Source organism: Massilia sp. MS-15 (genome assembly GCF_020176695.1).
Classification (GTDB): Bacteria; Pseudomonadota; Gammaproteobacteria; order Burkholderiales; family Burkholderiaceae_D; genus Telluria; species Telluria hydrophila.
In genome coordinates, this window is sequence record NZ_JAIWIA010000036.1 from 111730 (window position 1) to 160568 (window position 48839).

Sequence of the window (48839 nt, forward strand, 5' to 3'; positions counted from 1 at the left end):
CGGGCTGACCATCTCCAGCGGCACCGAGGCGGCGAATTCCAGGCCCTCGATCGAACCGCCCTTGCCGTTGCGCGGCTGGGTCATGGTGCCGATGTTGGTGGTCGCACCGACCAGGCGGTATTCCGAGAAATCACGCGGCGTGGTCACGGTGTAGATGTAGGAAGTCAGGTCCTTGTAGAAGCCTGCTGCCGACACGTAGCCCTTGTTGCCGAAGTATTTTTCCCACGACAGGTCGACCTGCTTGGCGCGCCACGGGTCGAGCTGGGCGTTGCCGCCGTTGCCCCATGGCGTACCGGTGCTCTGGGCGGTGAGGCCGACTTCCAGCGCCGCGTTCAGCTGGTTCAGCTTGGCGCGCGCCAGGGTCTTGCCGGCGCCAAAGCGGATGAACTGCTGGTCAGGCAGGCTCCAGGCCAGGTTGATGCTCGGCAGGTAGTCGGTGTACTTCTTGCCGTCGGTCAGCGGCACCAGGTCGGCGAACGGCCAGGCGCGCAGGGTGTTCGCGGTCGAGCTCTGGTCGGTCTCGACCACCTGGATGCCGATGTTGCCGCGCAGCGGCATCGCCATCAGGTCGGTGTCGATGTTCAGCTTGGCGTAGCCGGTCTTGACCTTCTCTTCGATGAACCAGTTCTTGGTCGCGCCCCATGGCACCAGGATGGCCGGGGTGAACGGGCCGAAGTTCTGGTTCAGCACGCCCTGGATGTCCCAGCTCAGGGTATTCGGCAGACCGTACAGGTCTTGCGAGCCGTTGATGACGTTGGCCGCGAAGCTGCCGTCGCCGATCTTCGAGAAGCCGGTTTCCAGGTGCTGCTTTTCCTTTTCGCGCTTGGAGACGTTGAAGCCCAGTTCCAGGCTGCTGAACACGTTATGGTCGAACTTGCGCTCGATGCTGGCGCGCGCCGAGGTCATCTCGTCGGTCATGTAGGGCGCGTTGACGTAGCCTTCGCCGAACTGGCCGCCGATGCGCAGCTGGGCCGGATCGTCATAGACGCCGCTCAGGCTCAGGGTCGGCACGCGGGCGCCGTTGTAGGCGAAGTTCAGGCTCTGGCGCGCCTGGCGGCCGGCGTTGATCTCGACCAGCTCTTCGCGGTGGTCGGCCTTGGAACGGCTGATGTCGAGCACGCCGACCCAGTCGCCCGAGGTGAAGCGGTTGTTCCAGCCGAAGGCGGTCAGCTTGTCGTCGCGCTTCAGGCGGTTGTTGCGCACCACCGGGTTGACGTTGTTGGCGACGCCCTCGACCATGATGCCGTTCACGGTGCGGCCGTTGGTGAAGGTGACGCTGCCGTCGTCCTTGAGCGGGATTTCCATGCCGCGGCGGATCTCTTCCTGGTCGAAGCGCGAGTGGTACACGTCGAAGGTCGAGCTGAAGTTGCGGTTCGGACGGAACTCGAGCACGCCCATCAGGCCGTCGCGCACCTGGTCGCCGGTGACAGCCAGGGCCTTGATGCCCTTCGGCACCTTGACGTTCGGCGTGCCGCCCGAATCGACCCAGTCCCAGGTCTCGAACTGCTCGTGCACGTTCGGCTTGTCCTGGCGTGCGTAGCCGATCGCGATACCGACCGTGCGGTTGGCGAACTGGTCGATGTAGGACGCGCTGACGCGGCTGCCGGTGTCCGGCGAGCCGGCGCTGACCGAACCCTTGGAATTCTTTTCACCGCGCACGTTGACGCTGATGGTGCGCTCGCGCAGCGACAGCGGCTTGATGGTCTGCAAGTCGACCGTGCCCGACAGGCCCTGGCCGATCACGCCGGCGTCCGAGGTCTTGTAGACGGTGACGGCGTTGATCAGTTCCGACGGGTACTGGTCGTATTCGACGGTACGGTCCGAGCTGGTCGTGACCTGCTCGCGGCCGTTGAGCAGCGCGGTCGACAGGTCGCCCGAGGTGCCGCGGATGCTGATGGTCTGGGCCTGGCCGTTGGTACGCTGGGCCGACAGGCCCGGCAGGCGCGCCAGCGATTCGGCGATCGACATGTCAGGCAGCTTGCCGATGTCTTCGGCGGAAATGGCTTCCACGATGCCGGTCGACTCGCGCTTGACGGCGATCGCGTCTTCGATGGCGCGGCGGATGCCGGTCACGGTCACGGTCTGAACCGCACCGTCGACGGCGGGCGTGGTGCTGGCGTCCGTGGTTTGCGCATGGACGTTACCGGCCATGGCCGCAACGAAGATGGCGCAGCCGGTAGCAACCGGGCTCAGCTGGAATACGTGGCGAACCGGCTGGGCGGCGCGCTTGGTTGCGAAGATATTCATTTGTCCCCTCAATAAAGACGAATAGTTTTTTCCCGAAACTACAGCGCGACAGGCAGCGGCACGGCAGCCTCAAGCAAACGGTTTTGTACGTTCCATCACGGATGATGTACTAAAACTAGATGCACTGTCAACGAGAGTTGCTTGTTACTACGATAATGGCATGTTTTTCCCGAAAACGGCAGTTGAAGACAGGTTTCCCGTTGTATTTGAGCTACAAAATGGTGCAAGTCGTTCTGTAGTACGACTACAAATGAGGCAGTTCGCTATTTGATCGCTCATGACTGCACCAAGTTGGTGCAAATATGGAGGCAAGACCATCGCAATGGAAAGGCGCTGTCAGCGTTATCTGTTGATGGCTCCGATCGCGATACGCAGCAATTGTTCCGCAGTAGTGATGCGTTCGCCATCGAGCGCCCAGCGCCAGCCCAGGTAGTCGGGCAGGTAGCGCGAGGCCACGCCGCGGAAATGGCTGAGCCACTGCCGCAGGCGTGCGTGATAGGCGTTGACGTTCTGGACGTGGATGGCGCCGGCAGCCCGGCGACGGACCCGTATGCCGGCCTGCAGGTTGACCGCCTCATGTGCAATGCGGTGCTTGCGGGCGAATGCGCGGTAGGCAGCGTGGGAATCGCTCACCAGCAGCACCTGCCGGTCGAGCCTGGGCAGCAGATGGCGCTCCAGCTGCCCGGCTTTCAAGGATCCACGGCCTACGACCGCATCGATCGTCTGCCCGCTACGGTCGCGCGCCACCAGGATGCAGTCGAGCTCGCTTGAAATCCCGCGCTTGTGGGCCCGACCACCGCGCTTGCGTGCCGGCCTGTCCAGCTTGCGCGAGCCCTTTTGCGATTCGAGGATGAACATCTCGTCGGCTTCGGCGATGCCGCTCAAGGTCTTGGGACGATCGTGCCTGGCCTGGTCGAGAAAGCGGTGGCGCCACCGGAAGGCCGTGTTGCGGTGTACGCCGACTTCCCTGGCTGCCTTGCGCACCGACTTCGATGCGAGCATCGTGTCCAGGTAGTCGAGCCATTTTTCCCGTAGCCGCAGGTGCGCCAGCGGTGTGCCGCTCAGGTCGTTATAGGTGCGGCCGCACGCACGGCAGCGGTAGCGCTGCAGGCCGTTGGCCTGGCCATGCCGGTAGTAACGCTCGCAAGCGCAGGCAGGACAGCGGCGCTTACCTTCCTTGACCTGGGCAATGAGGGCGATGATGCGGTCGAGTCCGGCGGCCGGGTGCAGGGCCGAGAGCGTTTGCAGGCGCTGCGGCACGTTCAGCGCCGGCAGCTGGGCGAACCACTTCCTGAAGCGGGGAGCGCGCATGATCGGGTCCTGTCGAGGGAGACAGGCGTTCGACCGCCGAACTGCTCGGCAGTTCGGTCCTCATCCATAGGTCCGGTTGACTGCGCCAATGGAAATGGCGCTCGGACAGAAGGAACGACGCTTGAAAGTGTACTTTGACTAGAAAGCAGTGAAGTCGATCAGCAGCCGAATGCACTTGTTCGATACATGGCTGCAGCGGGCGGGCGCATGCATCAGGGATGCGCTGTCGACGGCGCTGTAGTGCGATTACGGATACACCTCACTCAGGACAAGGCCCTGGCCTCGTCCGATGCCGGCCGTGCCTCCTTGCGCGACGGGCCTTGCACCAGCAGGTGCAGCCGACCTTCCAGCACCCGGAATTCGAGCGGCATTGTCATCCTGCTCACCTCGCCGTCCACCGCGACCTTCATGCGCTTGCGCCCATACACGGCCGGCGTGAGCACCGTCAGGCGCCGGAAGGCGAAGGCCTCGACTTCATCGTCCTCCCCGAGCCGCCCGCGCAGCCCCTGGATGAGCAGGCGCAACAGGCCAAGCTTGCCCATCGGACGCGGCGCGATGCCGACCAGCTGGCCGTCCTCTACCGCCTCGACCAGGCCATCGCGCATGCCGACCTGCTCCAGCTGCAGGCGGTTGTTGCCGACAAACAAGGTAGTCGTGCGCAAGCGGCGCTCCTTGCCGTCGAGTTCGAGGGTGATGCGCAAGTGCCGGTGCGGCCGCAGCGCGATCTTGACTGCCGAAAAGAAGGCGACCAGCCGGCTGCGTCCATAGTGGCGTTTGTCCAGCTCGCGCGCTTCAAGCAGTTTCGGATACAGGCCGACGCTGGCGTTGACGAGAAATACCTTGTTGTTGAGCAAGCCGACCTGTACCGGTTGCACCTGGGCGCGCAGCAGCGCATACACGGCCTCGGCCAGGTCTTCGGGAATGCCGTGGGTACGGCCGAAGTAATTGAAGGTACCTTGCGGCAGGACGCCGAAGGGACAGCCGGCCAGCACCGCCTGGTGCGCCACCGTGTTGATGGTGCCGTCGCCGCCGGCCGCCACCAGGATGCCCTCCTCGGCCACGGCGCGCGCCGCCAGCGCGCGCGCCTGCTCTTCCAGCCCGGCCGGATCCTCGACCAGCTCCAGATGGCAGCGCCGTCCGGCCCCATCGAACACCTGCTCGATGGTGGAGCGGCGCAGTTCGGTCTCGGAGTGGCCCGATCCCGCATTCATGACGATGAAATACGGGGCGTCGGGGCGCGGCGCGGTACTGGGCATCGTGGCTCGTGTTTCGGTGAGTGGACCTGCAGGCATCCTACACCCGGCGCCCGCGCGCCACGGTGCGCTAGCGCTCCGACAGCGCCATGCGGTACAGGTTCAGGGGCGGCGCGCCCTCGGCCAGCGTGCGCGTGCCCTCGAAGCGCATGCCGAGCCTGAGCAGCAGCGCGATCGAGGCCGCGTTACCCGGGGTGGTGATGGCGGCCAGCCGCGCGATGCCGAGCGCGCGCGCATGCGCCACCACGCCCTGCGCCGCCTCGAAGGCATACCCGCGTCCGCGGTAGCGCGGCAGGAAGGCATAGCCGATGTCGACGTCATCGAGCCCATCGCGCTTGATCAGGCCCGCCATCCCGACCGGCACCCCACCGTCCTCCCGCAGCTCCACCATATACATCGAATGGCCGAGCGCGCGCTGCATCGCCACCGGACCGTCCGCGATCGACTTCACGGCCGCTTCCAGCGTACGCACGCCGCGGTCGCCGATATGCGCGATGAAGGCGGGATCGTTCAATACTTCCAGGTAGTGCGCCGCGTCGCCTGGCGTCAGCAGGCGCAGGCGCAGGCGTTCGGTAAGCAGGATCTCGGCGCCGCGCTGGCCGCTCATGCGTCCGCCGTCGGCCAGTGGTCAGGGTCGCGCAGCAGCTGGTACATCACGTAGGCGTCGACGTAGCCGAGGCGCTTGTGGCGGTAGGCCTTGGGCAGCGTGCCCACGATCGAGAAGCCGAGTTTCTTCCAGAGCCGGATGGCGCTGCCGTTGGTGCTCACCACATAGTTGAACTGCATCGCCAGGTAGCCGCGCCTGCGCGCCTCTTCCAGGCTATGCGCGCCGAGCAGGCGCCCGACTCCCGCGCCCTGCGCCGAGGGACTGACCATGTAGGAAGCGTTCGCCACATGGTGGCCACGCCCCACCTGGTTCGGTACCAGGCGGTACATGCCGAGCAGGCGCTCGCCGCCGCTGGTCGCGACGAAGCTCGCCACGTCGGGTCCGAGCCAGTAGGCATGGCCGGTCTCGCGCGAGGTCGCGCTGGTGAACGGATAGGTTTCACCGGCGGCGACGTGGGCGCAGAAGATGCTCCACATCGCATCGAAATCGTGCTCGCCGGCGGGGCGGATCTGGACGTCTTTCACGGCTGTCGAAACGCGTTACCGAACTGGAAAGCGTTCTATTCTAGACCAAACCGGGCCTGCTCCACGGCGCGATGGTCGTATCGTGCGGCCGCTGTTGCGATCTACCCCGCCACCACTTCGGTCCTATTGCGGCATCCGGAAATCCGTGCTGGCGGGACGTCCTGGCAGGCGCAGGGTGACCTGGGCCGACGGCGCCTCGGCCACCACGGCGCCGCGCCGCAGCACCAGGCGGCGTGGCGCGCGCAGGCGGATCGCCTCCACCGTGGAGCCGGCGTCCAGCAGCACCAGGTCGGCCTGGCATCCGGGCGCCAGGCCGTAGCCTTCCAGGCCGAGGATGCGCGCCGGGGTCTCGGTCACCGCCAGGAAGCATTGGTGCATCGCCTCCACCCCCGTCATCTGGGCCACGTGCAGGCCCATGTGCGCCACTTCCAGCATGTCGCCGGAACCCATGCCGTACCAGGGATCGAGCACGCAGTCGTGACCGAAGGCCACGTCCACGCCCGCCTCCAGCAGTTCCGGCACGCGCGTCATGCCGCGCCGCTTCGGGTAGGTGTCGTGGCGGCCCTGCAGGGTGATGTTGATCAGGGGGTTGGCGATGGCGGCGACGCCACTTTCCGCGATCAGGGGCAGCAGCTTGCTGACGTAATAGTTGTCCATCGAATGCATCGAGGTCAGGTGCGAGCCGGCCACCAGGCCCTGCATGCCGAGGCGCTGGGTGTGGTAGGCCAGGGTCTCGATATGGCGCGACATCGGGTCGTCGGTCTCGTCGCAATGCATGTCCACGCGCCGGTCGTGCTGCGCCGCGTACTCGCACAGCAGGCGGATCGATTCGGCGCCGTCCGCCGTGGTGCGTTCGAAGTGCGGGATGCCGCCGACCACGTCGACGCCCAAGGCAATCGCGCGTTTCAGGTTGCCGAAGGCGCCGGGACTGCGCAGCAGGCCGTCCTGCGGAAAGGCCACCAGCTGCAGGTCGAGGTAGGGCGCGACCTGCTTGCGCACTTCCAGCAGCGCTTCCACCGCCAGCAGGCGGTCATCGCAAATATCGACGTGGGTGCGGATCGCCAGCAGGCCGCGCGCCACCGCCCAGTCGCAATAGCGCAGCGCGCGCTCGATGATCGCCTCCTGGGCCAGCTGGGGCTTGAGCTCCCCCCACAGGCGGATCCCTTCCAGCAGGGTGCCGCTGCGGTTCACCCGCGGCAGGCCGTAGCTCAGGGTCGAGTCCATGTGGAAATGCGCGTCCACGAAGGGCGGGCTGACCAGGCCACCGTCGGCGTCGATCTCGCGCGCGCCCTGGGCCGCCAGGCGCTTTTCCACGGCGGCGATGCGCTCGCCGTTGATGCCGATGTCGATGTCCCGGCTGCCATCCGGCAGGGTGGCATTGCGAATCACGAGATCCATGCGTGCTCCTCCTTGTTGTCCCGATTGTAAGCCTATCAGGGCGGGCCGGACGCCGAAGCGGCCGACCAGGCCCCATGCTGCAATGCAATAATTCATTGCCATTCCGGCCAACAAGACTTTGCAAGCTTGTCCAATCATGGATACACTAGCCGATATTGCAGTGCGCCATAAATGACCGACAAGGAAACTTCCATGACCCAGATCCGCGACCAGTTTTCCGCAGTAGGCAAGGCCCAGTTCGAAGCACAACTCGATTTCTTCCAATTTTTCAGCACCCAGGCACTGGAGAGCGCCAGCCGGCTCGCCGCCCTGCAACTGGCCGCGTCGCGCGAAGCGGCCACGCGTGCGCTCGGCGCCGGTTTCGCCCTGGCCCAGGGCCGCGCGCCGTCGAGCGCCGGCGTGCAGCCTGCCGACACCGCGGTCGCGCCAGCAGCCGCCCCGGCCCCGCAGTCCGAACCAATGGCCGACGCACCCGCCACTCCTGCATTGACATTGCCACCCCAGGCCGAGACCGCACAGGTGGACGCCCAGGTGACCGAACCCCTGATCCTGGCCGAACCGGCTGCGCCTGAAGTCCTGGCCGCCACCCCTACGCCGGTTCCGGTGGCCGAGCCGAAAGCCATCGCCACGGCCGCCGGCAATGGAGAGGCGCATGCCGCCATGGCCGCGCACCCGGCCGCCGCCCCGCTCGCACCGGCGCCTGGCGCGGCACCGAAAGCCACGCTCGCGCCGGCCGCACCGAAGCGCAAGAAATAAGCGTCGCCCGGTGGGCACGTCACGCCAGGCGACGCCTGCGCGGGATTGGCAAAGCGACTACACTAGCGGGCTTCGGCCCGCTTGGCGTTTCCGGACGTGGCAAGCCGGGCCCACACTTTTCAAGGAAACGCCATGTGCCCTCGCCCAGGTGCGGCCCGATGAGCCTCGCACGCCTGATCAGCGGCTTCGTCCGCCGCCACTGGCCTGCCTATGTCTCGTCGGCCTTCATGCTGGCCGGCGTGGCCGTGTGCACGGTCCTCATTCCACGCAAGGTCGGCGCCCTGATCGACGGCCTGGCCGCCCACCGCCTCGACCAGGACGCGCTGCTGCTCGGACTGGCCCAGCTGCTCGGCCTGGGCCTGGCCATCTACGTGCTGCGGGTCGGCTGGCGCATCCGCCTGTATTCCGCCGCCTACAACCTCGGCGTCGAGCTGCGCACGCGCCTGTATGCGCGCCTGGCCAGCCAGGGTCCGGGCTTCTACCAGCGCCAGCGCACCGGCGACCTGATGGCGCTTGCCACCAACGACATCGACGCCATCGAGATGGCGGCCGGCGAAGCCATGCTGGCTGGCTTCGACGGCAGCCTGACCCTGGTGATGGTACTGGGGATCATGACGCTCGGAGTCGATCCGCGCCTGGCCGCCGTGGCCCTGCTGCCCTTCCCCCTGATGGCGTATGCCTTCTGGCGCATCTCGCGCCAGGTCCACACTGCCGAAGCCGACGCGCTGAAGCGCTTCTCGGCCCTGAACGACCATGTGCAGGAATCGCTCACCGGCGTACGCACCCTGCGCGCGATCGGCCTGGAAGCGCGCAGCAGCGCGCAGTTCAGCGAACTGGCGGGCCAGGCGGCCGACGCCAGCCTGGCTGCCCAGCGCTGGGAAGCGGCCTACGAACCGGCCGTGGGCCTGACCCTCACCGCCGCCACCGGCCTGACCCTGGGCCTGGGCGGCTACCTGGTATGGCACGACGAGCTGACGGTGGGCGCGCTCACCAGCTTCTCGATGTACCTGGGCCAGCTGATCTGGCCGATGTTCGCGGCCGGCTGGGTGCTGTCGCTGATCGAGCGCGGCCGCGCCGGCCTGGCGCGCCTGCAGCCGCTGCTCGACATGCCGCTCACGGTCGAGGACCACGGCACGCTGGAACAGGTCGGGCGCGGTCCGCTCGTGCTGGACCGGGTCCGCTTCGCCTACCACGACGCGCAGCAGCCGGCGCTGGACGATGTCTCGCTGCGCATCGAGCCGGGCCAGACGCTGGGCCTGGTCGGCCCCACCGGCGCCGGCAAGTCGACCCTGCTGCGGGTGCTGCTGCGCCAGGCCACGCCGCAGGCCGGCGCGGTATCCTGGGCCGGCCAGCCGCTGGACGCCTACCGCCTGGCCGCGCTGCGCGCCGCCATGAGCTGGGTGCCGCAGGAATCCTTCCTGTTCTCGGCCACCATCGCGGAGAACATCGCGCTGGCGCGCCCGGGCGCCTCGCGCGCCGAGGTGGAACAGGCGGCCAGGATGGCCTCGATCCACGACGACATCCTGCGTTTCCCGCAGGGCTACGACACCCCGGTGGGCGAAAAGGGCATCACCCTGTCGGGAGGCCAGCGCCAGCGTGTGGCGATCGCGCGCGCGCTGCTGGCCGACAGCGCCCTGCTGCTGCTGGACGACGCGCTGTCGGCGGTGGACACCGGCACCGAGACCCGCATCCTGGAACACCTCGAGGAGCTGCGCCTGGCGCGGCCGGAACGCGCCGCCGTCATCGCCAGCCACCGCCTGTCGGCCGTGGCCGGGGCCGACCGCATCGTGGTGCTGCGCGAGGGCTGCATCCTTGAGACCGGCACCCACGACGAACTGCTGGCGCTGGACGGCTGGTATGCCAGCCAGTGGCGCTACCAACAACTGGAGGCCAGCATTGACGCCGACTGACGCACACACCGAGACGCAGCAGATGCGGGCCCAGGCCAGGCAGGCGGCCGGCCTGCTGCGCCGCGCCGCCGCGCCCGACCGGCGCCACCTGGGCTGGGCCACCTTCTGGCTGGCGATCGCCGCCGGGCTGGAAGTGCTCGGCCCGCTGCTGGGCAAGGCCCTGATCGACGACCACTTCCTGACCCGCCGGCTGGACTGGCCGCGCATGGCGCTGCTGCTCGGCGGCCTGGTCGTCACCGGCTGGGCCTCGTCCTGGATCCGCTACCTGCAGCTGATCCGGCTGTCGGGCCTGGCGATGCGCTCGGTGCGCCGCCTGCGCGAATGGGTGTACGGCCACGTGCTGCGCCTGCCGATGGCCTTCTTCGACCGCGCCATCACCGGCCAGCTGGTCAGCCGGGTGACCAACGACACCGAGGCCGTCAAGACCCTCTACATCCAGGTGCTGTTCGTGATGCTCGACTCCAGCATCGTGCTGGTCGGGACCCTGGCCGCGATGGCCTGGCTCGACTGGCGCCTGATGCTGGTGGTGCTGGCCCTGGTGCCGGCGGTGGTCGGCATCGTCTGGCTCTACCAGCGCCTGTCGGCGCCGGCCGTGACCCGCGCGCGCGCCCTGCGCAGCGACATCAATGGCCAGATCGCCGAGTCGATCGGCGGCATGAGCGTGCTGCAGGCCAGCAATGCGCAGATGCGTTTCGGCGAGCGCTTCCTGACCACCAACCGCGCCCACTATACGGCGCGCCTGGCCGAACTGCGCGCCAACGCCCTGCTGCTGCGGCCCGCGCTCGACCTGCTCAACGTGGTGCTGCTCACCATCGTGATCTTCGGCTTCGGCCAGCGCGAACTGGGCGCGGTGGAAGTCGGGGTGCTGTACGCCTTCATCAGCTACATCGCACGCGTGGTCGAGCCGCTGATCCAGATCACCATGCAGTTCAGCGGCCTGCAGCAGGCGGTGGTGGCGACCGCGCGCGTGGCCAGCCTGCTCGACGAAAGCGGCGCCGCGGAGCACGCCGCCGGCCGCATCCAGGACGATGCCGAGTTCGACCCGCGCGCACCGGCGGTGCGGGTGCGCGGCCTGAACTTCGCGTACGTGCCGGGCCAGCGCGTGCTGCACGATCTCTCGCTCGAGATTCCGCAGGGCGCCTTCTTCGGCATCGTCGGCCATACCGGCAGCGGCAAGTCGACCCTGCTGTCGCTGCTGCTGCGCTACTACACACCGGACGAAGGCAGCATCGAGATCGCCGGCATGCCGCTGGCCGCGATCGGCAACGAGCGCTTCCGCAACGAAGTGGGCCTGGTGCCGCAGGACCCGTTCATCCTGGCCGCGACGGCGCGCGAGAACATCGACATGGGACGCGGCCTGCCGCAGGCGGCGATCGAGGCGGCGGCGCGCGCGGCGCACGCGCACGGCTTCATCGCGGCGCTCGAACAGGGCTACGACACCCAGCTGGGCGAAGGCGGCTCGCGCCTGTCCGCCGGCCAGAAGCAGCTGCTGGCGATCGCGCGCGCGCTGGCCGGCCAGCCGCGCATCCTGCTGCTGGACGAAGCCACCTCGCGCATCGACAGCGCCACCGAGCAGATCGTGCAGGAAGCGCTGGAAGAACTGCGCGGCAAGGTCACCATCATCGCGATCGCGCACCGCCTGTCGACCATCCGCGCGGCCGACCGCATCGTGGTGCTGAACCACGGCCGCCTGGCCGAGGCCGGGTCGCACGAGGAACTAATGCGCATCGAGGGCGGCCTGTACCAGCGCCTCTACCTGCTGCAGCAGATCGCGCTCTAGCCTGCCAGGCGCGGCTCCAGTTGAAGCAGCCGGCCGGCACGCCGGCCCCGCTCACCAGCCAGGCGCCGTGCCGGTAGAAGTCCCAGCGCCGCTGCGGCGCCACCGCCACCACGACCACGCCCAGCGCACGGTCGCTCCAGACCAGGCGCGCGTCGAGCGCCGCGTACACCGCGCGCGGCGTGGTGCCGGGGGCAAAAGCGACCGTGGCAAAACCGGTCTGCGCCGGCGGCAGCAGGGCCCAGGCGCCGGCGCCCGCACTCACGGCCGCCAGCGCCAGCAGCGCGCTCGCACCGGGCAGGCCTGGCCCGCCAGCGCGCTGGCGCAGGCGCCAGCCGAGCAGCAGCGGCGCGATGCCGAACAGGGCCAGCCACAGCAGGTCCCACAGCAGCGGATCGTCGCTGTCGACCCGGATCCGGTGGATCTGCAGCAGCCAGTGCGAGAGCAGCGTATCGACCACGTGCCACAGGCCGAAGCCCACCAGCAGCGCCCCGAGCAGCGGCCAGCCGCGGCTGGCGGCGCCGGCCCGGTGCTGGCGCCACAATCCGGCCAGGCCGGCCAGCGCGACCAGGTACATCAGCGCATGGAACCAGCCATCCCACAGCACCTGCAGGCGCAGGTCATCGACGCCGGGAACCAGGCTGAGCAAATGGTGCCATTGCAGGATCTGGTGCAGCAGGATGCCGTCGAAGAAGCCGCCCAGCGCGAAGCCGAGCACGGCGGCCCAGCGAAACCACGGTGTTTTCCACATCGTCATCACCTCGGATCGACCCAGCCCCCGGAGAGTATAGCCCGCTGCGCCGGCGCGCCCTGCACGCCACGGCGCGGGCAAGGGGTCACCCCCGGGCGCGCCGGCTCCAGCCGATCCCGGCCGCCAGCGCCGCCAGCCCGGCCGCGAGAAAGGCGAGCGCCGAACGCGCGGTGGCGTCGCCATGGAAGCCGACGACGTCGAGCATCGGCATGCCCCTGGCATTCACCATGACGTACAGGCCGAACAGGAACAGGCCGAGGAACAGGCGCGGCGTGCGGCTCAGCTGGCCGAATAGCGCGGCGCAGCCGGCCAGCGCCACCAGGCCGGCCAGGGCGGCGCCGGCGCGCACCGGTTCGGCCACGCTCCAGCGCAGCAGCACCGGCGCGACGAACAGCGTGCCCAGCAGCAGCGCAGCGCCCCACTGGCGCAGGAAGCGGCGCCCTTCGCCGCCCGGCACGGCGGCGCCCAGGGCCGCACAGCCGCAGGCGGCGTCGCGCGTGCTGCAGTCGCTGCACAGGATGCCCCAGTAGGCCACGGCGCCCGCCAGGACACCCGGCAGCACGGATGCCGGCAACAGCAGGCCGCCGGCCAGGCAGGCACCGAGCATGGCGATGGCGCTGGGCGCGCTGGCCAGCACCAGGCAGGCTTCGGCCAGCACCTGGCCGGGCAGGCCGGGCAGGCGCGCGGCCAGGCGCAGCAGGGGCTGCACGGCGCGCGCCAGCGGGCGCAGCCAGCCGTCCAGCACGGCCAGTGGCGAGCGCCGCCGGCGCGCCTTGCCGGCCTTGACCCGGTCCGGCGAAAAACGGTGGAACAGCAGCACCGCCGGCAGCAGCGGCAGCAGGGCCAGCAGGCCGGACAGCAGCCGCTCGCGCGCCGCGCCTGCGCTCCACATCCATTGCGGCAGCTCCACCGGCGCCAATGCGGCCTGGAAGGGCATCATGCCGATGCCGAGGGCGGCGGTGTCCGCGTGGCCGCGCAGGCTGGCCAGGGCCGCCGACATGCCGGTGAAATCGGCCAGCGCCAGCAGCGGGTCGGCGCCGCCCTTCTCCACCGCGGCGCCGATCGAGAGCTGGGCCATCCACAGCACGAAATACAGCAGGTCGCCGGCCTTGCCCATGAGCGGACTCCAGCTGTCGCACAGCACGGCGCAGCTGGCGGCGAACATGGCCATCGGCAACAGCATCAGCACATAGGTCTGCAGGTAGACCAGCGGCTGCAGCGGGCCGTCGCCGCGCAGCAAGTGGCAAACGAAGGTGGTCAGCATGAAGCCGCCCAGCAGCAGCACCAGGAAAGCGAGGGCGCCGAGCCAGCGGCTGGCCACCAGCAGGCTGTTGCCGGCCGCGCTGGCGCCGATCACGCCGCCGATCCCGCTGCGCAGGTCTTCGCCGGTGCGCCCGCGCGCCAGGTAGAAGCCCGCCAGGCTGAACAGCAGGCTGGCCATGGTGGCGCTGCCCATCGCCAGCGCGGAACTGGTGTACAGCACGCGCGCATCCTCCAGCACCATCAGGGCGCGGCCGCTGCCGGTATCGGTGATCATCGCCCAGCTCACCGCCACCACCGCCAGCAGCGCGGCCAGGGTGGACAGGCGGCGCAGGCGCAGCCTGACTTCGTTCGCCGCCAGCACGTACACCTGGCCCGCGCTCATGCCGCCTCCGCCTGCAGCGCGTAGCGCTGCGCCATCAGCGCTTCTTCCAGGCTCGGCTCGGCGGCGCGCGCGCCCAGGCAGGGCAGTTCCGGATGCGCGATGCGCAGCAGCATGCGCCCGTCCTGGCGCTGCGCCTGCAGCACCTGCACCCGCTCCCGCAGCGCGCCATAGTCGGCCTCGGCCACGCTGGCGCTCCATACCTGGCCGCGCGCACGCGCCAGGATCGCGTCCGGCGTCTCGTGCGCCACCAGGCGCCCGGAACGCATGACGGCCAGCTCGGTCGCGATGCTCTCGACGTCCGACACGATGTGGGTGGACAGGATCACCAGCTTGCCCAGCCCCAGTTCGCCCAGCAGGTTGCGAAAGCGCAGGCGCTCTTCCGGGTCGAGCCCGGCGGTGGGTTCGTCGACCACCAGGATGTCGGGGTCGTTCAGCAGGGCCTGGGCGATGCCGAGCCGGCGCCGCATGCCGCCCGAGAACGAGGCGGCCGGGCGCTGCGCCTGTTCGTGCAGGTTGACCAGTTCCAGCAGGCGGCGGATGCGGGCGCCGTCGCGCACGCCCTTGAGGGCCGCGAAGTACTGCATGAATTCGAGCGCGCTCAGGTTCGGATAGACGCCGAAGTCCTGCGGCAGGTAGCCGAGGCGGCCCCGGATCGCTTCCGGCCGGCGCGCGATGTCGGCGCCCTCGAACAGGATCTGGCCGCTGCTGGGCCGGGCCAGGGTGGCGATCATGGCCATCAGGGTCGACTTGCCGGCGCCGTTGTGGCCGATCAGGCCGACCACGCCCCGGCCAAGGGAAAGCGTCACCCCGTCCACCGCCTTCAGGTCCTTGCCATAGCGTTTCGTCACCGCGCGCAGTTCCAGCATGCCGTTCTCCCCGTCTCCGTATCGATGGTGGTGTGTTGGTGAAGCGACTATAGGAAACGGGCCGCAGGCCGCTCAAGGGATTTGCGACAGGGAGTCGAAAACAGGGGGCGAAGCTCGCGCCGGACGGGTTGGCCATCCCTTGCCCAACTCATGCCCGACTCATATGTATCATTTTAGTGACAAGCAATTCGAAATCTAATTTCTTTACTGCAACAAGCATATAATGGTTTTCGATACAAACCCGGATGTCTATCAGCCTGCGTTCCGAGACCAGTTCATGCTTCGCCTTCCATCCCGCATGTCGTCACGCCAGCGGTGCCTTGCGCTTGCGCTGGCGCTGTCCATTGCGTCCTCCGCGGCCGCAGGCGCAGACACGCAGCCACTGGCCCAGCGGCTGGAGCAGATTCGCGAGGTCAACCGCTTCGTGCCGGAGCGCGCCATGCCGATGCTGCTCGCCATCGAGCAGGAAGGCCGCGCCGCGCCGCTCGAGCTGCGGATCGAATTCCTGAACCAGCTGTCGGGTGGCTACGACGGCCTCGGCAAGCTGGACGAGGCGCTGGCGGTGGCCGAGGAACTGGTGGCCCTGGGACGCAGGCACGGCCACAACGGCGCGATGGCCAAGGGCCTGCTGCGCAAGGCCTACATGGCCTACCGCCATGCCGAACTGCTCGATGCGCACCAGCTGACCTGGGAAGCCGAGCGGCTGGCCAACCAGACCGACGACGTCGAGCTGAAAGTGCGCGCCACGATCGCGGCCGGCGATGCCTTCACCGAGCAAGGCAATTTTCCGAAAGCGCTGGAGCGCCTGCAGTCGGCCGCGGCGCTGGCGCGCAAGCACGGCGATCCGACCCAGATCGTCATGTCGCTCAATGCGCTGGTCGAGCTGTACGGCCAGATGCGCGAATACGACAAGGGCTTCGAGACCCTGGCCGAAGCGGTGGCGGCGGCGGAGAAAGCCCGTTCCCCCGGACGCATGTCGACCCTCAAGCACGCCGAATACTCGCTGGCGGCGGCCACCGGCCAGTACCAGCGCGGCCTGAAGGCGCTGCTGGACAGCCTGGCGATCGAGCGCTCGATCGGGGCCGACTCGATGGTGGCCTACACGCTGGCGAACCTGTCGGACTGCTACCTGAAACTGCGCGACTATGCCAACGCCGCCGCCTACGCGGAACAGTCGATCGTGGCGGCGCGCGCCCTCAACGACGCCGGACTGGAAGCAACCGGGCGCCTGAACCTGGGCCAGGCCTACCTGGCCACCGGCCGCCTGGTCGACGGCAAGCGCCACATCGAGGCCGGCATGTCGGCCTACGAGAACCTGGGCGACCAGCCCGAGCTGCAGGCGGTGCTGGTCGAGTACGGCCAGGCGCTCGAGCGCGCCGGCGACCTGCCGGGCGCCCTGCGCGCCTACCACCGCGAACGCAAGATCTCGAACGAGCTGTTCGAGCGGCGCCGCCAGCGCGCGGTGCTCGACCTGCAGGAAAAATACGAGACCGAGAAGAAGCAGCGCCAGATCGAGCTGCTGCGCAGCGAAAACGAAGTCAACCGCCTGCAGCAGCGCGTCTGGTGGCTGCTGGTGGCTGTGTTCGCACTGGCCTCGGTGGTGGTCGGCCTGCTGTACCGCAAGGTGCGCCATACCAACGCCCAGCTGCACGAAAAGAACAAGGAACTCAAGCAGCAGAGCGTGCGCGATCCCCTGACCGGGCTGTACAACCGCCGCCACTTCCTCGACTACATGCGCACCACGCCCCAGGCCCTGGTCCAGGCCGGCCCGGACCAGTGCGGCGCGCTGTTCCTGCTCGACGTCGACCACTTCAAGCACATCAACGATACCTTTGGCCATGCCGCGGGCGACGCCGTGCTGACCGCGATCTCCAACAGCCTGGGCGAGATCCTGCGCGAGACCGACATGATCGTGCGCTGGGGCGGCGAGGAATTCCTGGCCTTCCTGCCGAGCATTCCGCGTTCCGGCCTGGACGAGGTGGCGCAGCGCATCCTGAGCGGCATCTCGGCGGTCGCGGTGGCGCATGGCGAGCACCGGCTGGCGGTCAACGTGTCGATCGGCTTCGCGCCCTTCCCGCTGTCCTGCGGCGGCGTGGCGCTGCCATGGGAACGTGCGGTCAACATCGTCGACATGGCCCTGTACATGGCCAAGTCGCACGGCCGCAACCGTGCCTACGGCGTGCTGGGCTTCGCCGACCCGGCCCAGGTGTGCATGGAAGACATCGAGCAGAACCTGGAAGGCGCCTGGCGTGCCGGCAAGGTCAAGATGTCGGTGGTGCTGGGCAACCAGGCGAGCGCCGTGCAGGCCGCCTGAACGCGGTACGCGGCCGGCCGCTAGTCCGCCGCATCCTGGATTTTTTCGCCGGCGTCCTCGACCTTCCTGCCGACTTCCTCGGTGGCCCGTTTCAGCCCGCCCTTGGCGTCCTGGGTGGCATCCTTGATCTTGTCGCGCGCCTCGCGCGCGGCGCGGTCGGCCTTGGCCAGTTCATTGTCCAGCTGGCGCGTGACCTTCGCGCCCGCGTCGTCGAGCGCCTTGCCGGCGCGCTGGGCCGGACCGACCGCTTCTTCCTCGCGGCTGCAGCCTGCCAGAGACGCCAGTATCAGGAGCGTGCCCAACATGCCTGTCTTCGTGCGTGTTTTCATATGGAACCCCGCCTGTCTGCTTGCCAGAAAGGATACACCGCCCGCCGCAAACGCGGCTGACGTTTCAGGCCAGCCGCCTCACTCCCCGCGCGTAGGATCGGCCAGCGGGTGGTCGCGCGCATCGAGGATGTCCTGCCGCAGCGTGCGGCTCTGCGTGTCCTCGCCCCAGCGCTTCGTGAATGTCGCCAGCCGCGCCAGCGCCTTGTCGTAGGAACGCGCGCGCCGCAGTTTGTCGACCGCGGCGCTGGTATCGCTCCAGGCCCGGGCGCGCTGTTCGGCGCGGGTGCAGTCGGCGGCGGCCTTGTTCAGCGACTGCTGCACCTGGCGCAGCTGCTCGGGCGTGGCGCGTGTGCGGCGCAGCGCGATCAGCTCGTCCTGGGCGTCGCGCGCCTTGCATTCCACCGCCAGCGCCACTGCCCGGTCCATGCGCCGCTCGATGCGCGTGCCTTCCGGACGCACGCTGAGCCAGATGATCCAGAGCGCGGCGAGCGCCAGGATCCACCAGCGCAGGCGGATCGGGGCGCGCCGCGGCGGCGGCGCGGCCGTGGGCTCCGCGCGCGCGTGGCGGCCGACGCCGGGCGGCGGCGGTATGCCTGGCGCATGGCGCGACGCCGGCGGCGGCTGCGTGGGCGCCGCCGGTGCCGGGGAAGGCGTGGCGCCGGCCGCCGCTGCCGGGACGGCGGCAGGGGCAGGCACGGGTGCCTGCGCCGGTGGCGCCGGGGCCGGGGCCGGCTGGGCCGGCGCCTGCACCGCTGCCTTGGCCAGCACCGGCGCGTCCGCGACAGGCAGCGCGGCCTGCTGGGCCGTGCCGCACCACGGGCAGAAGTTCACCCGTCTCGGCATCAGACGCCCGCAGTGCGGGGCGATGCAGCGGTAGACCGTGTCCTGGTGCGCCATGCCGTCCTTCATTCCGGATCGGGAACGCCGTCACCGGTATCCTCGGGGTCGGGCACCGGGTCATCGAGCAGCGCGGCCAGTTCCGGCAGCGCGCCGACCGTGCTCCACTTGTCCAGCCGCGGGTTCCAGGCCATGTTCCAGGCGCGCGTGGCAGCGTCGATCTCGCCGCGCGCGGCCTGGCGCGCGATGTCCTCGAGCGTGAACGGACCACGCTGGGCACCCTGCACGAACAGCTTGTAGCGCGCCGGAACCTTCGCCAGGTCCACCGGCGCGTCAAGCCGCTGCGTGGGCGCCGCGCGCCGCTGCAGCAGCACCGCCGCCTGCTCGTCGCTGGCCAGGTACTCGGGCAGGATCACGCGCTTGTCCACCGGCCGCTCGACTTCCCAGCTGTAGGCGTCGCTGGCGGAATCCGGCACCGTCTCGGTCCAGGTGGCGATGCCGGCCAGCGCGGTCTCGATCTGGGCCGGCGACAGGCCCGGGTCGAGCGCGGCGGCGCGCCGGATCCAGGCGTCGTACAGGCGCCGCGCGGTGATGTTCGGCAGCGAAGGCGACGGCAGCTGGGCCCCGGTCTCGTCCACTTCCAGGCGCGGCTCGTACACGCGCAGCTGGTAGTGGCGCATCAGGGCCGCCAGCAGCAGCAGCTGGTGCGGGCCCGCATTGGCCAGGCGGTGGCGCACGGCCTGGATTACGCCGTCGCGGTAGTACGGCGGCAGGCCGTTCGAGCGGATCGCGTATTCGTTGCCGATCTGGAGCCATTCGCCCGAACCCGGCTCGACCTCGAACAGGTACTGGCCGCGCGGCTGGAAGCTGGCCTCGCGGTCGCCCAGGTCGGGCTTGCGGCGGATGACGCCCAGCGCGATCGCCTCTAGGTACCACTCGTAGTCGTCGGCCAGCCGGTTCAGCTCGTCCATCGAGGGCGACAGCGGGTGGCGGAAGCGCGTGGCGTCGAAGTGCAGGTGGGTCGGGATCTTCGGGTTCTCGATCTGGTACGAGGCGCGCCAGGTCGGCAGGCCGCGCAGCACCGTCATCGGGAAGCCCGACAGCTCGATGTAGCACACCGCCTTGCCCGGGATGCCGGTGTTGACGATGGAGACCAGGTCGCCATGGAAGTACCCGGTCGGCACCGCGGCCCGCAGTTCCAGCTCCATCCGGCGCCAGGCGCCGACGTCGCCGACGCCGATGAAGCACTTGAACTGGTCGGCGTTCGGCGTGAACTCGGCCGAGAAGCGCGCATTCACCCAGGGCATGGCACTGCGGATCCATTCGGCGAACACGCGCTGGCGCTCCTGGGGCGTCATGCTTGACAAGCGTTCGAGCAGCGGATCGACTGGCTCCGGCTGCTCCAACTCCTGGCTGGACAGCTGCAGCTGGGCGCGCCGGAACAGTTTCAGCAGCAGGTCGGCGCGCAGGCGCTCGTCGCCCAGCTGCGGGAACAGGCGCGCCGAACCGCCGAATTCCAGCAGCACTTCCTCGCTCCAGGCGCCGACGTCGCCGGTCAGGCGCACGGGCGGCGGCAGCGTGTCGCCGGCCAGCTTGATGTAGGTGGCATGCTCCTGGCGCGCGTCCGCGCGCAGCTGGCTGATGCGCTGGTCGGCGGCGGCCAGCATGGCCGCCACCATCCGCCGTCCTTCCTGGAATTCGCCGGCGATGCCGCTCCACTGGGCATTGCCGTATTCGTCGGTGGACTGGGGCTCGCCCAGCCAGGACGACATGTTGCGCATTACCTCGATCGACTGGCCGGCCGCCACCGCCAGCAGGTGGAAGCGCAGGTAGTCGGCGATATCGCGCTTGAGGTGGTGCATGACTTCGCGCGCCTGCGGCTCCTTGCCGAACAGGCGGCCGGCGGCCTGCGACAGGTTGTTCAGCGATTCCTCGACCTGGCGCGTGCGCAGCGCGTCGCGGATGTCGCGGTAGCGGCGGCTGTTGCGCTCGGCATTGCCGAGGTCGCGCTGCGACAGGCGCGCCTTGACCTGTTCCAGCAGCGACAGCACGAATTCCAGGCCGCCCTGCTTGCGGTCGTCCAATAGCGCGTACAGGCGCTCCCGGACACGGGTCTTCAGGCGCACTTGCTGTTCACCCGTCATGCGCTTGATGCGGTCCTCGCTGGTCTCGGCGGTGGCGCCGGCCTCGCGGATCGCGTCGCGCTCCAGCTGCGGCAGCAGCTCGGCCACTTTTTCGCGCCACAGCTTGATGTCGTAGGAGGCCATGATGCGGTCGACCTCGAGCTGCACCTTGCTCTCGACGCGCTCGAGCAGCGAGCGGCCGTCCTTGTCCAACAGCAGCGTGTTGGTCAGCGCATACTCGGTGAACGGGGTCACGTCGACGGTGCCCTTGCGGAAGTCCGGGAAGGCGTCGAAGGGGCGCTCGGCCATTTCCATCTGCTCGCGCATGAAGCTGTCGCGCTCGGCGTCGGCGGCGCGGCGTGCCAGGCCGCCCTCCCCCCGCCCGTCGCTACTGACGAGGCCAAAGAAGGCCTTGACCATTAATCCGGCCAGCTCGTAGGCACGGATGTCGTCGCGCAGGCTCTGCTGGGTATCGAGCACCGCCTGGCCGAAGGCGGAATAGGCCTTGGAATAGGACAGGCGCATGTCGCCGAAGCGCTGCTCCGGCACCCGCGGATTGTAGGGCCCGAGCTTGTGCTGCTGCTGGTTGACCGCCACCGAGCGCTTGCGGTTGGCGAAATCGGCCGAGGCGAAATCCTCGAACAGGGTATCGGCCACCATCTGATACACGTCCTTGATGTCGGCCGTGGCCTTGTTGGCGAGGTTGGCGGTGTCGACGAAGTACACGTCGTCGTAGGGCGCGCCACGGCCCTGGATGCTGTCCGGGTCCATCCAGTGCACTTGCGCGTTCATGTCGCGCATCGCCGTTTCCAGCTCCATCAGGGTGGCGTAGGCGTTGGCCTCGGTACGCTCCTTGTTGGCCTTGGCAAAGCCGCCCGGCATCAGGAGCACCAGGTCGACCTGGCTGTCCGAGACTTCCTGGCGCGCGATGGCCTTGGACAGCCAGCCCAGGTCCAGCACGCTGCCGGCACCGGTGCCGCCGGCGCAGGAGGCGATCACGACGATGCGGAACTTCGAGGTATCGACCTGCAGGCCCAGGCGCTGGTAGTTTTCCTTGCGCTCGATCCCGGCATTGCTGGCCAGGCCGTTGAGCGCACCCTTGATGCGCCCGCGCAGCTTGGGGTACTTGTCGTACAGGTAGAGCCGGGCCAGCGCGCGGATCTGCCCCGCCCCCTTCGACGGGTCGATGCCGAGCGAGCGCAGCTTCTTCGGCCGCAGCGGCATCCAGCTTTCGATCAGCGGAAAGCGCGCCAGGCTGTCGTCGGACTCGTGGTATTGCGGCAGGTCGAGCGGTTCGACCAAGCGCTCCACGTCGCTCAGCTTGACCAGTTCGAACCAGGGGTCGGTGCGCTGCGACTTACCCTCGTCGATCACGGCATTGTTATCGAGGTCGAAGTGCAGGAAGCGCGCCACCGGGAAGTCGCCGATCGATTCCACGCGGGTCGGCTGGTGGCGGTTCCAGACCGCCGACAGGATGCGCCGGCGGATGCGCATCATCACTTCCATGCCGGTGCCGCCGGCGCCGATGAACAGGGTCGGGCGCAGGTCGACCTTCAGTTCGGACTTGGCGTTGACGGCTGCGGGGTTGGGAAAATCTGCCATGGTGTTCTCTTTTGTGTTCTCGTTGTCAGCGTCAGCGGCGGCCGACGAACAGGGCCGCGCCGAGTGCCACCAGGCCCACCGCCACCAGCGGTCCGGTCACGGCGAAGGTGAGGAACTTGCTGGCGTTGATGATTGCCAGCACCGCGGCGGCCGACAGAAAAGCCAGGCCCAGGAACAGCAGCCAGCCGGCGCTGCCCGCCGACGAGGGCGCCACGCGCCGCACCACCAGGTGGTGCACATAGGCGTTACGCACGAAGAAATACACCACCAGCAGCACCACGAACACCGCGGCGCCGATCGCCAGGTCGCGGCTCGAGGTGTCGGTGGCCGGTACCGGCGCGGCTGCCCCGGGCACCACCTCGACCGGGCGGGTGGCCGTGTCGGACTGGGTCTTCGGCAGCGGCTCCTGGGGCGAGGCCGATTCCTCGGGCAGCTTGAAGCCGGGATCGGCGGGTGCGGGCGCGGTGGCGGTCTGGTCTGCTTGCATGGGGTTTCCTTTCTTTTTTATTGTCAGCGGCCGAGCCGCACTTGCGCGCCTTCGCGCAGGTCGAGCAACTGGTGGCCGAACAGGGTCGTCTTCAGCAGCGCCACCTGGGTGCCGGCCTTGTCGTAGACCGGCTGCACGGTGCCGGGCCGGCCGCGCATGGTGCGCAGCTCATCCTCGACCGTGACCTGGGCCACGCGCGGGCGGCCATAGGCCCAGGCGCCCGCGGCCGCCGCCGCCAGCAGGGCCGCCGCCAGGCCGCCCAGGGCCGCGAGCGGACCCATGCCGTAGTGCACCCGTACTTCCAGCGGCAGCACTGCGTTCGAGGCCTGGATCGTGGCGGGCGGCGTGAAAATCTCGGGCAGGGGATCGCCCGGGAACAGGGCCGCCATGCGTTCGCGGAAGGCCTGCGACAGCACCAGCCGCTGCTGCGCCAGGTGGAGCTCGATGCGGCCCGGCAGAACATAGGCCGAGCCGGCCGACTTGAGCGCCGCCAGCGACCATTTGTCGGGCAGCTGCGCCACCGGCAACTGCATCGTCGAGCCCAGCGGCAGCGGCTGGCCTGGCGCCAGGCCGTTCACGCGGCTGCTGGCCAGGGCGATGGCGCGCGCCTCGCCCGCCAGCACCGAGCGCGCCCCCAGCGTGGCCGAGGCGATGGTGTAGGGGTAGATCGTGTTTTCCAGGTTCCAGCGCACGCTGGCGCGCGGGGTGCGCGCATCCGGATCGACGTCGGCGCGCAGCGCGCCGCCCGGCGCCTGGGAGAAGGCCACGCCGGGCGCGGCTTCCACCTGCACCGGCACCAGGCGCACGGTGTCGCGGTCGAGCGGCTTCAGGCGCGCCGGGCGCTCGGTGATCACGCGCGCGATGCGGCCCGAGGCCAGCAGGGCGTCGAGCGCCCGGCCGCCTTCGGGGCCGACCGCGAAGGCATACACCATCAGGCCGTTGGCCCGGTAGTGCCGGCCCTGCACCGGCATGCGCAGCGGGAAGGCGACCACCCGGTCGATCGCGGCGCCGCGATGGATCAGTGCATAGAACTCGCGGTTGCGCGCCGCGGTGGCCTGGTCGTTGTTCGGGCTGTTGCGGTTGTTGGTAACGAGCCAGACGATGCCCGGCTTGCCGGCCAGCGCGACCTTCATCGCCGCCTGCACCGCTTCGCCCAGGTCGGTATCGGTCAGCGCCGTGCTGTTCGGCTTGCGCGCCGTGTCGAGCCCAGCCAGGGCCGCGTTCACGCGGCGCCGCACCGTGTCGCCCTCGGCCTTGAGCGAGAGCAGTGCCTTGGGCGAGGGCGCGCCGGGCAGCGACTGGTTGAAGGAGGCCAGTACCAGGGCCTCGCCCGGCTGCACCACGGCGCCCGCCAGCGCCCCCACCAGCGGCTTGAACGGCGACTGCGGATCGCTGTAGAAGGGTTCCATCCAGCCCGAGTTCTGCACCAGGATCACGTGCGGCGTGGCGTGCGCGCCGGCGGCCGCGCACAGCAGCGCCAGGCTGGCAAGAACGCGGACCAGGACGGGGCGCAGGATCGGCATCATTGCGCCTTTCATTGCGCCCTTCATTGCGCTTCTTCCAGGCGCCAGCCGCGCATCAGGTTCCAGTCCGGATGGTGCAGCCACAGGCAGCCGTCATACACGAAGGGCTGGCAAGCCAGGGGATGCGAGAGGCGGATCACCTCGTCGAGGATCACGTTGCGGCGGCCGATCCATTCGACCGTGGCGCGCGCGATGACGCGGCCCTGGCCGCGCGCTTCCAGCGCCTCCTCGGCGCGGCCGGTGTACTTGTGCAGCCGGAGCACCAGGCCGCTCGGCTGGCTGCGGTTGTTGTTGAAGGCGCGCAGCAGCGGCAGCACCAGCGTATCGTCCTGGTTCTGGTCTTCCACGTGCTCGCCGGACCAGGGCTCGTCCAGCACCGGATGGCCGCGCCGGAACAGGAAATTCGCGAAGCCCAGGCGCGCGCCGTCGATCGGCATGCGCTGCGGCGCCTTGCTGCCCAGTTCGAGGAAGGAATAGCCCTGGCCGTCGTGCCCGATGTGCCACAAGCGCCCATCCCGGCTCTGGGTCGGGCCGCCGAAGTCCAGGCGCGGCTGCCAGCCGGGCGGCCAGGGCGTGAACAGCGGCGCCGCGCCCGGGCGCCAGGCCAGCTCGCCGCCTTCGTGCAGCCAGAACAGGCGGCCGTCGTAGCCGATCGGGCGCGACCAGCCTTCCCCCGGCACGTCGGGACAGGCGAATTCCTCGACCGCCCCGGTATCCGGACGCGCGCTCCACAGGCGCACCCTGCCCTCGAACAGCGCCAGGCAGGCGAGATGGCGGCGCATGGTGCCGGGCGCGGCCACCAGCGGCGCGTCCAGCACCGTCTCGGTGCGGTAGCTTTCGCTCACCGGATTGATCCAGAGGCGCTGCAGGCCGGCGCTGGTTGGCACGATCGCGACCTCGCCGCGGCGCGGCTCCGCCACCGGCAGCCAGGCATAGCAGGATGCGGTGAAGGCCAGGCTGGCCGCGCCTTCGTCGGGCGCCAGCACGTGCCACAGGGCGGCCGCCGGGTCCCAGTACTGCAGCACGCCGCGGGTATGGGCCAGCGCCAGCAGGCGCTGTTCGGGAAAGCCGTAATGGGCGGCGGCGAACACGCACAGCGCATTCGGCGGCGCCGGCATGGCCAGGTCGGGGCGGCCGGGATGCGGCGCGGCCGGGCGTTCTTCCAGGCTGTCGCCGAGCGGCAGCGAGGTCACCGGCAGGCCGTGCGGGACGTGGCGCGGCAACAGCGATTCCCCGCCCGGCCCCCACCAGCCCGGCTGGCGCGCGGGCGTGCCCGGCAGGCGCCGCAGCGGCTTGCCACAGTTCGGGCAGAACGCGAAGCCTTCCGGATAGATGGGCGCGCAGCCACAGGCGCTGGGCAGCGAGGCGCCGAGCAGGCGCGCCACGTCGGGCAGGCGGCCACGGGCCCCGGCCTGCCAGTCGACCAGGCCCAGGCCTTCGCTGGCCAGCAGCGCGAACTCCCCGCTGCGCTCGTCTTCCTGCCAGACACTGGCAGGGGTTTCCCATCGATATGTCATGCGTCGCCTTGCACCGTGCCCCGTTCGTCGGAGTGTGATGTGAATGCAGCCTGGATGGCTATTGTTGTTGCTCAAATCATAGCGCCGGCCACTGCCGCGCGGCGCGCCGTACACAAGGTAGCGCGTCCTGACCCCGCCAGGCTCAATAGCAGAGCCGAAATCGGCCCTGGCCCGGGAACTTCTGGCCAACGTACGTATAATGGCGCCGATTTCCGCCCAATTCCGCCGAACATGCATATGCCCGACACGCCCGCCCCCACCGTCCTGCCGGCCCAGGCCGAGCTTCCCGCCCACGCCGTCGATGCCGCCGCCAGCCACCTGGGCGACATCCTGGCGATCGCGCTCGAGCACGGTCCGGCGCAGGAGGCACTGGTGGTCTACGACGAACGCACCGCCCTGGCGCGCGCGCTGCTGGCAGGCTACCGCCGCAAGCTGCCGCAGGCGCGCTTCCTCGACTTCGACGCCTCCACGCCCGAGGCGGTGCTGGCCGCCTTTCGCGGCATGGCGCCGCGCGACCTGGTGGTGCTGGTGCAGTCCACCAACTTCCGCCTCGATGGCTTTCGCATCCGGGTCGAGCTGTTCAAGCTGGGATTGAAGGTGATCGAGCACGTGCACCTGTCACGCATGCCCGGTGCGCAGTCCGAGCACTACATCGAAGCGCTGGCCTACGATCCCGCTTACTTCCGCGGCACCGGACGCGCGCTCAAGGCCCGCATCGACGCGGCGCCGCATGCGCGCGTGGTGGGCGGTGGCGAGACCCTGTATTTCAGTTCGCCTTTCGAGCCGGCCAAGTTGAACGTGGGCGACTACAGCGACATGCACAACGTCGGCGGCCAGTTCCCGATCGGCGAAGTGTTTACCGAAGCGCTCGACCTGGAAGCGGTGCACGGCCGGGTGCAGGTGCACGTGTTCGGCGACACCAGCTACCGCTCCAACCACCCGGACCTGCCGGTGACCCTGGTCGTCGAGCGCGGACGCGTGGTCGGCACCGAGAACGCGACCCCGGCCTTCCAGGAAGTGCTGGACAGGATCAGCGCCGACGAAGGCGAAGTCTGGGTGCGCGAACTGGGCTTCGGCCTGAACCGCGCTTTTACACGCGAGCGGCGCGTGGACGACATCGGTACCTACGAGCGCATGTGCGGCATCCACCTGTCGCTCGGCGCCAAGCACGGCGTGTATCCGAAGCCCGGCTTCAAGCGCAAGGATGCGCGCTACCACATCGACGTGTTCGCGGTGACCGACGCCGTCTACCTGGGCGATGAGCGCGTGTACGCGGACGGGCACTGGACCTGCGGCGCCTGATTTCTCGGCGCGCTTGCATCACATTGCGCGTTTCCTGATCGTTCGAGCTTTCCTTCGGGCGGGCTCGCTGGGGCCTGCGGGCTTGCGCAGCGGACAGGCGTCCAGCGGTTCGGCCAGGCGCTGCGCCAGCCCTGCCCGCAGTTCGGCCAGTCCGGCGATGCGCGTATCGATGTCCGCCAGCTTGCGCTCGAGCGCGGCGCGCAGCTCGGCAGCCGAGGTCGCAGGGTCGAGCAGCAGCGGCATGCCGGCCTCGATTTCGGCCAGCGTGAAGCCGAGCGACTGGGCGGTGCGCAGGTAACACAGCCACTCGACCGCCTCGACCGGATAGTCACGGTAGCCGTTCTCGCGCCGGCGCGCCGTCAACAGGCCGCGCGCCTCGTAGAAGCGCAGCGCGTCGCGGCTCAGCCCTGTGGCGGCCGCCAGTTCTCCAATTTGCATGGCACGTTCCCGGAAATCGCTTGACCCTGGAGTGTACTCCAGGCTTGAGGATGTGGACTTCATCATCCACGGAGCCCCGCCATGCCCATTTCTTCCTCTGCCAACCGCCGCATCGTGAAAGCCAGCGCGATCTACGACCTGTTCCTGACCGCCTCCTTCGCCACGCCCTGGACCTTCGCCTTCGCCCACGGCCAGATCTCGGCGCTGAATACGGCACTGGGCGGCGCCGCCCTGCCCGCCTTCACGCCCTTCCATGTGCTGTTCGCCTGCCTGATGGGCAGCATCGTGCTGGTCTGGTCGGTGCTGCGCATCCTCGAGCCGACGCAAGGCCTGGGACGCTTCGACGGTACCGGACGCTTCCTGTTTTCGCTGTGGATGGCCTGGTGCCTGGCCGCGACCGACGCGCCCGTGCTGTGGCTGTTCGTCCTGCCGGAATTCGCCTGGGGCGTGGCGCAATGGTGGCCGGTTCATCGACTGAAGGATGGGCAGCGCTACAATGGCGTTTTGTCCCGGACCTCCCCAGCATGCTGACCACCGAACAGCGCGAACATTACGCGCGCGACGGCTTCCTCGTCATCCCCGGTTTCAAAAGCCTCGACCAGGTCGCCGCCCTGCGCCGGCGCGCCGCGGAAATCATCGAGGCTTTCGACCCGAACGAATCACGCGCCATCTTTACCACCAAGGACCAGGAACGTGCCAGCGACGCCTGGTTCCTCGGCTCGGACAACACGGTGCGCTGCTTCTTCGAGGAAGAAGCCTTCGGCCCGGACGGCCAGCTGCGCCAGCCCAAGGCCCTGTCGATCAACAAGATCGGGCATGCGATGCACGACCTCGATCCCGTATTCGAGGCGTTCACGCGTGATCCGAAACTGGCTGCAGTGGCGCGCGATCTCGGCCTGGAGGAGCCGCAGGTCTGGCAATCGATGTACATCTTCAAGCAGCCCGGCATCGGCGGCGAAGTACGCTGGCACCAGGACGCCACCTTCTTCGACAGCGACCCGATCACCGTCACCACCTTCTGGTTCGCGCTGGAAGACGCGACCAGGGACAATGGCTGCCTGTGGGCCGAGCCGGGCGGCCACCGCGGCCCCTTGCGTGAACGCTTCCTGCGCGACGGCGACACCATCAGCATGGAAAAGCTGGACAGCACGCCCTGGCCCGACGACAGTACGGCAGTACCGCTCGAAGCCACGGCCGGCACCCTGGTCTGTTTTCACGGCCTGCTGCCCCACTACAGCGCGCCGAACAGGTCAACGGTCTCGCGCCATGCGTTCACGCTGCACGCCACCGATGCACGTGCAGCCTACTCGCCGCGCAACTGGATCCAGCGCGACGCCGGCTTCCCGGTGCGCGGTTTCGCCTGAGCCTGCAGCTCTGCCGACAGCGCCTTACATCACCCGGACCCACGCACCCTTGTAGAGGATCGGTCCGCTCGGACCCTCGGGATCGGGCGATCCGCCAGTCGGCTCCAGGCTGACTGCCAGCAGCGCGACGTCGGCGCCGAGCGCCGCGCGCGTGAGCGGCAGTGCCAGTACGCGTCCGCCTTCCAGTACGCCCAGCGAGCGCGGCTTGCCCTGCTGTGGTACCGCCCACAGTTGCAGCACCTTGCCCGACGCGAGCGGCCGGGCGTCCAGTATGCGCACGCTCAGGCGCTCGCGTTCGCGGTCGGCCAGCACCACCAGCGCGGTGCGAGCCTGCTCGTCGGTGAGGGTAGCGATATCGCTGACGGCCGGCGCGCGCCTTTCCTGCATGACCGTCACCAGTAGCAACGCGGCCACCATGCTCGAGGCGACGCCCAGGCTGCGCCAATACCCCAGCGCGCCATGACGCCAGAACTGCCAGGCCGGCGCAGGCGCGCGCACGCCCAGCCGGGTCGCGATGGCGCGCCAGACCTGCTTGCGGGGCCTTACCGCCGGCGCGAATTCTGCCATTGCCCCGAGCCGTTCGTTCCACTCGGCGACCGTGCGCCGCAGTGCGGCGTCGTGATGCAGGTAGCCCTCGAAGCCGCGGCGCGCGCGGCCGCGCAAGGTACCCAGCACATAGCCTGCCGCGAGCCTGTCGCGCAGGATCGGCTTGCCACGCAAATTCATGCCGACCTCCCACCGGCGCTCAGGCAGGCCTGGAGCCGCGCCAGGCTGCGCCGGATCCAGGTCTTCACGGTCCCGAGCGGAAGCGCGAGCTTGTGTGCCACCTCGCTGTGCGACAGGTCATGGAAGAAAGCCAGGCCGACAGCATGCCGGTGCTTTTCCTCGAGCGCCGACATGCAGATCGCCAGCGCCTTCGCCTCGCTGCTCAACTCGAGGGCATCGGCCGGATTCGCGGCCGGGTCGCGCAAGGTGGCCAGCACGGCTTCGTCGAAATCGTCGCCCTCGATCTGGATCTCGGCCTGCGTGCGCCGCAACAGGTCGAAGGACTTGTTGCGCACGATGGTCGTCATCCAAGTCATCGGCGCGGAGAGGCTGGCCTGGTAGTCGCCAGCGTGATGCCAGATCGACACGAAGCTCTCCTGCAATGCCTCTTCGGCGAGCTCGCGCCGGCGCAGGATACGCAGCGCCAAGCCGTACAGGCGCGGCGAACTCGCTTCATACAAATTCCTAAAAGCAAGTGCGTCTTTCTGCGCAGCGCCACGTAAATACTGGTTGAGATCTAATGGATCTAGCGAATTTGATGACTGAAGCACGGGACTGCCTTCGCGCCGATGAATATTTTGACGGTTTTGCCAAGCAAGAACTTAGCATGATTACGTATGGACAATGCAAAAAAATTATTTTGAATCCGGTCCGCCATGCCATGCGTATATCCCTGATAGCCATTGCTGCGGCGTTCTTGCGTCTAAGCAGGTTCGCAACCCCTATGGGGAACAATTACTTCAACGAGGAGAATGACATGCAACTTGGAAAGAATGCCCCTTGGGCCGCTGCCGTCCTGTCGGGTGCGGTTTTGACCGCGCTCGCGCTTCCGGCCGCAGCATCGAGCCATCGCGAAGCGCCCTTCTTGACCAATGCGCCAAAAGTCGACGGCACCGACTTCTACATGTTCCGCAGTTATGCGCCTGGACGCGAAGGCTACGTGACCATGATCGCGAACTTCATTCCCTTCCAGGATCCGCAAGGCGGCCCGAATTTCTACCAGTTCGATAACAATGCCCTGTATGAGATCCACGTCGACAACAATGGCGACGCCAAGGAAGACATCTCCTTCCAGTTCCGTTTCAAGAGCACGTCGAAGCGTACCGCCCTGACCGTCGGCGGCAAGCAGGTCCTGATCCCTCTCATCAACTCGAACACCATCACTGGCGTCAATCCAGCTTCGCTCAACGTCCGGGAAACCTACACCATCGACATGGTGAAGGGCGACCGCCGCACTGGTACCCGCACCCGCCTTGCCGCGACGGGCGGCGCCACCGAATTCGACAAGCCGGTCGATCACATCGGCGAGAAGACCTTCGGCGGAAGCGGTGGCTACGAAACCTATGCCAACCAGCATATCTACGATGTCGCCATCCCTGGTTGTGGCACCGGCCGCGTGTTCGTCGGCCAGCGCAAGGAGCCGTTTTATATTGCGGTCGGCAAGATCTTCGACCTGGTCAACCTGAACCCGCTCGGCGCCGAGGTCAACGGCAACAAGAACGACCTGGAAAACAAGAACGTCAGCGCCATCGCGCTCGAACTGCCGATCAGCTGCGTGACCGTGGCCGGCGAGCCGGTGATCGGGGCCTATGCCACCGCCAGCATGCGCCAGGGCCGCCTGATCAACCCGACGCCTGCCAGCGGCATCAACAACGCTGTCAAGGAAGGCGGTGCCTGGGCCCAGGTGTCGCGCCTTGGCATGCCGCTGGTGAACGAAGTCATCGTCGGCATGGACGACAAGGACCGCTTCAACACCTCGAAACCGAAGGATGATGGCCAATTCCTCGCCTACGTCACCAATCCTGTCCTGCCGGCCCTGATCGAGACCTTGTTCCCTTCCGCCAAGGCCCCGACCAACTTCCCGCGCAACGACCTGGTGACGGCCTTCCTCAAAGGTTTGCCGGGTGTCAACCAGCCGAAGAACGTGGTGGCTTCCGAGATGCTGCGCCTGAACACCAGCATCGCACCGACCACCCAGGCGGCGCAGAATCCGATGGGCGTGGCGGCGGGCGACAACGCCGGCTTCCCGAATGGTCGCCGTCCGGCCGACGACATCGTCGACATCGCGCTACGCGTTTCGATGGGTGCGCTGTGCGTGCTGACCGGCGCCAACGATGCGCTCGGCGTAGGCTGCAAGCCGGCCGACGCGCCCGCTGGCGGCCTGGCCCTGACCGATGGGGTGCGCAAGACCGCGGCCTCGTTCAAGCCAGCCTTCCCCTACCTGAATACCCCGTTGCCGGGCAACCAGTAAGAGGAGAACGCGATGACTTCCAGGATCCCCTATTCCCGCACCGGTCCCTTGCTGGTGTCGCTGGCCCTGCTGCTGGCCGCCTGTGGCGGCAGCAATGAGCGCGAGCGCGTAGCCGAGACGCCGCCCACCGGCACCACGCCTCCAGGTACGACGACCGATTCGTTCTTCTCGCTGGTCGCCGCGCGCGTGGCCACGCTGCTCGACAACGATGAACCGGTTGCGATCGACAGTGCTGTCGCGACCACGCCGGAAAACACCGAGCCTGCGCCCCTGCCGGCAAGCTGAACCGGCCTGACCTGACGACGGGACGCAGTGTCCTGTCCCGTCGTCCCCGCAACAGCATGGAGCGATGATGTCCAAGACTTATTCCCTGCTGCTGGCGCTGCTGCTGTCCTGCAGCGCCGGTGCAGCACCTTACATTCCGTCCAGCGGCCAGCAGGTCCTGGAACGCCTCCCGGCGCGCTTCGATCCGGTCCAGCGCGAACTCGGTCAGCTACGGGCCGAGCTGGCGGCAAATCCGTCCGACATCATGCGCGCGTCCGCGCTCGCGCGACGCTGCATCGAACAGGCGCGCCGCGACGGCGATCCACGCTACCTCGGCTATGCCCAGGCGGCGCTGGCCCCCTGGTGGAGGCTGCCGCGCGAGCGCACCCCGGCCGAGGTGCTGGTGTTGCGCGCCACCCTGGCGCAAAGCACCCATGCCTTCGCCGACGCGCTGGCCGACCTCGACGAAGTAGTGCGGCGCGATCCGGGCAATGCCCAGGCCTGGCTGACCCGCGCTACCATCCTGCAGGTGACTGGCGATTACGCCGGTTCCCGCAGCAGTTGCGCGCGCCTGTTCGGACGGGCGCCGGACCTGGTGCTGCAGACCTGCCTGGCCGCCGTCGGCAGCGTCAGCGGCACGGCCCGCACCAGTTACGATGGCTTGGCGCGCACCCTGGCTGCCCGGGCCGATGCGCCCGCCCCGCTGCGCGCCTGGTCTGCCACGCTGCTGGCGGAGATGGCGGAACGGCTCGGCGAATACAGCGCGGCCGAACGCCACTTCGGTAGTGCCCTGCGGGCCGACCCACAGGACAGCTACCTGCTTGCAGCATATGCCGATTTCCTGCTCGAGCGCGGCCGGCCGCGCGAGGTACTGACCCTGCTGAACGGGCATACCCAGGCCGATGCCCTGCTGCTGCGCCAGGCCCTTGCGCTGGCCGCGCTCGGGTCGCCCGACGCTGCGCGCCAGCGCGAGGCCCTGCGGGCGCGCTTCGACGCGGCGCGGCGCCGTGGCGACACGGTGCACCGCCGCGAAGAAGCGCGCTATGCGCTGGCGCTGGCCGGTAATCCGGCCGAGGCCGTTCGCCTCGCCAAGCTCAACTGGGCCGTGCAGAAGGAACCGGCCGACCTGCGCATCCTGGCGCGCGCCGCCGCGGCCAGCGGCGACAGCGACGCCGCTGGCCTGGTGCGCGACTGGCTGCGGCACAGCAAGCTCGAAGACCGCAGCCTTGACGTCGCCGTAGCCCGCCGCGGAGCGGCGTCATGATGGGGCGCCTGTCTACCTTGCTGCTTGCGGCGTTTGCCGCGCTGGCCCTGTCATGGGCGCCGGCCGTCCACGCCCACAAGGCCAGCGACAGCTACCTGAACCTGGCGGTGGAAGGCGAGCGCATCGAAGGCCGCTGGGATATCGCCCTGCGTGACCTCGAGCTGGCCGTTGGCCTGGACACCAACGGCGACGGCGCCCTTACCTGGGATGAGGTACGCGCCCGCCATGGCGCGATCGCGGCCTATGCGCTGGCCCGCCTGAAGTTGTCGGGCGACGCCGGCGACTGCCCGCTGCAGGTCACGCAGCAGCTGGTCGATCACCACACGGACGGCGCCTACACGGTGCTGATGCTGCGCGGCGCCTGCGGCGCTCCGGTGGAATCGCTGGCGATCGGCTACACCTTGCTGGCCGAGCTCGACCCGCAGCACCGCGGATTGCTGGCCCTGCGCCATGGAGCCGCCACCTCGACCGCCATCCTCGGGCCCGACAATGCCCGGCCGCGGCTGCGGCTCGCCGAGCCGGCGCGCTGGCGCCAGCTCATTGAATATATCGGGCAAGGCGTGTGGCACATCTGGATCGGTTTCGACCACATCCTGTTCCTGTTGTCGCTGCTGTTGCCAGCCGTGCTGCTCTACCGCGACAGGCAGTGGATCGGACGCGCGGGCTTCCGTGACGCCGGCCTCGACGTCGTGCGGGTCGTCACCGCCTTCACGCTGGCGCACTCGCTGACGCTCACCCTGGCCGCCCTGGGGATCCTGGCCTTGCCCTCGCGCCTGGTCGAATCGGCGATCGCCGCCTCGGTGATCGTGGCGGCCCTGAACAACCTGCGACCGCTTTACCAGCGTGGCCGGGTGCTGTTCGCCTTTGGCTTCGGCCTGCTGCACGGCTTCGGCTTCGCCAGTGTGCTGGCAGACCTCGGGCTGCCGCAGGGCACGCTGCTGATGTCGCTGGTGGGCTTCAACCTGGGTGTGGAACTGGGGCAGCTGGCCATCGTCGCCGCGTTCCTGCCACTGGCGTGGTGGCTGCGCAATGGCCAGTTCTACCGGCGTGTCGTCATGCTCGGCGGCTCGGCCACCATCGCGCTGGTAGCCGGATTCTGGCTGGTGGAACGTGCCCTGGACGTGAAGCTGGCCCCCTGGACTGGCGTGTTCGCATGACAGCCCGGCAACCAGCCATGCGCGCGCGACACATATGCATCATGTATCAGCTTTTTTACAATTCCAGCAAACAATTGCCGAATGGGTAAAGCTAGAATACTTTTTCCTATTCCAATTAAAATTCCAGGGGAAATATGATACGTCTGCCCATCGGGCTGGCCGCGCTGTGCCTCAGCGCCTCCGTTTTGGCCGCTCCGCCTACCGCCGTGCCTTTCGACGACAAATTCCGTCAGCTCGATGAGCTGCTGCCGACGCCGGGCGCCGTGCGCACCGCCTCGGGTGCCCCGGGCCAGGCCTACTGGCAGCAGCGCGCCGACTACCAGATGCGCGCCACGCTGGACGAGAACAAGCGTTCGCTCACCGGTTCGGGCAGCATCACGTACCACAACAATTCCCCTGACACGCTGAAATACCTCTGGCTGCAGCTGGACGAGAACATCTACAAGCCGGATTCGGCGGCCCGCAAGACCGCCACCCTGCCCTCGCGCGATGCCTGGCAGGCGCGCGGCGGCGATGGCGTGAAGTTCGATGCCATGCGCAACCTGTTCGAGGGGAACAACTTCGAAGGCGGCTTCAACATCCGCAACGTGCGCGACAGTGGCGGCCGTCCGCTGAAGTACACCATCAATGGCACCATGATGCGCATCGACCTGCCGCAGCCGCTGAAATCGGGCGCGAAGGTCTCGTTCAGCCTCGACTGGCACTACAACATCAACGAGCAGAAGATCCTCGGCGGCCGCTCGGGCTACGAGAAGTTCGACGACAAGAACGACCTGTTCGAGATCGCCCTGTGGTTCCCGCGCATGGCGGCCTACTACGACGTGTATGGCTGGCAGCACAAGCAGTTCCTGGGCGCCGGCGAATTCACGCTGGAATTCGGCGACTACGACGTCCAGATCACCGTGCCCTCGGACCACATCGTCGCTTCCACCGGCGAACTGCAGAACCCGGGCCAGGTGCTCACCGCCACCCAGCGCGAACGCCTGCGCCAGGCGCGCACGGCCAAGAAGCCGGTCCTGATCGTGACCCAGGCCGAGGCCGAAGCCGCCGAGAAAGGCCGCGCCACCAGCACCAAGACCTGGCACTTCAAGGCCAGGAACGTGCGCGACTTCGCCTTTGCCTCGAGCCGCAAGTTCATCTGGGACGCGCAGGGCATCAAGTCGGGCCCGAACGAAGTGATGGCCATGTCCTACTACCCGAAAGAGGGTAACCCGCTGTGGGAGCGCTACTCGACCCACGCGATCATCCACACCATCGAACAGTACAGCAAGTACTCCTTCGACTATCCGTACCCGACCGCGATTTCGGTGAACGGCCCGGTGGGCGGCATGGAATACCCGATGATCTCGTTCAACGGGCCACGCCCGGTCAAGGACAAGAAGACGGGCGAACTGACCTACTCGAAGCGCACCAAGTACGGCCTGATCGGCGTGATCATCCACGAGGTGGGCCACAACTACTTCCCGATGATCGTCAACTCCGACGAGCGCCAGTGGACCTGGATGGACGAGGGCATCAACTCCTTCGTGCAGTCGCTGGCCCAGGAAGCCTGGGAAGAAGACTGGGACGAGATGCGCGGCCACCCGCGTTCGATCGTGCCCTACATGCGCACCCAGAATCAGGTGCCGATCATGACCAACTCCGAGTCGCTGCTGCAGTTCGGTAACAACGCCTACGCCAAGCCGGCCGCCGCGCTGAACGTGCTGCGCGAGACCATCCTCGGCCGCGAACTGTTCGACTTCGCCTTCAAGGAATACGCCGAGCGCTGGAAGTTCAAGCGCCCGACCCCGGCCGACTTCTTCCGCACGATGGAAGATGCCTCCGGCACGGACCTCGACTGGTTCTGGCGTGGCTGGTTCTACACCACCGACGCGGTGGACGTGAGCGTGGACGGCATCACCGAATACACGATGAGCAGCAAGGACCCGGAAGTCGAAAAGGCCTGGCAGCGCGCGCGCAAGCAGGAAGAGCCGGTCTCGATCACCGACCAGCGCAACAAGGGCATGGAACGCCGCGTCGACCGCTTCCCGGAACTGAAGGACTTCTACAACGAGCATGACGACTTCACGGTCACCAACAAGGACCGCAACAAGTTCAATGAAACCGTGGCCGGGCTGGAAGACTGGGAAAAGAACCTGCTCAAGGAAGGCAAGCACTTCTACCTGGTCGACTTCAGCAACAAGGGTGGGCTGGTGACGCCGCTGATCGTCGAACTCGAACTCAAGAGCGGCAAGAAAGTCATCGAGCGCATTCCGGCCGAAGTGTGGCGCTATACGCCGAAGAAGGTCACCAAGCTCTTCATCACCGACGAGCCGATCGTCGGCCTGACCCAGGACCCGTACTGGGAAACCGCCGACATCGACGTCAGCAACAACTCCTGGCCGGCCAAGCCGGTGCCGTCGCGCCTGGAGCTGTTCAAGACCAACCGTGACGCGGGCGGCAACCTGATGCGCGACTTCAACACCAAGCTGGCGCCGCCGAAAGCGGCCGGCCAGAAGGACGAGGCGCCGAAGGCCGAGTAAGCCATCTTCGACACCCGGGCGGACCACCGCCCATCACCGGCAGGGCCACGCGCCCTGCCGTTTCTTTATCGACGACGACCGATCAGCATGACACTCAAACCACTGCAGGCCGCCCTGGCTGTCCTTTTCCTGGCTGGCAGCGCGCACGCCGCGCCCGCCTTCGACGACAAGTTCCGCCAGCTCGACGAGCTGCTGCCGACCCCGAACGAGACCCGCACCGCTTCCGGCGCGCCGGGCCACCGCTACTGGCAGCAGCGCGCCGACTACCGCCTGCGCGCCAGCCTCGATGAGGTCAAGCGCGTCATCACGGGATCGGGCAGCGTCACCTACACCAACAATTCCCCGGACACCCTGAACTACCTGTGGGTGCAGCTGGACCAGAACATGTTCCGCGCCGATTCGGACAACCGCCGCATGTCGACCTTGCCCTCGCGCGAGGCCTGGCAGGCGCGTGGCGGCGACGGCGTCAAGTTCGACAGCCTGAAGGCCACCCTCTCGCAGCATCGCTTTGAAGGCGGCATCCAGGTCACGGGCGTGACGGGCAGCGATGGCCGCGCGCTGCGTCACACGGTCAACAAGACCATGATGCGGATCGACCTGCCGCAGCCCCTGAAACCCGGCGCGCGCACCACGTTCAACCTGGCCTGGACCTTCAACGTCCCCGAAGCGAACGTGGTCGGCCGCCGCACCGGCTTCGAAAAATTCGACGATGGCAACGACATCTACCTGTCGGCCCAGTGGTTCCCGCGCATGGCGGCCTACTACGACGTCAAGGGCTGGCAGCACAAGCAGTACATGGGCGACGGCGAATTCACGCTGGAGTTCGGCGACTACGACGTGCAGCTGACCGTCCCGGCCGACCACATCGTCGCCTCCACCGGCGAGCTGCAGAACGCGAATGCGGTCCTGAGCGCGGTCCAGCGCGAGCGCCTGCAGCAGGCCCGGACCGCCAAAAAGCCCGTCATCATCGTCACCCAGGCGGAAGCGGAAGCCGCCGAAAAAGGCCGTTCGAAAACCACCAAGACCTGGCACTTCAAGGCCAGGGACGTGCGCGACTTCGCTTTTGCCTCGAGCCGCAAGTTCATCTGGGACGCCCAGGCCATCAAGAGCGGCGACAAGGACGTGCTGGCCATGTCCTATTACCCGAAGGAAGGCAACCCGCTGTGGGAGCGCTACTCGACGGCCGCCGTGATCCACACCATCGAGCAGTACAACAAGTATTCCTTCGACTACCCCTACCCGACCGCGATCTCGGTGAACGGCTCGATCGGCGGCATGGAATACCCGATGATCTCGTTCAACGCCGGGCGCCCGGTGAAGGACAAGAAGACCGGCGAGATCACCTATTCGAAGGGCACCAAGTATGGCCTGATCAGCGTGATCATCCACGAGGTCGGCCACAACTACTTCCCGATGATCGTCAACTCGGACGAGCGCCAGTGGACCTGGATGGACGAGGGCCTGAACAGCTTCCTGCAGTTCCTGGCCGAGGAAGCCTGGGAAGACAACTACCCGTCGCGCCGCGGCGAGGCGCGCAACATCGTCGACTACATGCGCAGCACCAACCAGGTGCCGGTGATGACCAATGCCGAGTCGACCCTCCAGCGCGGCAACAACGCCTACGCCAAGCCGGCCACCGCCCTGAACATCCTGCGCGAGACCATCCTCGGCCGCGAACTGTTCGACTTCGCCTTCAAGGAATACGCCGAGCGCTGGAAGTTCAAGCGTCCGACCCCGGCCGACTTCTTCCGCACGATGGAAGACGCCTCCGGCACGGATCTCGACTGGTTCTGGCGCGGCTGGTTCTACACCACCGACGCGGTGGACGTGAGCGTGGACGGCATCACCGAGTACACGATGAGCAGCAAGGACCCGGAAGTCGAGAAGGCCTGGCAGCGCGCGCGCAAGCAGGAAGAAGCGATGTCGATCATCGACCAGCGCAACAAGGGCATGCAGCGCCGCGTGGACCGTTATCCGGAGCTGAAGGATTTCTACAACGAGCACGACGACTTCACGGTCACCAACAAGGACCGCAACAAGTTCAACGAACTGGTCGCCGGCCTGGAAGACTGGGAAAAGAACCTGCTCAAGGAAGGCAAGCACTTCTACCTGGTCGACTTCAGCAACAGGGGCGGCCTGGTCACGCCCTTGATCGTCGAACTCGAACTGAAGAGCGGCAAGAAAGTCATCGAGCGCATTCCGGCCGAGGTGTGGCGCTATACGCCGAAGAAGATCACCAAGCTCTTCATCACCGACGAGCCGGTCGTCGGCCTGACGCAGGACCCGTACTGGGAAACCGCCGACATCGACGTCAGCAACAATGCCTGGCCGGCCAAGCCGGTGCCGTCGCGCCTCGAGCTGTTCAAGACCAACCGTGACGCGGGCGAGAACCTGATGCGCGACTTCAACACCAAGCTGGCGCCGCCGAAAGCGCCGGCCGCCGCCACGAAGGCCGAGTGATGCTCATGATGCGTCTGAAAACCCTGTTCGCCGCCGCGCTGCTGTGCTTGAGCGCGGCGGCGGGCGCGCACCGCTTCCACATGGGGATCACCGAGCTCGCGTTCAACGAACGCACCCGCAGCACGGAAATCGTCCACACCTACATGGCGCACGACATCGAAGCGCTCCTGATGAACACCTACGGGCGCCAGTTCGACCTGACCGATCCGGAAGACCAGGCCGTGCTGCGCAAGTACGTCGAGGGACGCTTCTGGCTCAAGGGCCCGGACGGGGCGCGCCTGCCGGTGCGCTGGGTCGGCATGACGACCGATTCGCAAAGCGTCGTGATCTACCAGGAGCTGGAGAACACGCCGCTGTCGAAGACCGCCGCGATCCACCAGGGCGTGCTGGTCGACTTCCTGCCGGACCAGGTCAACACCGTCAACCTCAACAACGCGGGCGCGATCCGCTCGCTGACGTTCACCCAGGCCGCTGTCGAACAGCCGGCGCAACAAGACACACCCTGATGCCGCTTCGTTCCACCCGCACCCCCATCGCCTGCGCGGTCTGCGCGCTGTTCGTCCACCTGCCGGCCCTGGCCGACGATTTCGTCCTGCAACGCGTACTGGTCGAAGGCTCGCGCAGCAGCCAGATCGGCATGACCGACTCGGCCAGCTCCGGCAGCGTCGGCAGCAAGGACCTGGCCAACCGCACCGTCTACCGCCCCGGCGAACTGCTGGAAGCGACACCCGGCCTGATCGCCAGCCAGCATAGCGGCGAAGGCAAGGCCAACCAGTTCTACCTGCGCGGCTTCAACCTGGACCACGGCACCGACCTCGCCACCTGGGTCGACGGCATGCCGGTCAACCAGCGCAGCCATGCGCATGGCCAGGGCTGGACCGACCTGAACTTCCTGATCCCGGAGATCGTCACCCGCCTCGACTACCGCAAGGGTCCTTACTCGGCCACGGACGGCGATTTCTCTTCGGCCGGCAAGGCTTCGCTCGCCTACGCCAACCGGCTGGTGGCGCCGCTCGCTACCGTCACGCTGGGCCAGGACCGGTACGCGCGCAGCGTGCTGGCCGGCTCGCCGGAACTGGCCGGTGGCCACCTGCTGTACGCGCTGGAACTGATGAAGAACGACGGCCCCTGGACGCGCCCCGATGGCTACCGCAAGATCAACGCCGTGTTGCGCTACAGCCGCGGCTACGCCAACAATGGCTGGACCGTGACCGCCATGCACTTCCGCGGCCACTGGAATGCCACCGACCAGATCCCGCTGCGCGCGCTGGCAAGCGGCCAGCTCGGACGCTTCGACGCCCTCGACACCAGCGACGGCGGCCAGGCGGAGCGCAGCAGCGTGTCGGGCAGCTGGCGCCGCACCACCCAGGACACGGCGAGCAGCCTGAGCGCCTACCTGATCCGCAACCAGCTCGACCTGTACTCGAACTTCACCTACTTCCTGAACGATCCGGTCAACGGCGACCAGTTCGCCCAGCCGGACCGGCGCGTGACGGCGGGCGTGGACGGCAGCCATACCTGGCACGCCTACAAGAGCGCGGACGGCGCCATGGCCTCGGACATGACGGTCGGCTTCCAGCTCCAGAACGACAACATCTTCAACGGTCTGTACGACACGCGCGCGCGCCGGCGCCTGGCGACCACGCGCGAAGACCACATTGTCGAAGGCAGCGCTGCCGTCTACCTGGAAAACGCCACCATGTGGAGCCCGGCCCTGCGCACGGTGGTGGGCGTGCGCGCCAATGGCTACCGCTTCGATGTCGACAGCGACCGCGCGGAGAATACCGGCCGCGCGCGCGATTCTCTGCTGACGCCTTCGCTGAGCGTGGCCTATGGCCCATGGCAGCACACCGAGCTGTACTTCAATGTTGGCCACGGCTTCCACAGCAACGATGCGCGCGGCACCGTGGCGGGGATCGATCCGAAGTCCGGCGATGCGGTCGAGCGCACCCCGGGCCTGGTGCGCTCGCGTGGCCTGGAGCTGGGCCTGCGCACGGTGGCGATCCCGAAGACGGAAACCACGGTATCGGTCTACCGCCTCGACTTCGATTCGGAGCTGACCTATATCGGCGACGCCGGCAACACGGAAGCGGGCGATCCGAGCCGGCGCTACGGCGTCGAGCTGTCGAACAGCGTGCGCGCCAACAAATGGCTGACGCTGAACTTCGACGCGGCTTACGCGCGCGCCCGTTCGCGCGGCGGCGAAGCCGGTGGCCAGCGCATCCCCGGCGCGGTCGAAGGCGTGGCCCAGGCCGGACTGACGGTGGAGCGCATGGGCCCTTGGTCGGGCGCACTGCGCCTGCGCTATTTTGGCCCGCGACCGCTCATCGAGGACAATAGCGTGCGCTCGCGCGCCAGCCTGACGCTCAACGGCCGCATCGGCTACCGGATCGGCAAGGACATGCGCATCGAACTGGAAGGCTTCAACCTGGCCAACCGGCGCGATTCGGCGATCGACTACCACTACGCATCGCGCCTGGCGAACGAGGCGCAGGCCGTCGAAGACATCCACTTCCACCCGATCGAGCCACGCTCCTTCCGCCTCAGCTTCAGCAAGAACTGGTAGGGCCCGGGCCGGGGGCGTGGAAAAATGCTACGCTAGCCGGATGACGACACCTGAACTTCCCTATACCGATCCCTCGCAGCTGGCGCAGACCATACGCAGCGAGGGCTATGCCCTGCTGCCTCCCGCCGACCTGGCCCGCCTGGCCAGCTGCACGCTCGACGAGCTGCGGTCGCTGGCACCGAGCTGGGACCGGCTCGAGCTCGACAACTACCTGAAGGACGGCGGCCGCTACCGGCGACGCCGCCATTCCTGCTTCATCCACGAAAGCGACGAGGGCGGCGACGCCCTGGTGCAGGTGCCGCACCGGCCGCACTGGCAGCCGGTCGAGTACAACGCCCTGCACGGCGGCATGCAGCGCCTGTTCGCGCCGGTCGAGCCGCAGACGGCTGCCAATCCGGCCTGGGCACGCCTGCTGCGCGCGCTGGGCGACGTCTGCTCGCACGTGCGCGGGCGCCATACCTGGTACGTGGAAGCGCACCAGTTCCGCATCGACACCGCCGACGGCATCGGTCGCCCGACGCCGGAAGGCGCGCACCGCGACGGCGTCGATTTCGTGGCCGTGATCCTGGTCGGGCGCCACGACATCAAGGGCGGCGAGACCCGCGTGTTCGAGGCCGACGGCCCGGCCGGCAAGCGCTTCACGATGGAGGAGCCGTGGACCCTGCTATTGCTCGACGATGCCGCCGTCATCCACGAATCGACGCCGATCCAGCCGCTCGGCGAACACGGCTACCGCGACACGCTGGTGCTGACCTGGCGCGCGGGCGCCTTCCAGGGCGCGGACGTCGCGTGGACCCTGGCTCCCTGAACGGGCGGGCGCGTTTCCCCAAAAAAAGCGCCCGCGCAGCTTGCGGCTGGCGGGCGATAATCCAATTTTCGGAGAAAACTGGAGGAGACGCACCCAATATAGCGCGATTTTTTGTGCGCTGCAACAGCGCGTGCCCGCGTACCTGTTCAAACCCGGTATTGCAGCCCGCTCGCCTGTTCACCTTCCAACAATCACCGCGTGGGCGGGGGACCCGACCACCCTACGCATAGCGATCAGGTGCTGCCTCGGCAGGGATTGCTGCACTGCGCAATCGCCATTGTATTTTCCAGGCGAGCGAGACCGTGCCCAGGCGAACGCATGAATCGTGCATGCATTGCATCTTTGCTACACTTAACAGCTTGATCCGCAGCTCAACGACGACCATGCCTACCCTGCGCCGCCTCCCCCTGACGATTCCCCTTCCACTGGCCGCCGCCGCCGGCGCGACGCTCTGCTTCGCCATCGCCCTGGCGCTGCCCACGCGCGCCACCGCGAAGGACGAGAAGGCGGCCGCGCCGACCCCGGCGCTGACCGTCTCCACCGGCCAGCCTTCGACCACCACCCTGCCGCTTGGCCTGGGCGCCAACGGCAGCGTGGCCGCCTGGCAGGAAGCCGTCATCGGCAGCGAATCGAACGGCCTGCGCCTGAGCGAAGTGCGGGTGAACGTGGGCGATGTCGTCAAGAAGGGACAAACCCTGGCCGTATTCGCCAGCGAGACCGTGCGCGCCGATGTCGAACAGGCCAGGGCGGCACTGGCCGAGGCACAGGCCAACCTGGGCGCGGCCCGTGCCGATGCCGGCCGCGCGCGTGCGCTGCGCAGTTCCGGCGCGCTGAGCGAGCAGCAGGTCACCCAGCTCCTGACCGCCGAGCGCACCGCCCAGGCACGCGTCAGTTCGGCCCAGGCCACCCTGTCCCAGCAGCAGCTGCGGCTGCGCCAGGCCACCGTGGTGGCGCCGGACAGCGGCATCATTTCGGCGCGCAGCGCCACCGTCGGCGCGGTCGCCGGACCCGGCACCGAGCTGTTTCGCATGATCCGCCAGGGCCGCCTGGAGTGGCGCGCCGAAGTCACCTCGAACGACCTGGGACGCATCAAGCCGGGCATGCGCGCGACCGTGCGCGCCGCCAGCGGGGGCGAAATCACCGGCAAGGTGCGCACGGTGGCGCCGACCGTCGACCCGCAGACGCGCCTGGCCCTGGTCTACGTCGACCTGCCGCCCTCGCTGTCGGCCAACGCCCCGCTCAAGGCCGGCATGTTCGCCAGCGGCCGCTTCGACCTGGGCGCGACCAACGCCCTCACCGTGCCGCAGGGGGCGATCGCCGTGCGCGACGGCTTCAGCTACGTGTTCCGCCTCAACCGCGACAGCCGCGTGAGCCAGCTAAAGGTCACAACCGGCCGCCGCCTCGGCGACCGGGTCGAGATCACGGGCGGGCTGGCGGCCGGCACCCCGATCGTGGTCAGCGGCGCGGGTTTCCTGAACGATGGGGATCTCGTGCGCAATGTCCCGGCGCCGGCACCGGCGGCCGCGCCGCGCCAGGCGGCGCGCTGAGCGGAGAGCCTTCATGAACTTTTCCGCCCTGTCGATCCGCAACCCGATCCCGGCGATCATGCTGTTCGTCCTGCTGACCTTTGCGGGGCTGCTGGCCTTCAATGCCAACAAGGTCCAGGATTTCCCGGACATCGAACTGCCTTTTGTCACCGTCTCGGCCACGCTGGAAGGCGCGGCACCCGCCCAGCTCGAAACCGAGGTGGCGCGCAAGATCGAGGATTCGGTCGCGACCCTGCAAGGAGTCAAGAACATCTATACCAACGTGCTCGACGGGGTGGCCACCATCACCGTCGAGTTCGTCCTCGAGAAGAACCTGGGGGAAGCCGTCGACGAGGTGCGCGACGCCGTCGCGCGGGTGCGCGCCGATCTGCCGCCGGAGCTGCGCGACCCGACCGTGACCAAGGCCGCCACTGCCGGCCGCGTGGTGACGACCTTCATCGCGATGCCGGCCCCGGGTGCGGGCAGCGCCATGGATGACCAGGAGCTGAGCTGGTTCGTCGACAACGACGTCGCCAAGCGCCTGCTGAGCGTGCCGGGCGTTGGTGCGGTCAAGCGCGTGGGCGGCGTGACCCGCGAGGTCCGGGTCGAACTCGACGACCAGCGCATGGCCGCCCTGCAGGTGTCGGCGCTGGATGTGTCGCGCCAGCTGCGCCAGGTGCAGCGCGAAGCGGCCGGCGGACGCGGCGACGTCGGCGGGGCCGAACAATCGGTGCGCACCATCGCCACCGTGCAGTCGGCGCAGGAACTGGCGCAGTTGGACATCCCGCTGCCGGACGGACGCCACGTCAAGCTGGAGCAGGTGGCCACCGTCAGCGACACCGTGTCCGAACCGCGCGCGATCGCCGAGTACGACGGGCGCAAGGTGGTCGGCTTCGAGGTGTTCCGCACCCGCGGCGCGGGCGAGGTGGATGTGGCCGAAGGCGCGCGCGCCGCGGTCGCCGAACTGCAGAAGGAACACCCGAACGTGGTCCTGCGCCAGGTGGTCGACAACTCGGCGCCGGTCGAGGAAAACTTCGACGCCTCGATGGAGATGCTGTACGAAGGCGCGGTGCTGGCGGTGCTGGTGGTGTGGTGGTTCCTGCGCGACTGGCGCGCGACCCTGGTCGCCGCCGCCGCGCTGCCGCTGTCGGTGATTCCGGCCTTTCTCGGCATGTACCTGTTCGGGTATACGCTGAACATGGTGACGCTGCTGTCGCTGGCGCTGGTGATCGGGGTGCTGGTGGACGACGCCATCGTCGAGATCGAGAACATCTCGCGCCACCTGCGCATGGGGAAGACCCCGATGGAGGCGGCGCTGGAGGCTGCCGACGAGATCGGGATGGCGGTGATCGCCACCACCTTCGCCCTGGTCGCGGTGTTCCTGCCCACCGCCTTCATGGGCGGCATCGCAGGCAAGTTCTTCAAGCAGTTCGGCTGGACCGCGGTGATCGCCATCCTGGCATCGCTGGTGGTGGCGCGCCTCCTGACGCCGATGATGGCGGCCTACCTGCTCAAGCCGGCCAAGCAGCATGGCGAGGAAAAGGACGGTCCGCTGATGCGCCGCTACATGCGCGCAATGCAATGGTGCCTGCGCCACCGCCTAGTGACGGCGATTGCTTCTGCCCTGTTTTTCGTGGCGTCGATTTCGCTGGTGCCGCTGCTGCCGACCGGCTTCGTACCCCCGGGCGACCGCTCGCAGACCCAGGTCACGGTCGAATTGCCACCGGGCTCCACGCTGGCCGAGACACATGCGGTGGCCGAACAGGCGCGCCTGGCGGCGATGGGTGTGCCTGAAGTGCGGCATGTATTCAGCTCGATCGGCGGTGGTTCCAGCGGCGACGCCTTTGCACCGGGCGCCGCGGCCGAGGCGCGGCGCGCCGTGCTGACCGTGTCTACCGTCGAACGCGGCGAACGCGACGCAGGCATTTCCGATATCGAGCGCAGGCTGCGCGCGAAGATGGCGCAGATTCCTGGCGCCCGCTTCAACGTCGGCGCCAACGATACCGGCACCAAGATGCAGCTGGTGCTGCGCAGCGAGGATCCGCAAGCCCTGGTGGCGACCGCGCGCCAGGCCGAGCGCGAACTGCGCACGCTGCAGAACATCGGCAACGTCAGTTCCAGTGCCTCGCTGGTGCGCCCGGAGATCATCGTGCGCCCCGACTTCGCGCGCGCGGCTGACCTGGGCGTGACCGCCGCCGCGATCGGCGAGACGGTGCGCGTGGCCACCGCCGGCGATTACGATATCTCGCTGGCCAAGATGAACCTGGCCGAGCGCCAGGTGCCGATCCGCGTCAAGCTCCCGGATACCGTACGGGCCGACCTCGACGCCATCGGCCGGCTCACGGTGCCGGGCGCACGCGGCCCGGTCATGCTGGCCAACGTCGCCACCATCACGATGGAAAGCGGCCCAGCCCAGATCGACCGTCTCAACCGCAGCCGCCAGGTGACGCTCGACGTCGAGCTGCAGGGACGCTCGCTGGGCGAAGTGAACGACGAGGCGCGCGCCCTGCCCGTCTTCAAGAACCTGCCGCCAAACGTAGCGATCGCGGAACTGGGCGACGCCCAGGAGATGCAGACCCTGTTCGCCAGCTTCGGCATCGCGATGACCATCGGCGTGCTGTGCATCTACGGCGTGCTGGTGCTACTGTTCAACGACTTCATGCAGCCGGTGACCATCCTGGCCGCGCTGCCGCTGTCGATCGGCGGCGCCTTCGTGGCCCTGCTGCTGACCCATAACGCGCTGTCGATGCCGACCATGATCGGCCTGATCATGCTGATGGGGATCGTGACCAAGAACTCGATCCTGCTGGTGGACTACGCCATCCTGGCGCGCCAGGCCGGCATGAACCGCTTCGACGCCCTGGTCGACGCCTGCCACAAGCGCTCGCGCCCGATCGTGATGACCACCATCGCCATGGGCGCCGGCATGATGCCGCTAGCGCTCGGCCTGTCGGGCGACCCGGCCTTCCGTTCGCCGATGGCGATCGCCGTGATCGGCGGACTGATCACCTCGACGCTGCTGAGCCTGCTGGTGGTGCCGGCCGTGTTCACCTATGTGGACGACTTCGAGCACTTCATGAAACGCCAGGCGGGACGCCTGCGCCGCAAGCGTCCTCAGGCAGCGGTCAAGACGCCGGCTTCCGACCCCATCAAGTAAGCGGCCGACACAGCGCAGGCGGCGAATAGGCCGCCGTGCGCATGAAAAAAACCCGGCCGGACCGAAGTCCGCCGGGTTGTTGCTGGCTGCCGCAGCTGGATCAGTCGCGGTAGTAGCGATACTCGCGGCGCTCCGAGCTGCTCGAGCCACCCAGCAGCTTGGCCAGCAGGAAGCCGACGCCCGCCGCGACCAGCAGGGCGGTGCCCGGGTTGGTCTTGACGTACTCGGTGCTCTTGGCCGAGTAGTTCTGGTAGGTTTCGCCCAGCTGGCCCTTGCGCTGGCCCAGGCTTTCCGATGCGCCGCTCAGCATGCCGCTGAGGCGGTCGACACCGGCGTGCGCGGTGCTGACGATGCGGTCGACCAGTGGCTGCGCGCCCTGCGCGAGCTGGTCGATCTTCTCGTGCGCCTTGTCCGGTGACATGTTGGCCATGGCGCCCTTCATGCCGCCACCCGAGGACATCGACTGGCCGCCGCCCGACGAGGACGAGTCCGACTGCGCGCTGGCGCCGCCCATGCTGCCGCTGCTGCTGGCGGTCGTGCCGGAGCTGCTGCCGGTGCTGCTGCCGCTCATGCCGCTGCTGCCCATGCCGCTGCTGCTGCTGCCGCTCGAGCCGAGTGCACTGTTGCCGCTGCTGCCGGTCGAGCCGCTCAGGCTGCCGCTGCTGCCGGCGCCGCTCGATGCCGACGAGCCGCTTTGCTTGTTCGTGCTGCTGCCCAGGTTGCCCGAGCTTTGTGCGCCGCTCTGCATGCTGCCGGAGTTGCTGGAGTTGCTGGTGCCGCCGACGGCACCGGTGCTGCTGGCAGTAGCCGGCTTGGCGCTGCTTGGCGAGGCGTTGGCGCTGCCGAGGCTGCTGCTCGACGAGCTGCTCTGGCTACTGCCCGAAGCACCGCTGCCCTGGCTCATGCCGGAATTCTGGCTCTTGCCGATGCTCGAACCCGCGCCCTCGCGGCTTGCGTCGCTGCCTTTTCCCTCGGTAGATTTCTGATTATCCATGATGTATCCCTCGTAAAAATGTAGACCAACGCGATTAGACCGTTACCCGACTATCACCACATTCTTCCTCGAATCCGCTCTGCACGGCGCGAGGAGACGAGAGTTGCCTGCGCTATCTCAAGATTAAATTTTGTTTCTTGCCAGGATCACATTCGCAATGATGTGACCCATAGCCAGCACAAAAAGTTCACTGTAGCGCGGGCCTTGTGTCGTCGCTGCGTGAG

37 protein-coding genes and 1 pseudogene (1 of these 38 running past the window's edge) are annotated in these 48839 nt (G+C 68.0%); 19 read left to right on the top strand and 19 right to left on the bottom strand.

Going from position 1 to position 48839, the window contains the following annotated elements; translation table 11 throughout:
- The 6 genes from LCI23_RS15020 to LCI23_RS15045 all read right to left on the bottom strand — a co-directional run.
- Positions 1-2247 carry the 5' portion of a TonB-dependent receptor gene (locus LCI23_RS15020; RefSeq protein WP_224947255.1) on the bottom strand. Its footprint begins 426 nt before the window's first position, so 2247 of the gene's 2673 nt are visible here — the first part of the coding sequence; its start codon is at positions 2245-2247; its stop codon lies off the left edge, out of view.
- A 342-nt stretch (positions 2248-2589) separates the two neighbouring features.
- Entirely contained in the window at positions 2590-3558 is a 969-nt protein-coding gene (locus tag LCI23_RS15025) for an IS1595 family transposase (RefSeq protein WP_224947256.1), read from the bottom strand.
- Positions 3559-3821: 263 nt separating this feature from the next.
- Positions 3822-4814, bottom strand: coding sequence for a diacylglycerol kinase family protein (locus LCI23_RS15030; protein ID WP_224947257.1), 993 nt, complete (start codon positions 4812-4814; stop codon positions 3822-3824).
- Positions 4815-4881: 67 nt separating this feature from the next.
- Positions 4882-5418, bottom strand: a complete 537-nt coding sequence (locus tag LCI23_RS15035) for a GNAT family N-acetyltransferase (RefSeq protein WP_224947258.1) — start codon at positions 5416-5418, stop codon at positions 4882-4884.
- Complete coding sequence (locus LCI23_RS15040; protein WP_224947259.1) at positions 5415-5942, bottom strand: N-acetyltransferase; 528 nt, start codon at positions 5940-5942, stop codon at positions 5415-5417. Before LCI23_RS15040 ends, LCI23_RS15035 begins: the two co-directional genes overlap by 4 nt.
- Before the next feature lie 123 nt (positions 5943-6065).
- Positions 6066-7340: an amidohydrolase family protein gene (locus LCI23_RS15045; protein ID WP_224947260.1), complete on the bottom strand. Its 1275-nt coding sequence runs from the start codon at positions 7338-7340 to the stop codon at positions 6066-6068.
- Positions 7341-7532: 192 nt separating this feature from the next.
- On the opposite strand from LCI23_RS15045, the gene LCI23_RS15050 reads away from it, so the two are divergent.
- The 3 genes from LCI23_RS15050 to LCI23_RS15060 all read left to right on the top strand — a co-directional run bounded on the left by LCI23_RS15050 (position 7533) and on the right by LCI23_RS15060 (position 11786).
- Positions 7533-8096, top strand: a complete 564-nt coding sequence (locus tag LCI23_RS15050; protein WP_224947261.1) for a hypothetical protein — start codon at positions 7533-7535, stop codon at positions 8094-8096.
- 158 nt (positions 8097-8254) lie between these two features.
- A complete protein-coding gene (locus tag LCI23_RS15055; protein ID WP_224947262.1) occupies positions 8255-10006 on the top strand; it encodes an ABC transporter ATP-binding protein in 1752 nt (583 codons plus the stop codon).
- Positions 10007-10028: 22 nt separating this feature from the next.
- Entirely contained in the window at positions 10029-11786 is a 1758-nt protein-coding gene (locus LCI23_RS15060) for an ABC transporter ATP-binding protein (protein ID WP_224947295.1), read from the top strand.
- Between the two features lie 325 nt (positions 11787-12111).
- Here the strand turns inward: LCI23_RS15060 and LCI23_RS15065 are convergent.
- The 3 genes and pseudogenes from LCI23_RS15065 to LCI23_RS15075 form a co-directional block, all read right to left on the bottom strand.
- Positions 12112-12717 (bottom strand): annotated as a pseudogene (locus LCI23_RS15065) (DUF2243 domain-containing protein); the annotation flags it as partial.
- Positions 12620-14179, bottom strand: a complete 1560-nt coding sequence (locus LCI23_RS15070) for a hypothetical protein (RefSeq protein ID WP_224947263.1) — start codon at positions 14177-14179, stop codon at positions 12620-12622. The gene LCI23_RS15070 and the pseudogene LCI23_RS15065, both read right to left, overlap by 98 nt.
- The gene (locus LCI23_RS15075; protein WP_224947264.1) at positions 14176-15045 is read right to left on the bottom strand and encodes an ABC transporter ATP-binding protein; all 870 of its coding nucleotides are present in this window, start codon (positions 15043-15045) and stop codon (positions 14176-14178) included. Before LCI23_RS15075 ends, LCI23_RS15070 begins: the two co-directional genes overlap by 4 nt.
- 439 nt (positions 15046-15484) lie before the next feature.
- Here LCI23_RS15075 and LCI23_RS15080 point away from each other — a divergent pair, with 439 nt between their 5' ends.
- Positions 15485-17359, top strand: coding sequence for a diguanylate cyclase domain-containing protein (locus LCI23_RS15080; protein ID WP_224947265.1), 1875 nt, complete (start codon positions 15485-15487; stop codon positions 17357-17359).
- A gap of 20 nt (positions 17360-17379) precedes the next feature.
- Here the strand turns inward: LCI23_RS15080 and LCI23_RS15085 are convergent, their stop codons facing one another.
- From LCI23_RS15085 to LCI23_RS15110, 6 genes are all read right to left on the bottom strand, one after another.
- A complete protein-coding gene (locus LCI23_RS15085) occupies positions 17380-17664 on the bottom strand; it encodes a hypothetical protein (RefSeq protein WP_224947266.1) in 285 nt (94 codons plus the stop codon).
- Between the two features lie 102 nt (positions 17665-17766).
- Positions 17767-18585, bottom strand: coding sequence for a zinc ribbon domain-containing protein (locus LCI23_RS15090; protein ID WP_224947267.1), 819 nt, complete (start codon positions 18583-18585; stop codon positions 17767-17769).
- A gap of 8 nt (positions 18586-18593) precedes the next feature.
- Positions 18594-22250 carry a tubulin-like doman-containing protein gene (locus LCI23_RS15095; RefSeq protein ID WP_224947268.1) on the bottom strand — a complete coding sequence of 1219 codons (3657 nt, stop codon included), beginning with the start codon at positions 22248-22250 and terminating at the stop codon, positions 18594-18596.
- A gap of 31 nt (positions 22251-22281) precedes the next feature.
- Complete coding sequence (locus LCI23_RS15100) at positions 22282-22737, bottom strand: hypothetical protein (RefSeq protein ID WP_224947269.1); 456 nt, start codon at positions 22735-22737, stop codon at positions 22282-22284.
- Positions 22738-22760: 23 nt separating this feature from the next.
- Positions 22761-24263, bottom strand: a complete 1503-nt coding sequence (locus LCI23_RS15105; protein WP_224947270.1) for a hypothetical protein — start codon at positions 24261-24263, stop codon at positions 22761-22763.
- A gap of 20 nt (positions 24264-24283) precedes the next feature.
- Positions 24284-25777 carry a hypothetical protein gene (locus LCI23_RS15110; protein ID WP_224947271.1) on the bottom strand — a complete coding sequence of 498 codons (1494 nt, stop codon included), beginning with the start codon at positions 25775-25777 and terminating at the stop codon, positions 24284-24286.
- Between the two features lie 237 nt (positions 25778-26014).
- On the opposite strand from LCI23_RS15110, the gene LCI23_RS15115 reads away from it, so the two are divergent.
- A complete protein-coding gene (locus tag LCI23_RS15115; protein WP_224947272.1) occupies positions 26015-27079 on the top strand; it encodes a hypothetical protein in 1065 nt (354 codons plus the stop codon).
- An 18-nt stretch (positions 27080-27097) separates the two neighbouring features.
- Here LCI23_RS15115 and LCI23_RS15120 read toward each other — a convergent pair whose 3' ends face one another.
- Positions 27098-27517: a MerR family transcriptional regulator gene (locus LCI23_RS15120; RefSeq protein WP_224947273.1), complete on the bottom strand. Its 420-nt coding sequence runs from the start codon at positions 27515-27517 to the stop codon at positions 27098-27100.
- A gap of 81 nt (positions 27518-27598) precedes the next feature.
- Between LCI23_RS15120 and LCI23_RS15125 the strand changes: the two genes are divergently transcribed.
- Positions 27599-28048: a hypothetical protein gene (locus LCI23_RS15125; protein WP_224947274.1), complete on the top strand. Its 450-nt coding sequence runs from the start codon at positions 27599-27601 to the stop codon at positions 28046-28048.
- Positions 28042-28881 (top strand): phytanoyl-CoA dioxygenase family protein, encoded by an 840-nt coding sequence (locus LCI23_RS15130; RefSeq protein WP_224947275.1) that lies wholly within the window; start codon positions 28042-28044, stop codon positions 28879-28881. Before LCI23_RS15125 ends, LCI23_RS15130 begins: the two co-directional genes overlap by 7 nt.
- Before the next feature lie 24 nt (positions 28882-28905).
- Here the strand turns inward: LCI23_RS15130 and LCI23_RS15135 are convergent, their stop codons facing one another.
- Positions 28906-29607 carry an anti-sigma factor domain-containing protein gene (locus tag LCI23_RS15135; RefSeq protein ID WP_224947276.1) on the bottom strand — a complete coding sequence of 234 codons (702 nt, stop codon included), beginning with the start codon at positions 29605-29607 and terminating at the stop codon, positions 28906-28908.
- Positions 29604-30197: a sigma-70 family RNA polymerase sigma factor gene (locus LCI23_RS15140; protein ID WP_224947277.1), complete on the bottom strand. Its 594-nt coding sequence runs from the start codon at positions 30195-30197 to the stop codon at positions 29604-29606. Before LCI23_RS15140 ends, LCI23_RS15135 begins: the two co-directional genes overlap by 4 nt.
- 206 nt (positions 30198-30403) lie before the next feature.
- Here LCI23_RS15140 and LCI23_RS15145 point away from each other — a divergent pair, with 206 nt between their 5' ends.
- From LCI23_RS15145 to LCI23_RS15195, 11 genes are all read left to right on the top strand, one after another.
- Positions 30404-31897, top strand: coding sequence for a DUF4331 domain-containing protein (locus LCI23_RS15145; protein WP_224947278.1), 1494 nt, complete (start codon positions 30404-30406; stop codon positions 31895-31897).
- Positions 31898-31909: 12 nt separating this feature from the next.
- Complete coding sequence (locus tag LCI23_RS15150) at positions 31910-32182, top strand: hypothetical protein (RefSeq protein ID WP_224947279.1); 273 nt, start codon at positions 31910-31912, stop codon at positions 32180-32182.
- Between the two features lie 64 nt (positions 32183-32246).
- Positions 32247-33425 (top strand): hypothetical protein, encoded by a 1179-nt coding sequence (locus LCI23_RS15155; protein WP_224947280.1) that lies wholly within the window; start codon positions 32247-32249, stop codon positions 33423-33425.
- Complete coding sequence (locus LCI23_RS15160; RefSeq protein ID WP_224947281.1) at positions 33422-34582, top strand: HupE/UreJ family protein; 1161 nt, start codon at positions 33422-33424, stop codon at positions 34580-34582. Before LCI23_RS15155 ends, LCI23_RS15160 begins: the two co-directional genes overlap by 4 nt.
- A 134-nt stretch (positions 34583-34716) precedes the next feature.
- Entirely contained in the window at positions 34717-37104 is a 2388-nt protein-coding gene (locus LCI23_RS15165) for a M1 family aminopeptidase (RefSeq protein ID WP_224947282.1), read from the top strand.
- Between the two features lie 87 nt (positions 37105-37191).
- Complete coding sequence (locus LCI23_RS15170) at positions 37192-39564, top strand: M1 family metallopeptidase (protein WP_224947283.1); 2373 nt, start codon at positions 37192-37194, stop codon at positions 39562-39564.
- Between the two features lie 5 nt (positions 39565-39569).
- Positions 39570-40070, top strand: a complete 501-nt coding sequence (locus LCI23_RS15175) for a DUF6702 family protein (RefSeq protein ID WP_224947284.1) — start codon at positions 39570-39572, stop codon at positions 40068-40070.
- Positions 40070-42130 (top strand): TonB-dependent receptor, encoded by a 2061-nt coding sequence (locus LCI23_RS15180; protein ID WP_224947285.1) that lies wholly within the window; start codon positions 40070-40072, stop codon positions 42128-42130. The genes LCI23_RS15175 and LCI23_RS15180 overlap by 1 nt, the downstream gene beginning before the upstream one ends.
- Positions 42131-42170: 40 nt before the next feature.
- Positions 42171-42938: a 2OG-Fe dioxygenase family protein gene (locus tag LCI23_RS15185; RefSeq protein WP_224947286.1), complete on the top strand. Its 768-nt coding sequence runs from the start codon at positions 42171-42173 to the stop codon at positions 42936-42938.
- Between the two features lie 383 nt (positions 42939-43321).
- Positions 43322-44485 carry an efflux RND transporter periplasmic adaptor subunit gene (locus tag LCI23_RS15190; RefSeq protein ID WP_224947287.1) on the top strand — a complete coding sequence of 388 codons (1164 nt, stop codon included), beginning with the start codon at positions 43322-43324 and terminating at the stop codon, positions 44483-44485.
- A 13-nt stretch (positions 44486-44498) separates the two neighbouring features.
- Positions 44499-47621, top strand: coding sequence for an efflux RND transporter permease subunit (locus LCI23_RS15195; protein ID WP_224947288.1), 3123 nt, complete (start codon positions 44499-44501; stop codon positions 47619-47621).
- Between the two features lie 100 nt (positions 47622-47721).
- On the opposite strand, the gene LCI23_RS15200 is transcribed toward LCI23_RS15195, so the two are convergent.
- Entirely contained in the window at positions 47722-48135 is a 414-nt protein-coding gene (locus tag LCI23_RS15200; RefSeq protein ID WP_224947289.1) for a YqjD family protein, read from the bottom strand.
- Between LCI23_RS15200 and LCI23_RS15205 the strand changes: the two genes are divergently transcribed.
- A complete protein-coding gene (locus LCI23_RS15205; RefSeq protein ID WP_224947290.1) occupies positions 48134-48607 on the top strand; it encodes a hypothetical protein in 474 nt (157 codons plus the stop codon). The two genes, LCI23_RS15200 and LCI23_RS15205, sit on opposite strands and share 2 nt — an antisense overlap.
- Positions 48608-48839 lie beyond the last annotated feature (232 nt).

Bases quoted from the DNA above. Each gene is read 5' to 3' on its own strand.
- LCI23_RS15145 (WP_224947278.1), top strand. From the start codon at position 30,404: ATGCAACTTGGAAAGAATGCCCCTTGGGCCGCTGCCGTCCTGTCGGGT.
- LCI23_RS15085 (WP_224947266.1), bottom strand. From the start codon at position 17,664: ATGTTGGGCACGCTCCTGATACTGGCGTCTCTGGCAGGCTGCAGCCGC.
- LCI23_RS15120 (WP_224947273.1), bottom strand. From the start codon at position 27,517: ATGCAAATTGGAGAACTGGCGGCCGCCACAGGGCTGAGCCGCGACGCG.
- LCI23_RS15190 (WP_224947287.1), top strand. From the start codon at position 43,322: ATGCCTACCCTGCGCCGCCTCCCCCTGACGATTCCCCTTCCACTGGCC.
- LCI23_RS15075 (WP_224947264.1), bottom strand. From the start codon at position 15,045: ATGCTGGAACTGCGCGCGGTGACGAAACGCTATGGCAAGGACCTGAAG.
- LCI23_RS15095 (WP_224947268.1), bottom strand. From the start codon at position 22,250: ATGGCAGATTTTCCCAACCCCGCAGCCGTCAACGCCAAGTCCGAACTG.
- LCI23_RS15180 (WP_224947285.1), top strand. From the start codon at position 40,070: ATGCCGCTTCGTTCCACCCGCACCCCCATCGCCTGCGCGGTCTGCGCG.
- LCI23_RS15175 (WP_224947284.1), top strand. From the start codon at position 39,570: ATGATGCGTCTGAAAACCCTGTTCGCCGCCGCGCTGCTGTGCTTGAGC.
- LCI23_RS15045 (WP_224947260.1), bottom strand. From the start codon at position 7,340: ATGGATCTCGTGATTCGCAATGCCACCCTGCCGGATGGCAGCCGGGAC.
- LCI23_RS15125 (WP_224947274.1), top strand. From the start codon at position 27,599: ATGCCCATTTCTTCCTCTGCCAACCGCCGCATCGTGAAAGCCAGCGCG.
- LCI23_RS15160 (WP_224947281.1), top strand. From the start codon at position 33,422: ATGATGGGGCGCCTGTCTACCTTGCTGCTTGCGGCGTTTGCCGCGCTG.
- LCI23_RS15080 (WP_224947265.1), top strand. From the start codon at position 15,485: ATGCCGATGCTGCTCGCCATCGAGCAGGAAGGCCGCGCCGCGCCGCTC.
- LCI23_RS15090 (WP_224947267.1), bottom strand. From the start codon at position 18,585: ATGGCGCACCAGGACACGGTCTACCGCTGCATCGCCCCGCACTGCGGG.
- LCI23_RS15205 (WP_224947290.1), top strand. From the start codon at position 48,134: ATGCTGCCGCTGCTGCTGGCGGTCGTGCCGGAGCTGCTGCCGGTGCTG.
- LCI23_RS15155 (WP_224947280.1), top strand. From the start codon at position 32,247: ATGATGTCCAAGACTTATTCCCTGCTGCTGGCGCTGCTGCTGTCCTGC.
- LCI23_RS15170 (WP_224947283.1), top strand. From the start codon at position 37,192: ATGACACTCAAACCACTGCAGGCCGCCCTGGCTGTCCTTTTCCTGGCT.
- LCI23_RS15070 (WP_224947263.1), bottom strand. From the start codon at position 14,179: ATGAGCGCGGGCCAGGTGTACGTGCTGGCGGCGAACGAAGTCAGGCTG.
- LCI23_RS15185 (WP_224947286.1), top strand. From the start codon at position 42,171: ATGACGACACCTGAACTTCCCTATACCGATCCCTCGCAGCTGGCGCAG.
- LCI23_RS15110 (WP_224947271.1), bottom strand. From the start codon at position 25,777: ATGACATATCGATGGGAAACCCCTGCCAGTGTCTGGCAGGAAGACGAG.
- LCI23_RS15060 (WP_224947295.1), top strand. From the start codon at position 10,029: ATGCGGGCCCAGGCCAGGCAGGCGGCCGGCCTGCTGCGCCGCGCCGCC.
- LCI23_RS15035 (WP_224947258.1), bottom strand. From the start codon at position 5,418: ATGAGCGGCCAGCGCGGCGCCGAGATCCTGCTTACCGAACGCCTGCGC.
- LCI23_RS15165 (WP_224947282.1), top strand. From the start codon at position 34,717: ATGATACGTCTGCCCATCGGGCTGGCCGCGCTGTGCCTCAGCGCCTCC.
- LCI23_RS15025 (WP_224947256.1), bottom strand. From the start codon at position 3,558: ATGCGCGCTCCCCGCTTCAGGAAGTGGTTCGCCCAGCTGCCGGCGCTG.
- LCI23_RS15050 (WP_224947261.1), top strand. From the start codon at position 7,533: ATGACCCAGATCCGCGACCAGTTTTCCGCAGTAGGCAAGGCCCAGTTC.
- LCI23_RS15105 (WP_224947270.1), bottom strand. From the start codon at position 24,263: ATGATGCCGATCCTGCGCCCCGTCCTGGTCCGCGTTCTTGCCAGCCTG.
- LCI23_RS15135 (WP_224947276.1), bottom strand. From the start codon at position 29,607: ATGAATTTGCGTGGCAAGCCGATCCTGCGCGACAGGCTCGCGGCAGGC.
- LCI23_RS15115 (WP_224947272.1), top strand. From the start codon at position 26,015: ATGCCCGACACGCCCGCCCCCACCGTCCTGCCGGCCCAGGCCGAGCTT.
- LCI23_RS15200 (WP_224947289.1), bottom strand. From the start codon at position 48,135: ATGGGCGGCGCCAGCGCGCAGTCGGACTCGTCCTCGTCGGGCGGCGGC.
- LCI23_RS15130 (WP_224947275.1), top strand. From the start codon at position 28,042: ATGCTGACCACCGAACAGCGCGAACATTACGCGCGCGACGGCTTCCTC.
- LCI23_RS15195 (WP_224947288.1), top strand. From the start codon at position 44,499: ATGAACTTTTCCGCCCTGTCGATCCGCAACCCGATCCCGGCGATCATG.
- LCI23_RS15030 (WP_224947257.1), bottom strand. From the start codon at position 4,814: ATGCCCAGTACCGCGCCGCGCCCCGACGCCCCGTATTTCATCGTCATG.
- LCI23_RS15055 (WP_224947262.1), top strand. From the start codon at position 8,255: ATGAGCCTCGCACGCCTGATCAGCGGCTTCGTCCGCCGCCACTGGCCT.
- LCI23_RS15100 (WP_224947269.1), bottom strand. From the start codon at position 22,737: ATGCAAGCAGACCAGACCGCCACCGCGCCCGCACCCGCCGATCCCGGC.
- LCI23_RS15150 (WP_224947279.1), top strand. From the start codon at position 31,910: ATGACTTCCAGGATCCCCTATTCCCGCACCGGTCCCTTGCTGGTGTCG.